Genomic DNA, 55,014 nt, shown 5'->3' with positions numbered 1-55,014 from the left:
GCACCCGCCGTCCAGGGGCTTGCGCCGCGGGTGCGCACCACCAGGGTGGCCCCTGTGGCCTCCGCCACGGCCTCGATGGCCTCGGTGGAGGTCGGCACGACGATCACCGCATCACCCACGAGCCCGGCCGCCACGCCCGCCACGAGGGCGGCCAGCGAATCCGCGAGGCGATCGACGGCAAGCGCGTCACCGGGTCTGGCGACATGGATCAAGCCTGAAATCATGCGCGCCCATACCGCATTTTGGCGGGTCGCCAAGCGGTCGCTCCACACCAGGCACATCGGAATCGGGGTTGTCGGGACCATTCGCGGGAATTGCCCGAAATCCGTGCAGAATCGCCGATCTGACGTTCTTGCTATGTTCTCTGTGTCGGCCGATGCTCGATCACGGGACTGCGGAGGACGACCATGCGCGAGGACGGCAAGATCGATTATCTGGAACTGCCCGGCGGGACGCTCGGACCCGTGAAGGCGTTCTACGCGCAAGCGTTCGGGTGGACCTTCGTCGACTACGGACCCGCCTATTGCGCCTTTGACGAGGGGCTGGAGGGTGGCTTCGATGGCGATCCGCAGAAGGGGACCCGCGTGCCGCTCGCCGTCCTCTATGCGACGGATCTCGAAGCCATGCGGGTGCGGGTCGAGGCGGCCGGCGGCCTCATCGTGAGGCCGATCTTCGCCTTTCCGGGTGGGCGGCGGTTCCATTTCCGCGATCCGGCCGGAACCGAGCTCGCGGTCTGGTCGGAGCGATGACGGCGGCGGCGCGTACGTTCAAGGGGTGCGGCGCCACGGTCAATCCGGACGGACGCTACGAGGCGGCCCGGCACGAGGCCTTCGACGACGGCTGGGGTGGCGACGAGGCCCCGTCCGCCCCGCGCGCCGAAGTCCTGCGCGCCGAAGTCCTGCGTACCGAGGTCCTGCCGGAGGCCGCGCGCAGCATCATCACCCGCAACACCTCGCCCGACATCGCCTTCGACCGGTCGATCAACCCCTATCGTGGCTGCGAGCACGGTTGCGTCTACTGCTTCGCGCGGCCCAACCACGCCTACGTCGGCCTCTCGCCGGGGCTCGACTTCGAGACGCGGCTGTTCACCAAGCCGGATGCGGCCCGGCTGCTGGAGCGCGAGCTCGCGGCCCCCGGCTACCGCCCGGCCACCATCGCGCTGGGAACCGCCACCGACCCCTACCAGCCGATCGAACGGACGCACCGCCTGACCCGGCAGGTGCTGGAGGTGCTGGCGCGCGCCCGGCATCTTGTGGGTATCGTCACGAAATCGAATCTCGTCACCCGCGACATCGACATCCTGTCGGACATGGCCGCGATGGGCCTCGTGAAGGTGGCGATGTCGGTGACGACCCTCGATCCGGCCCTGGCCCGCCGGATGGAGCCGCGCGCACCGCATCCGGAACGGCGCCTCGACGCGATCCGGCAACTGACGGCGGCCGGCATTCCGGTTCTCGTCATGGTGGCGCCGATCATCCCCTCGCTCAACGACCACGACATCGAGGCGATCCTGGCGCGGGCGCGGGACTGCGGCGCGATGGAAGCCCGTCACGTCCTGCTGCGCCTGCCGCTCGAACTCGACGACCTCGTCGGCGACTGGTTGAGTGCGCATTACCCCGGCAAGAAGCGGCACGTGATGTCCCAGGTCCGCCAGGCGCGCGGCGGCAAGGCCTACGACGCCGCCTTCGGCCGGCGCATGACCGGTGCCGGTCCCTATGCCGAGCTGATCGCGGAGCGGATGCGGCTCGCGCGAAAACGCTTGGGCTACCGCGAGACCCGCGTCCCGCTGCGGACCGACCTGTTCGTCAGACCCTCCCGCGACGGCGCCCAGCTCAGCCTGCTGTGACACCGGGGAGCTGAGCGTAGCGGCGGGTGAAACTGATGCGGTGGTGTGGGGTGCGCCCGAGGCTGGCGAGGCCCGCCAGATGGGTGCGGGTGCCGTAGCCGACGTTGCTGTCCCAGCCATAGGACGGGTAGCGGACGGCCAGGGCCCGCATCAGGGCGTCGCGCACCGTCTTGGCCAGGATGGAGGCGGCGGCGATCTGGGGCACCAGCCGGTCGCCTCCGACGATCGCCGTGCAGGGCCGGTCGAGCCCCGGGATGGGATCGCGGCCGTCCACCATCACGGGGCCGTCGAGGCCGAGACCGACGACGGCGCGGCGCATGGCGTCGAGCGTGGCGGCGCGCACGTTGATCCGGTCGACGAGGGCGCGGGAGCCGGCGGCCAGCGCGATACGCGCGCAGGCCCGGATCTCCGGCGCCAGCGCCTCGCGGGTCGCGCGGTCGAGGCGCTTGCTGTCGTCCAGGCGTCCCAGCACCGACGGCGGGATCGCGGCGGGATCGAACCAGACCGCCGCCACCACCACTGGCCCGCACAGGGCCCCGCGCCCGACCTCGTCGCAGCCGACGACGGCGGGATAGCGGCCGGGCGACGCGGGATCGAAGGGAGGCATGAGAACCGTCGCGCGAAGAACGAGCCCCGGGGCCGAACCGCTCGTCCGGCAGGGACAGGGATCGTCTAACGGGGCTCGACCGAACCGACAACGGCGGGCGCGACGCGCTCGCGCCGTCGCGCGGGCAGCCCGTGGGCGCGCTCGATGTTGCCGAAGAACTGCCGCGCGCTCTCGGTCCAGGTGTAGCGCAAGGCCTCCGTCCGGCAGGTCTTGCGCGGGATGTCGAGGGCCGCCAGGGCCGCCTTGCGCAGATCCGCGTCGAGCACGCCGGCGTCGGTGCCGCCGATCACGTCGAGGGGGCCGGTGACCGGGTAGGCGGCCACGGGCACGCCGGAGGCCAGAGCCTCCAGGAGCACGATGCCGAAGGTGTCGGTGAGGCTCGGGAACACGAAGACATCGGCGGCGGCGTAGACCGCGGCGAGGCCGGCGCCGGTCCGCATCCCAAGGAAGCGGGCGGCCGGGTAGAGCGAGGCCAGCCTGGCGCGGTCTGGACCGTCGCCGACCACGACCTTGCTGCCAGGCAGATCGAGGTCGAGGAAGGCCGCGATGTTCTTCTCGACGGCGACACGGCCCACGAAGAGGAAGACGGGGCGCGGCAGGCCGGCCAGCGCGTCGCTCTCCTGAGGCCGGAACAGGTCAGTGTCGACACCGCGCGTCCAGCGCATCAGGCGCGTGAAGCCCCGCGCGGAGAGATCCTGCTCCAGGGACGGCGTGCTGACCATGGTGCCATTGGCGGCATCGTGGAAACGTCGCAGCCAGGCATAGCTCCAGGCTTCCGGCACCGGCAGTCGGGCGGAGAGGTATTCGGGAAAGCGGGTGTGGTAGCTCGTCGTGAAGGGCCGCCCCTGCGCCAGGCAGAGGCGGCGCGTAGCGTAGCCCACCGTCCCCTCGGTGGCGATGTGGACATGGGTCGGCGCGAACTGCGACCACAGCCGGGCGACCTTCGTGCGGGTCGCATAGGCGAGCCTGATCTCGGGGTAGCCGGGCAGCGGCAGGGACGCGAAGTTCTCGTGGGTGAGGAAGATCGTCTCGAAGCCGAAGGCGTGTCCCGCCGCGGCCATGTGCTCGAGGGAGCGCACGACGCCGTTGACCTGGGGGTGCCAGGCATCGGTGGCGATGAGCAGCCTCACGCGACGGCCCGCGCCCCGCCCCTGTCGACCGCGATGGTCACCGCGGAGGCGGCCTCGCGGGCGCGCAGGACACTGGGATAATGCAGCACCTCCATCGTGCCGTCGTAATGCTCGACGATGGCCGTGCAGGATTCCACCCAGTCGCCGGTGTTGAGGTAGGTCAGCCCGTCGATCTGCCGGTTGGCGGCGTGGTGGATATGGCCGCAGATGACCCCGTCCGCCCCGACGCGCTTGGCTTCCGCCGCGAGCAGCTCCTCGAACTTGCCGATGAAGTTGACGGCGTTCTTCACCCTCAGCTTGGCCCAGGCCGAGAGCGACCAATAGGCCAGACCGAGGCGGCGGCGCACGGTGTTGAGGTGCGTGTTGATGAAGAGCGCCGCCGTGTAGGCGCCATCGCCGAGGTAGGCGAGCCACTTGGCGTGGCGCACCACCATGTCGAACTGGTCGCCGTGGATGACGAGGTAGCGTTTGCCGTCGGCGGCCACATGCACGCGCTGGTCGGCGACCTCGATGCCGCCGAAGTGCGCGCCGAGGTAGTCGCGCAGGAACTCGTCGTGGTTGCCGGGCACGTAGATCAGGCTCGTGCCCTTGCGGACCTTGCGCAGCAGCTTCTGCACCACGTCGTTGTGGCTCTGGGGCCAGTACCAGCCCGACTTCAGTTGCCATCCGTCGACGATGTCGCCGACGAGGTAGATCTCGTCGGCATCGTAGTCGCGCAGGAAGTCGAGCAGCAGGGCGGCCTGGCAGCCCTTGGTGCCCAGGTGCATGTCGGACAGGAAGAGCGTCCGGACACGGATCGCCTTCTCGTTGTCTTCGCTCACGGGGATCTCCGGGCAGACGCGTCGTGCCGGAGCCAAACCGGATTCCCGTATCAGTTTGATGACGCGGCCCCACGCGGCAGCCCGAGCGCGCCCCGGGAAACCGGTCGTCGGCGGCCACGGGCGGGCCCTCTGTTGCAGCGCAATTTTTTGAGTCGCGTGGACAAGTTTTTTCAGTTTTCCTTCACAGCGGAAGCTCGCCATATTGCCGGCGCGACAGGGGCGGCGCGAGCCGTCCCTTGCGCGCGGCCATCTCACGCCGGGTCGGCGTTTCGGGACGGAGCGGACGGAACCGGTGGACGGCGTTCTACGAACGCGACACCCGTACGACGCTCTGGACTACAGGGATGGGCGCGCCGGGTCGTCACGACCCGTCGGCAGACAATCATCGTTCGAGGCGCCGCCACATCGCGGTCGCGAGACGCACTGGGAACCGGAGACAATCATCATGGCGCCAACGAAACGGCCTGGTCGCAACCACCTCTTCGTGCCGGGCCCGACCAACATCCCCGACCGCGTGATGCGGGCGATGATCGTCCCCTCCGAGGATCACCGCTCGGTGGATTTCCCGGCGCTGACCAAGCCCCTGTTCGAGGACACCAAGATGGTGTTCGGTTCGACCGACGGCACCATCTTCCTGTTCCCGGCCTCCGGCACGGGCATCTGGGAATCCGCGCTCACCAACACCCTGTCGCGCGGCGACAAGGTGCTGACCTCGCGCTTCGGCCAGTTCAGCCATCTCTGGGTCGACATGGCCGAGCGCCTCGGCCTCGAGGTCATCGTCCAGGACGAGGAGTGGGGCACCGGCGCCGATCCTCAGCGGATCGAGGAGGCCCTGCGGGCCGACAAGAACCACGAGATCAAGGCCGTCATGACGGTCCACAACGAGACCGCCACCGGCGTCACCAGCGACATCGGTGCGGTGCGCAAGGCCATCGACGCGGCCGGCCACCCGGCGCTGCTGTTCGTGGACGGCGTGTCCTCGATCGGCTCGCTGCCGTTCTACGCCGACCAGTGGAAGGTCGATTGCGCCATCGCCGGCTCCCAGAAGGGCCTGATGCTGCCGGCCGGCCTCGGCGTGATCTGCGTCAGCCAGAAGGCGCTCAAGGCCGCCGAGACCTCCTCGGGCAAGAACGACCGTCTCGCGGCCGTCTACTTCGCCTGGTCCGACCACCAGAAGCAGAACCCGGGCGGCTACTTCCCCTACACCCCGTCGCTGCCGCTGCTCTACGGCCTGCGCGAGGCGCTGGCCTGCATCAAAGAGGAAGGCCTCGAGAACGTCTATCACCGCCATCACGTGCTCGGCGAGGCGACCCGCCAGGCCGTGGCGGCCTGGGGCCTCAAGACCTGCGCCAAGGAGCCCAAGTGGAACTCCGACACGGTGACGGCGATCCTCGCTCCCGAGGGTGTCGACGCCGCCGCGATCATCAAGCACGCCTACGTGCGCTACAACCTGGCGCTCGGCGCGGGCTTGAGCAAAGTGGCCGGCAAGGTGTTCCGCATCGGCCACGTCGGTGACCTGAACGAGCTCTCGTTGCTCGGCGCCATCGCCGGTGCCGAGATGTCGATGCTGGACAACGGCGTGAAGGTGCAGCCGGGCTCCGGCGTCGCCGCCGCCTCGAGCTACCTGCGCGAGAACCCGCTGTTCAAGGCCTGATCCGACCCCTCCCGGGGCCGGTCTCCACGACCGGCCCCGGACTTTCGACAGACCACGCGTTCGCGTTCGGCCGTGCCTCGCGCGGGGACGTCACCGAGAGTTTCCATGACGCACAAAATCGTCTTCCTCGACCGTGAGTCCCTCGACGCCACCGTGCGCGAATTCAATTTCCCGCACGCGTACAAGGAATACGAGTCGACCTGGACGCCCGACGAGATTGTCGAGCGGCTTCAGGGCGCGTCGATCGCGCTGATCAACAAGGTTCCGATGCGGGCCGACACCCTGGCGAGGCTGCCGGACCTCAAGCTGATCGCGGTGGCCGCCACCGGCACCGACGTCGTCGACAAGGCCGCCGCCAAGGAGCGCGGCATCACCGTCGTCAACATCCGCAACTACGCCTTCAACACCGTGCCCGAGCACGTGATCGGACTGATGTTCGCCCTGCGCCGGGCCATCGTGCCCTACGCGAACTCCGTGCGCCGGGGCGACTGGGCCAAGTCCACCCAGTTCTGCTACTTCGACTACCCGATCCACGACATCGCAGGCTCGACCCTGGGTATCGTCGGCTACGGGGCGCTCGGCAAGTCCATCGCCAAGCGCGCCGAAGCCCTCGGCATGAAGGTCATCGCCTACGACGTGTTCCCGCAGGAAGGCCTCGTCGACTTCGAGACGATCCTGACGGAATCGGACGTCATCACCTTGCACGCGCCGCTGACGCCCGAGACCCGCAACATGATCGGGCGCGAGCAGCTGGCGAAGATGAAGAAGAGCGCCATCCTCATCAACACCGCCCGCGGCGGCCTCGTGGACGAGGAGGCCCTGGCCGAGGCGCTCAAGGCCGGCACCATCGGCGGCGCCGGCTTCGACGTGGTGATGACCGAGCCCCCCAAGAACGGCAACATCCTGTGCGAGCTCGACCTGCCCAACCTCATCGTCACGCCGCACGTGGCCTGGGCGAGCAAGCAGGCCATGCAGATCCTGGCCGACCAGCTGGTGGACAACGTCGAGGCCTTCGTGGCGGGCAAGCCGCAGAACGTGGTCGAGTCTTGAAGGGAGACGGTACGATCGCGCCACCTGTCGGTCCTGGGCTGCGGCGCAGACCCCGGAATCCATAACCGTCGACGCGGCAGGATGGAGCACCCTCGGCGGCTTCGGAGTCCCGGTTCGCCCGTGCGGCGCCCCGGAACGACGACGCACCGACGCGCCCACGCCGACGTCCCGTAACGCCCAGTCGAAACGCCGACCGCTCAGCGATGCGGCCAGAGGAACCGAAGACATGACCAAGAAACTGCTGTTCCTGTTCGACACCGACGCGGTGCCCAGCGTGTTCGACACCGTTGTCGGCTACGACGGCGGCGCCGATCACATCACCGGCTACGGCAACGTCACGCCCGAGAACGTCGGCGCGCTGGTGGACGGCACGATCTACACCCGCGGCGGTTCCGAGAAGAAGTCCACCGCGATCTTCGTCGGCGGCGGCAACATGGCCGCCGGCGAGGCGGTGCTGAAGGCGGTCAAGAAGCGGTTCTTCGGGCCCTTCCGCATCTCGACGATGCTCGATTCCAACGGCTCCAACACCACGGCCGCCGCCGGCGTCGCACTGGTGCAGAAGGCCGCCGGTTCGCTCCAGGGCAAGAAGGCCGTGGTGCTGGCCGGGACAGGCCCCGTCGGCATGCGCTCGGCCGCGCTGCTCGCCCAGGAAGGCGCCAGCGTGGTCCTGTGCGGGCGCTCGCTCGACAAGGCCCAGGCCGCCGCCGACCAGATCAACCAGCGCTTCAAGGTCGCGATCTCGGCGGCCGCGACGCCCGACGCCGCCTCCCGCGCCGCCATCGTGAAGGGCCAGAACCTGGTGTTCTCCGCCGGCGCCATCGGCATCGAGCTCCTCTCGGAAGCCGATTGGAAGGACGAGGCCAGCATCGAGTTCATCGCCGACTACAACGCCCAGCCCCCGCTCGGCTTCGGCGGGATCGACGCGATGGACAAGGCCAGGGAGCGCCACGGCAAGATCGTGTTCGGCGCGCTCGGCATCGGAGGCCTGAAGCTCAAGCTCCACCGCGCCTGCGTCGGCAAGCTCTTCGAGAACACCGAGACGGTGTTCGACGCCGAGGAGATCTACGCCCTCGCCAAGTCGATGGCCTGAACCATGGCCGCCACCGAAACCATCCAGAACTTCCTCGACGGTCTGGCGAGTTCGGCCCCGACCCCCGGTGGGGGTGGCGCCGCCGCCATCTCCGGCGCCATGGGCGCCGCACTCCTCAGCATGGTCTGCAACCTGACCATCGGGAAGAAGAAGTACGTGGAGGTCGAGGAGGAGCTGAAGGGCATCCTCGTCCAGTCCGAAGCGTTGCGGGCCAAGCTCACGGGCATGATCGCCGACGACGTCGAGGCGTTCGACGCGGTGATGGCGGCCTACGGGCTGCCCAAGGGCACCGACGAGGAGAAGGCCGCGCGCGCGGCCAAGATCCAGGAGGTGCTGAAGGTGGCCACCGACGTGCCGCTCGCCTGTTGCAAGGCCTGCCGCGAGGTCGTCGACCTCGCCCAGGCCGTGGCCGACAAGGGCAACCTCAACGTCATCTCGGATGCCGGGGTCGCCGTCCTCTCGGCCTACGCCGGCCTGCGCAGCGCCGCGCTCAACGTCTACGTCAACGCCAAGGGCCTGGACGATCGCGGCTTCGCCGAACAGCGCCTGGCCGAACTCGAAGGTCTGCTCGGCGATGCGGGCGCGAAGAACGAAGCCATCTACGAGGTCGTGAAGACCAAGGTGAACTGAGCCGGTTCACTGTCCAAACTCAAGCATTCCGGCTGCTCTCAAGGCAGACTGAAAGAGAATGTAAAAAAATAAAAATGGCAAAGGCCTTTTCGTGAAGTCAAATTTACGAGAAGGTCCGCGCCAAGGGAAGCGTCGAGGAGCGAGCAGATGGATGTCCACGAATACCAGGCCAAGGAGCTTCTAGCCGGCTTCGGAGTCGCGGTTCCCAAGGGCGCCGTGGCGTTCAGCCCCGATCAGGCGGTCTATGCCGCTACCGAACTCGGCGGCTCGTTCTGGGCGGTGAAGGCCCAGATCCACGCCGGCGCCCGCGGCAAGGCCGGCGGGATCAAGCTGTGCCGGACCTACAACGAGGTCCGCGACGCCGCCAAGGATCTGCTCGGCAAGCGCCTGGTGACGCTGCAGACGGGGCCCGAGGGCAAGCCGGTCCAGCGCGTCTACATCGAGACCGCCGACCCGTTCGAGCGCGAACTCTACCTCGGCTACGTCCTCGACCGGAAGACCGAGCGGGTGCGCGTCATCGCCTCGCAGCGCGGCGGCATGGACATCGAGGAGATCGCGGCCAACGAGCCCGAGGCCCTGATCCAGGTGGTCGTCGAGCCGGCGGTGGGACTGCAGCAGTTCCAGGCCCGCGAGATCGCGTTCCAGCTCGGCCTGAACATCAAGCAGGTCTCGGCCGCCGTGAAGACGATCATGAACGCCTATCGGGCGTTCCGCGATTGCGACGGCACCATGCTCGAGATCAACCCCCTCGTCGTCACCAAGGACGACCGGGTGCTGGCCCTCGATGCCAAGATGTCGTTCGACGACAACGCCATGTTCCGCCGCAGCAACATCGCCGACATGCACGATCCCTCGCAGGGCGATCCGCGCGAGGCCCAGGCCGCCGAGCACAACCTCAGCTACATCGGCCTCGAGGGCGAGATCGGCTGCATCGTCAACGGTGCGGGCCTGGCCATGGCCACCATGGACATGATCAAGCACGCCGGCGGCGAGCCGGCCAACTTCCTCGACGTCGGCGGCGGTGCCTCGCCGGACCGGGTCGCGACGGCCTTCCGGCTCGTCCTGTCCGATCGCAACGTCAAGGCGATCCTCGTCAACATCTTCGCCGGCATCAACCGCTGCGACTGGGTCGCCCAGGGCGTGATCCAGGCGGCCAAGGAAGTGAAGATCGACGTTCCGCTGATCGTCCGGCTCGCCGGCACCAATGTCGAGGAGGGCCAGAAGATCCTGGCCGAGAGCGGTCTCGACCTCATCACCGCCGACAGCCTGTCGGATGCCGCCGCCAAGGCCGTCGCGGCCTGCGACGCCGCCAAGCGCAAGCATTAAGGTCGGGGAGAGAAGACCATGAGCATTCTGATCGACGAGAAGACCCCGATCATCGTCCAGGGCATCACCGGTGACAAGGGAACGTTCCACGCCCGCGAGATGGTGGAATACGGCTCCAACGTCGTCGGCGGCGTGACGCCGGGCAAGGGCGGAAAGACCCACCTCGGCCTGCCGGTGTTCAACACCGTCAAGGAGGCCGTGGCGGCCACCGGTGCCACCACCTCCATCACCTTCGTGGCCCCGCCCTTCGCGGCGGACGCGATCATGGAGGCGGCGGACGCCGGCCTGAAGCTGATCTGCTCGATCACCGACGGCATCCCGGCCCAGGACATGATGCGGGTGAAGCGCTACCTCATGCGCTATCCCAAGGACCGCCGCTCGATGGTGGTGGGCCCGAACTGCGCCGGCATCATCTCGCCCGGCAAGTCGATGCTCGGGATCATGCCCGGCCACATCTACCTGAAGGGCAACGTCGGCGTGATCTCGCGCTCGGGTACGCTGGGCTACGAGGCCGCGGCTCAAATGAAGGCGGTGGGCATCGGCATCACCACCTCGGTGGGCATCGGCGGAGACCCGATCAACGGCTCGTCGTTCCTCGACCACCTCGCCCTGTTCGAGCAGGACCCCGACACCAAGGCGGTGCTGATGATCGGCGAGATCGGCGGCCCGCAGGAGGCCGAGGCCTCGGCGTGGATCAAGGAGAACATGACGAAGCCCGTCATCGGCTTCGTCGCCGGACTCACCGCCCCGAAGGGCCGCCGCATGGGCCACGCCGGCGCCATCATCTCGGCGACCGGCGACTCGGCCGCGGAGAAGGCCGAGATCATGCGCTCCTACGGCCTCACCGTCGCGCCGAGCCCCGGCGAATTCGGTTCGACCGTGGCGGACGTGATGAGAAAGCTCGCGGCCTGAGCCGAACCGTAGAACCCTTCCCCCTCGGCGGGGGAGGGTGCCTCGCGGATGCGAGGCGGGAGAGGGGCAGAACGACCTCTCCGAACAGGGCGGCGCTCCCCTCTCCCGCCCGACTTCGTGGGCCGCCCGACCCCGCGGAGGGGGAGGGATGACGCCCGCGCCTGACGCGGGCACCATTCGTGCGCCCAAGACCGAGGTGGCCACCCGATGACCGACACCCTTCACGCCCCCCTCGGCGCCGTCGACCAGGCCTTCGCGCCGCCGGTGATCACGGGCACGTCCTCCAAGGACGCCCTCGACATCCTGTTTCACGCCCTGCTCGACGTCGCCCGCCGCCACGAGCCGGAGCTCGAGGACGTGCTGCACGGTCGCGCCGATATCTCGACCTTCACGCCCGAGATGCTGGCCCGCGCGCTCCAGGTGCAGGGCATCTGGTTCCAGCTGCTTTCCATCGCCGAGCAGAACGCCGCCATGCGTCGCCGCCGCCAGGTGGAGCGGACCAAGGGCCGGGCCGAACTGTCGGGCAGCTTCAGCGCCGTGCTCGCCGATGCGGTGAAGGATGGGGTCGCGGCACCCGAGATCCATGCGCTTCTCAAGGACCTGCGCATCCGCCCGACGATCACCGCCCACCCCACCGAGGGCAAGCGCGTCACGGTGCTGGAGAAGTTCCGGCGCATCTATCTCGTCCTGCGCGAGCTCGAATTGCCGCGCTGGACCGAGCGCGAGCGCAACGGCTTGATGAGCGAACTGCGCGACCAGATCGAACTCGTCTGGATGACCGGCGAGTTGCACCTGGAGAAGGCCACCGTCGAGCGGGAGGTCGCCTGGGGGCTGCACTTCTTCGACGAGACCTTGTTCGAGATGCTGCCGGAGGTGTTGTACTCCCTCGAGGAGTCGCTGGCCGAGTATTATCCGGACGAGAAGTTCGAGGTGCCGGCCTTCTTCCAGTTCGGCTCCTGGATCGGCGGCGACCGCGACGGCAACCCCTACGTCACGGCGTCGGTCACCCGCACCACCCTGCAGCGCAACGCCCTCGCCTCGCTACGGCGCTACCGCGATGGCGTGACGGCGCTGGGCCGTACCCTCTCGCTCACGGAACGCTCGCTGCCGGTGCCGAAGTCGTTCAAGCAAGAGCTGGCCCAGAAGCTCACCGAGAGCGGCGACGGCCGGGCGATCGCCAGCCGCAACCCGGGAGAGGCCTACCGCCAGTACCTCACCTGCATCCTGCGCAAGATCGAGGCGACCATCGCCCGCAACAAGGGGCTGCGTTCGACGGGACCCGACTATCCGAGCGCGGACGGGCTCATCAACGACTTGCGCATGCTGGAGAAGGGGTTGGCGGACGCGCGATGCCCGTCGCTCGCCAGCGACCTCGTGCGGCCGGTACGCCGGATGGTGGAGATCTTCCGGTTCTCCACGGTGCGGCTCGACCTTCGCGAGAACACCACCCGCACCACCAAGACTCTGCACGCGCTCTGGCAGCAGGCCAACGGCCAGACCAAGACGCCGCCCGAACTCGACTCGCCCGAATGGAAGAAGTGGCTGCTTTCCGAACTCGCCAAGCCGCGTTCGGGCGACCGCTCGTTCGAGGGGCTGCCCGACGATGCCCGCGAGACGCTGGAGACCTTCGCGCTGGTGGGCGAGATGCGCGAGCAGCTCGACCGCGAGGCCTTCGGCGCCTTCGTCCTGTCGATGACCCGTTCGGTACCCGACATCCTGGGAGCCTACCTGCTCGCCAAGGAGGCTGGAAACTTCCTCGACGGCGCCGGCACCGAGATCTGCTGCCTGCCGATCGTGCCGCTGTTCGAGACCATCGACGACCTGCGGGCGGCGCCGGCGATCATGAAGGAGCTGTTCTCGATTCCGGTGGTGCGCCGCTCCACCCGCTGGCAGGGCGGCGTGCAGGAGGTGATGATCGGCTACTCGGATTCGAACAAGGACGGCGGCTTCGTCGCCTCTAACTGGGAGCTGTACAAGGCGCAGGACAAGCTGACCCAGCTCGGCAAGGCCTCGGGCGTGCCGATCGCGTTCTTCCACGGCCGCGGCGGCTCCGTGAGCCGGGGCGGGGCGCCGACGGCGCGCGCCATCGCGGCGCAGCCGCCCGGCTCGATCAACGGGCGCTTCCGCACCACCGAGCAGGGCGAGGTCGTCTCGTTCAAATACGCCAACCGCGGCACGGCGGCCTACCAGATGGAGCTCTTGGCCTCGTCGGTGTTCGCGCACGCGCTCAAATCCGAGCGCGAGGCCGCCAAGCTCCCGCGCAACGAGTTCGACGACGCGCTGGAGGCCCTCTCGGGAGCTTCGCGGGCGGCCTACGTCAACCTGATCCAGCACCCCGACCTCGTCACCTATTTCCAGGCGGCGAGCCCGCTCGACGAGATCGCGCTCCTCAACATCGGCTCGCGTCCGGCGCGCCGCTTTGGAGCCCGGTCTCTATCGGACCTGCGTGCGATCCCGTGGGTGTTCGCCTGGTCGCAGAATCGGCACGTGATCACCGGCTGGTACGGCGTCGGCTCGGGCCTCAAGAGCTTCCTCGACGTCCGCGGCGCGCAGGGCGAGGCCTTGCTCAAACGTTTGTTCGCGGAATCACGCCTGTTCCGCCTCATCCTCGACGAGGTCGAGAAGACATTGCTGATGGTCGATCTCGACATCGCCCGCGATTATGCCGGCCTCGTGGCCGACGTGGGCGCGCGCGAGGCGATCTTCCCGCTGATCGAGGCCGAATACGCGCTGACCCGCGAGATGGCCCTGCGGGTGAGCGGGGGCACCGAACTCGCCGAGCGTTTTCCCCTGTTCCGCGACCGCCTCAACGGCCGGCTGCCGACCATCAACCAGGTCAGCCGCGAACAGGTCGAGCTCCTCCGGCGTTTCAGGGCCGAGGAGGACGAGGACAAGCGCGAAGCGGTCAAATCCGCTCTCCTGCTCTCCATCAACTGCATCGCCGTCGGCTTCGGCGCGACGGGCTGATACCGCAATTCCGGGTGCCGGAACGGCACCCGGCCGAGGGCGGGGTTTCTTGCGCGGCTCCGGTCGCGAAGGGGCCTCGCACGCCAGACGATCGAATACGGTCGACATTTTAGGAAGGAAACATCGATGAGCTTCACCCTGATCCAGCAGGCCACCCCGCGCCTGCACCGCTCGGAACTCGCCGTCCCCGGCTCCAACCCGACCTTCATGGAAAAGTCGGCGACCTCGAAGGCCGACGTGATCTTCCTCGACCTCGAGGACGCGGTCGCGCCGGACGACAAGGAGCAGGCGCGCAAGAACATCATCCAGGCGCTCAATGAGATCGACTGGGGCAACAAGACCATGATGATCCGCATCAACGGTCTCGACACCCACTACATGTACCGCGACGTCGTCGACATCGTGGAGGCCTGCCCGCGCCTCGACATGATCCTGATCCCCAAGGTCGGCGTGCCGGCCGACGTCTATGCCATCGACGTGATGGTCACCCAGATCGAGCAGGCCAAGAAGCGCGAGAAGAAGATCGGCTTCGAGGTGCTGATCGAGACCGCGCTCGGCATGGCCAACGTGGAGGCCATCGCCACCTCGTCGAAGCGCCTGGAGGCCATGTCCTTCGGCGTCGCCGATTACGCCGCCTCCACCCGCGCCCGCTCCCAGGTGATCGGCGGAGTCAACGCCGACTATAGCGTGCTGACCGACAAGGACGAAGCCGGCAACCGCCAGACCCATTGGCAGGACCCGTGGCTGTTCGCCCAGGCCCGCATGATGGTGGCCTGCCGCGCCTACGGCCTGCGCCCGATCGACGGTCCGTTCGGCGACTTCTCCGATCCGGACGGCTACACCTCCGCCGCCCGCCGCTGCGCCGCGCTCGGCTTCGAGGGCAAGTGGGCGATCCACCCCTCGCAGATCGACCTCGCCAACGACGTGTTCACCCCGTCGGAAGCCGAAGTCGGCAAGGCCCGCCGTATCCTGGCGGCGATGGAAGAGGCCGCCAAGGCCGGCAAGGGCGCCGTCTCGCTGGACGGGCGCCTCATCGACATCGCCTCGATCCGCATGGCCGAGGCGCTGATCGAGAAGGCCAACGCGATGGCCAAGGGCTGAACGTCGGACGCTCGGACGGCCTGAGAACCTCAAGCCGCGACGGCCGCTCCCCACCGGGGGGCGGCCGTCGTCATATCGGCACCGAATGCCGCAGCCGTTCGTTATCTGCATGCCGATGCAACTGGCATCACGCCACAAACGACACCCTACCGACGACCTCGCGACTCCCAGGGAGACAACCCCCATGCACGTCACCATCGAAGACGCTCACAAGGCCATCGAGGCCGCCCGCGCCAAGGCGGTGGAGCTCAACACTCAGATGTGTATCGCGGTCGTCGATTCCGGCGGAAACCTGAAGGCCTTCTACCGGATGGACGGCGCCTGGGTCGGGTCCATCGACATCGCCCAGAAGAAGGCCAAGACCTCGGTGTTCTTCGGCATGATGACCGGCCAGATCGGCCAGCTGTCCCAGCCCGGAGGCCCGCTGTTCGGCATCGAGCATTCCAACGACGGGCTCGTCACCTTCCCAGGCGGCATCCCGATCGTGGACAAGGACGGCGAGATGTCCGGTGCCATCGGCGTCAGCGGTTCGACCGTCGAGAACGACCATGCGGTCGCCCTGGCCGGCGCCAGTGTCATCGGCGCGACGGAACTGCCGGCCCACCCCTGGCGGACCTGAGGGCGATGGCCGGTTCGCCGAAAGGCCGACGAACCAGCCTAGGTGGCACCCTTGGAGACGAACGAAAGAAGGGGCGCTCCGACGAGGAGCGCCCCTTCTTTTGGAGACGGCCAGCCCTTGGGGGGCTTGGCCGCGCTTACAGCCGAAAAGCTAGAAGCCTCCGAACTTGTAGTTGAATCCTGCCCGAACGATGCTGCCTTCGGTCGTGAAGCGCGAGGTGTAGGAGCCCGTGGCCGGCGTCAGGCCGGTGGCGGCCACCGTCACGTTGCGGCTGCCGAGGTCGTAGCGCAGGTACTCGGCCTTGAGCGTGATCGCACTGGCACCGAGGAGATTGCCGATGATGCTGTAGCGGCTGAGGAAGCTGTCGGCGGGGATCGCGTACTCGATGCCGCCGCCGTAGACGTAGCCGGTCTCGATACCGTCGTTACGACCGAGATAGGCCAGGGCCAGGGCGCCGTTGTAGAACTTGGCGTTGTAGTTCACGTCGCCGTAGGCGAAGCCACCGGTGCCGTAGACCAGGACGCGGTCGAAGGCATAGCCGACACGTCCTTGCGCCGTACCGAGCCAGTTGAGGCCCTGCCGGAACGAGCTCGGATCGGGGACGCCGCCGTTGGCGGCCAGCGCCGGGCCGAGGTAGAGATAGTTCTTGCGCAGGTCGGTCCAGGTCCAGTCGGCCTCCACGCCCACGACGAAGCCGGAGCCCGGCGTGAACTGGTGATTGTAGCCGACGCCGGCGCCGAAGTTGCCCCGGCCGTCCTGCTCCGAGCGCAGGCTCGGCGGGCGACGCAGGGTCTGCACGTTGCCGATGGTGTTGGTGGTGGTGCTGCCGTCGTTGTTGCCGACGGTGCGGATCTGCTGGCTGTCGCTGAAGCTGTAGGAGCTGTGCGTCCCGGCATAGAAGCCGGTCCAGGTGAAGACTGGAACCGGCACGAAGGCCGGTGCGGACTCGACGCGCCGCGGCAGGTCGGCGGCGGAGGCGGAGCCGACGGCCAGGAGCGCCGCCGTACCGGCCAGAAGCAGCTTCATCATTATGCAGGTGTCTCTCAAAAAATGCCCATCTCGGATGCAACGTACCCTTGTCGCTGCCCAGTCCCTATGCCTGGAGAGCCACACCGAGCCTCGGATGCGAGAGGAGCCATCGGTCCCGTCCGCACCGTGGCGAGCGAGCCGACAACACCCGGTTAAGGCTGTTGCCTTAATCAGGGCCGAACCGATCTTCAGTCCCGACAGGAGCGCCGATGACCCGTGATCAACTCGCCGCCGAACTGAAGCGCATGGCGAGCGTCCACGTCAGCGACATCGAGCGTGCGGTGAAGGACGGCCACAAGACCATCGCCCTCAACGAACTGGCGGACCTCAACCGCCAGCTCAAGGCACTGTCGGCGGCGGTGAAGGCCAAGCCCGTAGTGCGGGCCTGAATGTCGGTCCCGAAACGCGTGTTCCGGTGCCGCGCGCAGGAGAAGAACGCCCGGTGATCAGGCGTTCCGTGGGGTGCACTAACCCGCTCGGCCGCCTGCTTTTTCCTCCTCCACCTGCGGCGCGACCTGCCCGTAGTTGAGGACCGCGACCAGGGCGGTGCCGCCGAAGACGTTGCCGATGAGCGTCGGCACGAAGAAATGCCACAGGTAGTCGGACATGGAGGCCTCGCCGGTGAAGACGAGGTAGAACGTATCCACCGAGCCGGCCACGATGTGGGCGAGGCCGCAGACCGCCACGAGCCCCGTCATCAGCACCACGATAAAGGGCGCGGCCGACCCGGTGGCGGGCAGCATCCACACCATCAGCGCGATGAGCCAGCCGGCGAACACCGCCTTGATGGTGGTGGTCCAGAACGGGGCCGCGCTGGCGTGGTGGCTGATCTCGGCGAAGGCCTTGCGGACCTCCGGCTCGAAGGCGTCGGAATGGGCGAGGACGGCGGCGACGAGGGCGGTGGCGATGATGTTGCCGACGAGCACGATCCCCCACAGCCGCGCGACCCGCCACAGGGTCGCCACGGTGCGGTCGTGCAGCAGCGGCAGGATCGGCGTCAGGGTGTTCTCGGTGAAGAGCTGCTGGCGTCCGAGCACCACGATGAGGAAGCCGGTGGCGTAGCCCATGCCCGAGATGAGCTCGCTCCACGGCGCCTCCGGCAGGTGCGCCTTGAGGACGCCCGGCACGATCAGCGAGAACCCCATGGTGAGGCCTGCCGCCAGGGCGGAGAGGAAGAGCGCCCCGGCCTTGCGGCGCAGCTCCTCGTCACCCTCCTTGCGGATGACCTCGTGCAGCACGAAGGCGTCGGGGCGGATCACCTCCGCGACGCTCTCCTCGTGCTCCTTCTTTTTCTCGGCGGTGGTGTTGGCATCGTCCAGAGTCATCGGCGTTTCCTCAGCGCCGGTTTCCGGGCGCCGGCCCCCCTTCGCTGCGGCTTGATGCCGCTTGGGGAGGCAAAGCCGCAATCAGGCGCCGGTTCCCCCGCGCAGGCGTTCAACCAGGGCGATGACCGCGTCCCGCGCCCGCGCGACGGACACGGCGTCCCGGCCCCGCACCACGATGCGGTTGGCGAACCCCGTCGGCGTCATCGAGGGATACGATCCGATCGACACGGCCGTCTCCGCCTTGGCGATCGCGGCGAGATCGCCGGCGTAGGTGCCCTCGGGGAGGTTGCCGGCCTCGATGGTCTCGGAGATCACCTTGGCGCCCGTCTCGAGCGTCGGGCCGATCTGGTCGAGCATCGCCTGCATGATCGCCGGCACGCCGGCCATCACGAAGACGTTGCCGAGGCGAAACCCCGGTGCCTTCGAGATCGGGTTGGGCACGAGGTCGGCGCCATCGGGGATGCGGGCCATGCGCAGGCGGGCCTCGTTGAGATCCTCCGGCTTGTGCCGTTCCAGGAGCATCGCCTTGGCGCGGGGATCGACGTCGATGCCGACGCCGAAGGCGGCCGCGACGCAGTCGGCCGTGATGTCGTCGTGGGTCGGGCCGATGCCGCCGGTGGTGAAGAGGTAGGTGTTGCGGGCGCGCAGCGCGTTCACCGCCTCGACGATGGCGTCCGCCTCGTCGGGCACGACCCGGACCTCGCGCAGGTCGATGCCGATCGCCGTGAGGTAATCGGCGATGGTGCCGATGTTCTTGTCCTTGGTGCGCCCGGACAGGATCTCGTCGCCGATGACGAGGATGGCGGCGGTGACGGCGGGCGGTGGGGTCATCGGGGTCCGGGTGTCGGGAGAGGGGCCCCATCGCACCTAGCGCGGGGCACCGGCGCTGGCTATGGCCGTGCCTTTCCGCATCCAAGATCCGGCCCACATGCGCCTTCCCGCCCCCCTGATCGAAGGCCGCCTCGTGAGGCGCTACAAGCGCTTCCTGGCGGACGTCGAACTCGCCGACGGCACGGTGACGACGGCCCATTGCGCCAACCCCGGCGCGATGCTCGGCCTCCATACTCCGGGCAACCGGGTCCTGCTCTCGGCCTCCACCAATCCGGCGCGCAAACTCGGGTTCTCGTGGGAGCTGGTGGAGGCGGACCTGCCCGGCGGCCCGCAATGGGTCGGCATCAACACCATGCGCCCGAACGCCCTTGTGGCGGAGGCCTTCCGGGCCGGGCTGCTGGCGCCCCTCGCGGGCTACACCGGCCTCAAGCCGGAGGTGCGCTATGCCACGGCGAGCCGGGTCGATTTCCTGGCGACGGGGGAGGGCCTCGCCCCCTGTCACGTCGAGGTCAAGAACTGCCATCTCCTGCGCCGGCCCGGCCTCGCCGAATTCCCCGACTGCGTCGCCGCCCGCAGCGCCCGCCACATGCGGGACCTGGCGCAGGTGGTGCGGGACGGCGGCCGCGCGGTGGTGATCGTCGTGGTCCAGATGCAGGCGATCCGGTTCGACGTCGCCCGCGACCTCGATCCGGCCTTCGACCGGGCGTTCCAGGCCGCGCGGGAGGCCGGCGTCGCCGTCCACGCCTATCGCTGCCGGGTGACCCCGGAGGAGGTCGCCATCGCCGAGGAGATCCCGGTCGCCTGAAGCACGGCCACGCCGCGGGCGACTTGCGCCCCGGCCGGTTCGGACCGATCCTCGTCTCCGGCATCCGTCGAAGGGCCATCCGATGAGCGAGACACCGCCCACCTGCCGTCTCGTCAAGGCCGGAGCCGCCTTCACCGGCAGGCAGGGGCTCGACTACGCCGTGGCGATCTCGGCCGAGACGGTGGGGGCGAAATCGCTGCACATGCAGATCGTGACGTTGCCGCCCGGCGTGCGCGCCAAGGCGCACCGGCACGAGGCGCACGAGAGCGCCATCCATGTGCTGAGCGGCGAATCCGGTTGCTGGTACGGCGAGACGCTGGAGCACCACGCCGTGGTGAGGGCGGGGGATTTCTTCTACATCCCGGCCGGCGTGCCGCACCTGCCCTACAACCCGAGCGACAGCGTACCCTGCGTGGCGGTGATCGCCCGGACCGATCCCAACGAGCAGGAGAGCGTCGTGCTCATGCCGCAACTCGACGGACGGGTCTGAACCGCTCTCAGACCGTCCGCTCGAACACCAGGTTCAGCCGAGTCTCGGCGATGCGGCGGTAGCCGTGGCCCTCGAGCAGGCCCGCGAGGTCGATCTGCCACTGGTCGGTGCCGTTCTCGACGAGGAGCAGGGTCGGATGCAGGCTTTTGGGCGCCGCGCGCAGGAAAGGCTCCAGGATCAGGTCCTCGGCGCCCTCGACGTCGAGCTTCATCGCGTCGATGCGGGTGATGCCCTCGCTCTCGGCCAGGCCCAGCAACGTCACGGCGGGCACGCGGATCTGGGCGCTCTCGTTGGTGCCGACGATCTTGAGACTCGATTCGCCGCGGTTGCGCGGATCGACGAACAGCGTGAGTTCGCCGGCCTTGTCGGCCACCGCGCAGGCCACCGCCTTGACGGTGCCGAAGGGGTTCTGCGCGATGTTGTAGGTGAGCCGGTCGAACACGTCGGGCTGAGGCTCCACCGCGAGGATGCGGGCGCGCGGCCCGGCGAAGGCCGCCACGGCCAAGGCGTAGGCGCCGATGTTCGATCCAATGTCGAGGAAGGTGCAGCCCTGCGGCAGGCGGGCCTTCAGCAGCGCACGCTCCTCGGGATCGAAAAACTGCGGCGTGAACAGCACCTTCTTCTCGCAATTGTTATTGTAGGGGTAGAGCCGCATCCGGGCGCCGTAGCGCTCGACGTCGAGGGGGCGCCCGCGCAGCAGGGTGATGCCGATCCGGCGCAGGAACAGGGCGAGGCGCCGGCCGCTCCAGCGCGCATCCGAGATCCGGCCGGTGCGCGCCAGCAAGCGCGCCACGAGGCCCGCGGGCGCGTAGGTTCCGAAAGGGGGGCTGTTCTTCATGGCAGGCCGGGTGATGCCAGCAGCCGTCGCCGGGGGCAAGCAGGTCGCCCCTCGGCCACCGGCATGATAGGCATCCCCGTCATGCGAACCAGCCACGGGGATGGGCGGACGTGCCGGAGCCGATGCAGCGATTTCATTCCGATGGCGTCGCCATCGCCTATATCGACGTGCCGCCGGCAAGCGGCGGCGGCGACGCGATCCTGCTGATCCACGGCTTCGCCTCGAACCACGCGGTCAACTGGGTCAACACGCTGTGGGTGCGCACGCTGACCCAGGCCGGCTACCGGGTGGTGGCCCTGGACAACCGCGGCCACGGCGAGAGCCAGAAGCTCTACGACCCGGACGCCTACGGCTCGGACATCATGGCCGCCGACGCGCGGCGCCTGCTCGACCACCTCGACATCGCCCGCGCCGACGTGATGGGCTACTCGATGGGCGCGCGCATCGGTGCCTTCCTCGCCCTCGACGAGCCAGCCCGCGTGCGCTCCCTGCTGCTGGGCGGCCTCGGGCTGCACCTCGTCGAGGGCAAGGGGTTGCCGAGCGGGATCTCCGAGGCGTTGGAGGCGCCCCCCGGCACCCCGGCTCCGAACCCGACGGCCGCCGCCTTCCGCACCTTCGCCGAACAGACCCGTAGCGACCTTCGGGCACTGGCCGCCTGCATGCGCGGCTCGCGCCAGACCCTGTCACGCGAAGAGGTCTCGCAGATCGAGGCGCCGAGCCTGGTCACAGTGGGCAGCCTCGACACGGTGGCCGGCTCCGGCCCGGCCCTGGCGGCATTGATGCAAGACGCCAAAGCCCTCGACCTGCCGGGGCGCGACCACTCGACGGCGGTGGGCGACAAGGGGCATCGCACCGGCGTTCTGGAGTTCCTGGCTGCGCGGCCTTGAGCGGCGCGGTTTCGGGCAACCCGTAGCAGGGCGCCGACCGGTCCCTCGCCGGGAAGGGGGTTCAGCTCTTCAGCCGATACCCCGTCCGAAAGATCCACGTCACGGCAGCCAGGCACGCGCTCAGGAACAGCAGCGTCATCCCGAGGCTGATCTCGACCGCCACGTCGCCCTTGCCGAAGAAGCTCCAGCGGAAACCGCTGATCAGGTAGACGACCGGGTTGAACAGGCTCACCGCGCGCCAGAACGGCGGCAGCATGTCGATGGCGTAGAAGCTGCCGCCGAGGAAGGTCAGCGGCGTCACCACCAGCAGCGGGACCAGCTGCAGCTTCTCGAACCCGTCCGCCCACAGGCCGATGAGGAAGCCGAACAGGCTGAAAGTGACGGCGGTGAGCAGCAGGAAGACCACCATCATCGCCGGATGTTCGATGTGGATCGGCACGAACAGGGTCGCGGTGGCCAGGATGATCAGCCCGATCAGGATCGACTTGGAGGCCGCGGCACCGACGTAGCCGAGGACGATCTCGAAGGGCGAGACGGGGGCCGACAGGATCTCGTAGATCGTGCCGGCGAACCGCGGGAAGTAGATGCCGAAGGAGGCGTTGGCGATGCTCTGCGTGAGCAGCGACAGCATGATCAGGCCCGGCACGATGAAGGCGCCGTAGGCGATCCCGTCCACGGCGGTCACCCGCGAACCGATGGCCGCCCCGAACACCACGAAATACAGCGAGGTCGCGATGACCGGCGCGACGATGCTCTGCAGGGCGGTGCGCCAGAAACGGGCCATCTCGAAGCGGTAGATGGCGGTGACCGCCGGCCAGTTCATGGTCATGCGTCGATCCCTGCGTCGATCCCTGCGCTGGTCCTCGCACCGGTCCTGACGAGGTCCACGAAGATGTCCTCGAGCGAGCTCTGCCGGGTGGAGAGGTCGCTCACCGAGAGGCCGGCGGCGGCGAGATCGGACAGAAGCGTCGCGATCCCGGTCTCGGCGGCCTGCGTGTCGTAGGTGTAGGTGAGTTCGGCGCCGTCCGCCCCGAGGGCGAGGCCGGGATGGGCGGCGAGCGAGGCGGGCAGGGCCGTCAGCGGGCCCTGGAGCTGGAGGATGAGCTGCTTCTTGCCGAGCTTGCGCATCAACTCGGCCTTCTCCTCGACCAGGATGATCTCGCCCTTGGCGATGACGCCGACCCGGTCGGCCATCTCCTCGGCCTCCTCGATGTAGTGCGTGGTCAGGATGATGGTGACGCCCTGGTCGCGTAAGGAGCGTACCAGGCGCCACATGTCCTGGCGCAGTTCCACGTCGACGCCGGCGGTGGGCTCGTCGAGGAACAGGATGCGCGGCTGGTGGCTCAGCGCCTTGGCGATCAGCACCCGTCGCTTCATGCCGCCCGAGAGGGTCATGATCCGGCTGTCGCGCTTGTCCCACAAGGAGAGGTCGCGCAGCACCCGCTCGATATGGGCCGGGTCGGGCTTCAGGCCGAAGAGACCGCGGGTGAAGCTGGTGGTGGCCCACACCGTCTCGAAGGCGTCGGTGGTGAGTTCCTGCGGCACCAGGCCGATCGCCGTGCGTGCGGCCCGGTAGTCCTTGGCGGCGTCGTGACCGTCGATCCGGATGGTGCCGGCACTCGGCGTCACGATCCCGCAGACGATGTTGATCAGCGTGCTCTTGCCCGCCCCGTTGGGGCCGAGCAGCGCGAAGATCTCGCCCTTGGCGATCTCCAGGTTGACGTCGCGCAGGGCCTGGTGGCCGGAGGCATAGACCTTGGACAGGTTCGCGATCGCGATGATCGGCGGCATCGGGTCTCCGTGGGTCGGGAGCGGGCGCCGCCTATACCACGCCGAGGCCGTTCGCGAGGGGCAATCGGCCGGCCGCCGCGTCGCGGCTCCTGTCGGCCTCGGGGACGAACCGGCCCCCCGACGGGTGGCCGGTTCGAGCCGAGCCCTAGCCGGCGAGCCGCTGGCCCTGCCGCTTGGCTTGCTCGAAGGCCTGGAGGTCGAGGGCGAGGGCGACGACCTGTGCGCTCTTGAGGCGCGACGGGTCCATCGCGCTGCCGATCCCGTGCTCCAGGTAGATCTCTTCCATCTCGGGCGTGCGCATGGCCCCACCCATGGTCCAGTTCGGAAAGAGGCGTGCCTCGATATCGCGCACGTTCAGGATGGTCGCCGTGGAATGGCGGGTGTCGCGGGCGATGCGGTTGTAGGTTTCGACCACCTGCGCCTTGTCACCTTCGAGGATCTGTACGAACCACGTCTTGTCGAAGATCAGGAACCCCGTGACCCCGTCGCGGCTGTTGTTGCGCTGGGAGGCGGAGACGATCTCGCGCAGGTTGGTCAACATGGCGCGGTCGCCACCCTGCACCGTGTTGCGGCTGTAGTAGACGAGTTGGTGGATCATGAATGTTCCGCCCCGGGACAGGTTGTTATGGCGTTCTGCGACGCTTGCCCGGACATCGATGGTCGAACGGGCCGTCGTGTCCCAGGGGTGTCACCGACGCACTAAGGATTTCTGAATCGTCTTCCGAATACATGTGTCGAACGAAAATCGATTGCGTTCGGTAGAAACTCGTCGACCTACAACTCGAAATGATTCGGATTGGACATAACGCATGTTAAGGCTACCGCATCTGCCAACGACCCCACGGGGGCGATGGGGACGCTGCGATGCCGGCGTACCCGACGCCCATCCACCCGGTAGGGGATCGACGAGCGATCATGATTTCACGATGCGGTCGAGGCGGGCGTTCACGAAGAAATACAGCTCCTTTGCACCGGGCTCGGCATAGAGCACCTGAACTTCGCGGCCGGCGCGGCCGGCACCCACGAGAACATCGGTGGGCGGCCGGCCCTTGAGACGCACGAGGTCGCATTCGCCGATCCCCGGCTCGATCGCCGTGGCGACGACCGGGCCGGCCTCGGAACAACTGCCGTCCGGGCGCAGCACGGGGCCCGGGGACACCGCTGCTGCGGGGGGCGGCGCCGGAGGGGCTGCGGCCTCGACGGCTTCGGCGGGTCGCCTGTCGGACGCGACGCAGCCCGTCACGGCCACGGCGAGCAACACGGTCAGCACGGAACGAACCGGTTTCATCGGCCTGCCTCACCCTCGCCGGTCCCGGATCGGGCACGGATGGCGGCGGCATAGAGATCGGCGGCATCGCGATGGAACGCGGCGCGGGAATCGGGGCGCGAATAGAACATGTGGCCGCCGGGATAGACCGAGAGGCCGAGGCGGCCGCCGCCGAGCGGCGGCATCTGGTCGATCAGGAGCTTCGAGGTGAAATACGGCGTCACGAGATCCGTGAAGCCGTGGACGACGAGGACGCGCAGACGTCCGTCGAGCGCCATCACGCCGCGCAGGGTGCTCAGGGATTCGGGCGCACTGCGGCCCGATCCCCAGGTCCAGCCGCGGTTGACCGCGTTGTTGAGGAGTTCATAGCGCAGGTCCGGCACCCGGTAGCCGAGGCGCGTCGCATAAAGGTCCAGCATCGCGGTGGTGAGGGGGGCCTGCATTCCGGTGAGCAGGGGGTCCTCGAAGCCGGAGACCGCGGCGGTCGGGTCGGGGTCCCAGCCGGTGACGCCGGTGTCGTAGGCGCTGGCGACCCGGCCTTCGTCGCGGCCGATCTCGCGCTGGACGCTCGCGCCGGACAACCGTCCCGCCTGGCGGCGCACGAACGCGGGATCGAGCCCCGTGAGGGCGCCGACCCTGTCGCCGAGACGGGCGACGGCTTGGCTGTCGCCCGGCCCCTTGAGGAGGTCGGCGATATAGGGGCCGGTGGCATAGGACTCGGCCTCGGCGAGGGCGGCCCGGCTCGGCGTCCGGCCCGCCCGTTCCATCGCGGCGGCGGCCAGCGAAGGCAGCTTGGTCACGTGGCCCCAGGGCGTGGTGCGCGGCGCCTGCAGCCAGGCGAAATCGAACACCGGCGACACGAGGACGAGGCCGGACAGGCCGATGCCGATCTCCTCCTGGAGCTTGGCGGCGATCAAGGGCCCGCGAAAGCCGCCGTAGCTCTCCCCGAGGAAGAACTTCGCGGAGGCGACACGGTCGTTGACCCGCAGGTAACGGGCGATGGCCGCGGCGAGCACCGAGGCGTCCGAATCCACGCTCCAGTAGCGCTTGGCGTCGCCGTCGGCGGCGCGGCTGTAGCCGGTCCCGACCGGGTCGATGAAGACGAGGTCGGTGAAGTCGAGCCAGGTGCCGTCGTTGGCCACGAGGTCCACCGGCATCGACGGGCTGATGCTGGCGCCCTCGAGCGGCAGCCGCCAGGGGCCGACCGCACCGATGTTGAGATAGGCGGAGGCAGCGCCGGGGCCGCCGTTGACCGCGAAGGTGATCGGACGGGCGGGCTCGCCTTCCCTCGGCGCCTGCACGTAGGCGATGAAGGCGATCTCCGCCTGGAGCTTGCCGGCCTCGTCCATCAGCGGCAGGCTGCCGGCGGTGGCCTTGAAGGCCAGCGAGCGCCCGTCCGGCAGGGTGACGGTGTGGTCGGTGGTCACGTTGGCCGGGAGCTTGCGACCCTCGACGGGCCTGGCCTCCGGGCCTTTCCGGGCCTCCTGGGCCGGGGAGCCGTGCGGATTGGCCTGCGCTAGCGCCAGGAGCGGAGCCGCGAGGAGGGCCATCAGGACGGGGATGATGCGGTGCATGCGGGTGTCCCGGCCGCCTCGGCGGCATCCATCGGTGAGGGGCGGTCGTGGGCCGATCACGCCTTCTTCTGCCAGCGGCCGTCGTCGTCCTGCTGCCAATAGGCGAGGACGTGGCCCGCCTCCTTGGCCTGCTTCCACTGCGCCCGGGCGAGCAGCAGCGACTCCTGGTCGGTGCCGTCGAACAGGATGCAGAGGCGCTCGTAGCCCTGCGCGTCGGCCGGGAGCGGCGATCCCTCCACGAGGAAGCGGATCGCGGCGGCGTTGGGGTTGGCCTCCGCCAGCGTCAGGACCACGGGCAGGCCGGCGGCATCCGGCTCGCGGTCGGTGCCGTGGGGGAGAAAGCTGTCGTCAGTGTAGGTCCAGAGCTGATCGTCGAGCGCCTGCAGGCGCTCTTCGGACGAGGCCTGGATCACCACTCGCCAGTCGCGCGCCAGGGAGCGCTCGACGAGGCTGGGCAGCACCTTCTCCAGGGGCTGGCGCTGCAGATGGTAGAACAGGATCTCGGTCACGCCCCGACATATAGGGCCGCCGATGCCTTTGACAGCGCGGCGGCGGATCGATCACGGCGCCTCGATGAGATGGGGCACGAACACGGCCGCGTCCGTGGTGACCGGGCCTTCGGCCTCGCGGATGCAGAGACCCGCGGCGGCATCCCCGACGATCCATGAGCCGACGAGGGGGTGCCGGCCGTCGAAGGCGGGCATCGGGGCCAGGGCTTGGCGGACGAACCCCTCCCGGTCGTAGGGACCGGGCAGGTCGGCGAGCACGCGTCCGTCCCGCACCATCCGCACGTTCGCGCCTTCGCGCGAGTGCAGCGGTTTCCTCACGTAGGCCCCGCCGAGACACGCCGCCTGCGGATCGTCCTCGAAATAGGCCGCCAGCAGGTTGGGATGACCGGGCTCCATCGCGTGGAGATGGACGAGGGCGCCCTTGTTCGAGAGGACCGCTTTCCAGGGCGGTTCGAGGAAACGGGTGGGCGTGTCGCGCAATGCGCCACCGAAGGCGTCGGCGAAGGCCCATTCCCACGGATAGAGCTTGAACAGCGTCGCGATCGGCGCATGTGCCGGATCGATGAAGCGGCCATCGCCGGACAGGCCGATCTCGGCGAGGTCGAGGAAGCGGGTGGCGAGCCCCGCCTGGCGGGCGCAATCCTCGAGGTAGGCGACGGTGCCGCGGTCCTCCGGCGCGTCGGCATAGGCGGTCAGGCACAGGGTGCCGTCGCCGGGCATGCGCCGGAAGCGATCGATCAGGTGTTCATGGACCGCGTTGAACTGGTCCGATCCCGGCGGCAGCCGCCCGGTGGCCAGCATCTCCTCAAGCCAGAGCCACTGGAACACGCCGGTCTCGTAGAGGGCGGTGGGCGTATCGGCGTTGTACTCCAGCAACTTGGCCGGTCCGGTCCCGGCGCCGCCATAGGCCAGGTCGAGGCGGCCGTAGAGGGAGGGGTCTCCCCGCCGCGAGCTGTCGCGGACCGCATCCCAGGCGTGTTCGGGAATCGCGAGGGAGGCGAGGATGCGCTCGTCCTCCACCGCCCTGGCGACGAAGGCGAGGCAGAGGGCGTGGAGTTCGGCACTGGGGCCTTCGATGTCGCGCTCGATCTCCGCCAGCGTGAAGGCATAGGCATGGCTCTCGTCCCAATAGGGCGCGCCGTCGATCGTGTGGAAGGTGAAGCCGTGGGCGCGGGCGGTCCCACGCCAGTCCGGCCGTTCGCCGATGGCGAGGCGGCGCATCAGCCGCCGCCGTGGCCGGACGAGCCGTGCGAGGAGAAGCCGCGCCCGGTCCGGCCGAACCCGCCGAACGAGGCCTGCCGCACCGCCGACGAGGCGACGCGGGCGCTCGACGACGTGCCGCCGCTGGCGGTGACGACCCGCCCGCCCCAGCTCGTGCAATAGCCGCCGTGCCCGGCATGGGCATGGGCATGGGCGGCCTGTTCCGGCCGGTGGTGGTAGATCGGCTGGGGGGTGAGGCCCTGATCGGGCCGACGCCCGAGCAGATAGCCGGCCAGCATCGGCACGAAACGTCCCGTGGCGCTGGCGGCCACGACGGCGCCTGCGAGGCAATGGGCCGGACCGTGATGGGCCTCGCAATCGGGCAGCGACCCGTAGCGCGGCGCCGCCTCCGGATAGGCCTGCCGCGCGATGGCGTAGTCGCGCCGGCAATCCGCCTCGGTACGGATGGCGGCCGACACGCAGGCGTCGGGGCCGGGATAGACGAGCACATCCTCCTCGCGCTGCGTCGGATCGACCTGACCGAGCACGAGGGCCGTGGTTCCCGCTCCGGCCACCAGGGCCAGGGAGACGGTCGCGGAGCGCTTCCGGTGCTTCGAGAACGGCGGTGTCATCGACGGTCGGACCTCGGCGGACGGGTCCGTCTCCCCCACGGCCGGATGCCGCATGGGAGAGGAGCATAGGCGGTTCCGGCCCGGTGAAAAGCCGGGTCTCCCACGTCAGTAGGTCATCGCGGCCGCATCGACGATTCCGCCGGCGACCGAGGCCGACGCCAGGAACGTGGCGGCGGCGACCTCACCGGCCTCGATCCGCCGCGACAGGTCGGGCAGCACCAGGCGCACCAGACCGTAGACCGAGAGCTGGACCACCAGGGCGACGAGGCCCCAGATCACGCAGTCGAGGATGGATTGCGCGTTGAAGATCGAGACCGAGAGCGGAACGGTGTAGCCGACCAGGCTACCGCCCAGGGCGACGGCGGCGGCGAGGTTGTTCTCGCGGATCAGCGCGATCTCGCGGTGGGCCGTGGCGGTGAGATAGACGCCGAGGTAGAGCGCCACGAGGCCGAGCGCGGTGGCGGCGTAGGCGCAAAAGGCCGGCAGGCCGGAAATCGAGACCATCACGGGCTCCTCGTCCGCAGGGTCGACGGCGGATGCTCGGTGGGAGCGATCAGAGCGCCCGCATCACACGAGCCGGCTCTGCTCCATCGCCGCGCCGATGAAGCTGCGGAACAGCGGATGCGGCTCGAACGGGCGCGACTTCAGTTCCGGATGGAACTGCACGCCGATGAACCACGGATGGCCGACGTGCTCCACCGTCTCCGGCAGCAGGCCGTCCGGCGACAGGCCGGAAAAGCGCAGGCCCCTGGCCTCCAGGCACTCGCGATAGGCCATGTTGACCTCGTAGCGATGGCGGTGGCGCTCGGAGATCTCGGTGGTGCCGTAGATCTCGGCGATCTTCGTGTCGGCGTGGAGCGTCGCCTTGTAGGCACCGAGCCGCATGGTGCCGCCGAGGTCGCCCTCCGCCGCGCGCCGCTCCAGCTCGGTCCCGCGCAGCCACTCGGTGAGGAGGCCGACCACCGGCTCGGCGGTCTCGCCGAACTCGCTGGAATTGGCGTCCGGCACCCCGGCCAGCGAGCGGGCCGCCTCGATCACGGCCATCTGCATGCCGAAGCAGATGCCGAAATACGGGATCTTGCGCTCGCGGGCGAAGCGGGCCGCGCGGATCTTGCCCTCGGCACCGCGCTGGCCGAAGCCGCCGGGCACGAGGATGCCGTTGATGCCCTCGAGGAACGGGGCCGGGTCCTCGCGCTCGAACACCTCGGACTCGATCCATTCGAGGTTGACCTTCACCCGGTTGGCGATGCCGCCGTGGGTGAGTGCCTCGGTCAGCGACTTGTAGGCGTCCTTGAGGCCCGTGTACTTGCCGACGATGGCGATGTTCACCTCACCCTCGGGGTTGCGCACCCGCTCCGAGATCGTCGTCCAGCGCGTCAGGTCCGGCTCGACCTCCGGCGCGATGTCGAAATGCGCCAGCACCTCGCGGTCGAGGCCGGCCTCGCGGTAGGACAGCGGCACGTCGTAGATCGAGGCCACGTCCCGGGCCTCGATGACGGCGGTCTCGCGGACGTTGCAGAACAGCCCGAGCTTGCGCCGTTCCTCCACGGGAATCGGACGGTCGCAGCGGCAGAGCAGGATGTCGGGCTGGATGCCGATGGAGCGCAGCTCCTTGACCGAATGCTGCGTCGGCTTGGTCTTCAGCTCGCCGGCGGATGGGATGTAGGGCAGGAGCGTCAGGTGCACGAAGGCGGTGGTGCCGCGCGGCAGCTCCTGGCCGAGCTGACGGATCGCCTCGAAGAACGGCAGGCCCTCGATGTCGCCCACCGTGCCGCCGATCTCGACGAGCACGAAGTCGAAGGCGTCGTTGCCGTCGAGCACGAACGCCTTGATGGCATTGGTGACGTGCGGGATCACCTGGATGGTGGCGCCGAGGTAGTCGCCGCGCCGCTCCTTGGTGATGATGTCGAGGTAGATCCGGCCGGTGGTGATGTTGTCGGCCTTGGTGGCCGGCAGACCGGTGAAGCGCTCGTAATGGCCGAGGTCGAGATCGGTCTCGGCGCCGTCGTCGGTCACGAAGACCTCGCCGTGCTGGGTCGGGCTCATCGTGCCCGGATCGACGTTCAGATAGGGGTCGAGCTTGCGCAGGCGGACCTTGTAGCCGCGCGCCTGGAGCAGGGCCGCGAGGGCGGCCGAACCGAGACCCTTGCCGAGCGAGGAGACCACGCCGCCGGTGATGAAAACGTACCGCGTCATGGGCTTTGGTCCATAAACAAGGGAGGTCGATTCGCCAAACGGCAACGCGACAAAGCCGTGGACGGTCCTTGGCAGAACCGTCCCACGGGTCCGGGCCGCATTGATCGCCGGCTCAGGGCGGGTCTGGAGGGACCCGTCGCAAACGCGACGACCCGATCATCGCTGACCGGGCCGTCGATGGCAGGCGGCAGGCGAACGATCGTCCGCCGCGAGGTCCGTCGTCGCGGCCTAAGCAGGGGCACGTCGGCGAACCGACGCTTCACCCTGCTCGGGTCTTTGGCGTGTCGGCGTGTCGTGACGCCAAACCGGTGACCGCTCTTGCGAACCGTGCTCAGCGCGACTGGGGTGCGTCCGGGGTCGAGGGCTGTGCCGGAACCGGAACGGGCGCGGCGGGCTGGCCCGGCGTCGCGGGGGCGGCGGGCACGCCCTGACCCTGGCGCAGGGTGTCGAGCAGATTGTCGGCGTTGGGCTGGGCGGGCTGCGTGGCGGAGCCGGCACCCTCGATGATCGAACGGGGCGCGGCGGCACGATGCGACATCACCGCCAGGGTCATGCTGGTGGTGAAGAACAGGGCCGCCAGGATCGCCGTGGCGCGGGTCAGCGCATTGGCCTGGCCGCGGCCGGTCATGAAGCCGGAGACGCCGCCGCCACCGCTGCCGCCACCGCCGAGCCCGAGCCCGCCTTCGGACCGCTGCAGCAGCACCACGACGATCAGGCCGAGGACGACGATGAGGTGGATCGAGATCAGGACGGTCTGCATGTCGCTTTACGAAGGTCCGAGGCTCCGCCCGGCGGGGCGACCCAATGGTCGCCGCATCGATGCGGTGCGTCTACGAAAGAAAGCGCTCGTACACGAGATCGGGATGGGCGCCAAATCCCGCAAGGGAGACGGGTCCGGCCAGGTCAGGCGCAGGCCGAGACGATCCCCAGGAAGTCCTCGGCCACCAGGCTGGCGCCGCCGACCAGTGCCCCGTCGACGTTGTCGACCGCCATCAGCTCGCGGGCGTTGCCCGGCTTGACCGAGCCGCCGTAGAGAATGCGGACGTTCTGGGCCTCGACGCCGATGAGCTGGCCGAGCATCTCGCGCAAGGATGCATGCACCTCGGCGATGTCGCGCGGCGTCGGGGTGAGGCCGGTGCCGATCGCCCAGACCGGCTCGTAGGCGATCACGGTGTCGCGGCCGGTGGCACCCTTGGGCACGCCGATGGCGAGCTGGGCCCGCACGATGTCGAGCGCCCGGCCCTCCTCGCGCTCCTCTTGCGTCTCGCCGACGCAGATGATGCCGCACAGGCCCGCACGGCGGGCGCCCAGCGCCTTGGCGTGGACGCCGTCGTCGGTCTCGTGGTGGTAGGCCCGGCGTTCGGAGTGGCCGACGATGACGTAGCGGGCGCCGAGGTCGGCCAGCATCTCCGCCGAGATCGAGCCCGTGAAGGCGCCGCTGGCCTTGGCGTGAAGGTTCTGTCCGCCGATGGCGACGGGCGAATCGTAGGTCGCCGCGACGCAGGAGGCGATCAGGGTGGAGGGCGGGCAGATCAGCACGTCGACACGCTCGCGCATCTGCGGAGTCAGACCGTCACGCACCGCCTCGACGATGGCGACCGACTTGCGCAGGCCGTTCATCTTCCAATTGCCGGCAACCAGCGGACGCCGCACCCGACCCGTCATTCTGTCCCTCATGCCTCGATCTGCCGTCGTATCGGGCGGTCGCCCGCCGCGGCGCGGGCCTAACAGAGCCCTATCGGTGGCGCAAACCGCGCGGCTCCCCGGATTCCGCTTCGCCTTTGCGGATGGCGACCGGATCGGCTATCGGCAGACGCTCCACGATGCCTCCCGCGCGCCGGAGACGGATCACCCGCGATCCGGTCGGTCGCGCGGGGAGGGCGCAAGAGCACCTTTGGTCACGAGCCGCCGAGCGTTCGATGCTTCAGTCCATCCGTACCGCCAGCCGCCATTGGCTCGGCAAGATCGTCCTCGGCGTGATCTTCACCTTCCTGATCGCCGGTATCGCGGTGTTCGGCGTGGAGGAGTTCTTCCGCGGGGGATCGACGAGCAGCGTCGCGACGGTGGGCAAGACGCCGATCACGGCGGAGGCGGTGCGCAGCGCCTACCAGAACCAGCTCCAGCGGTACCAGAGCCAGATGCAGCGCAGCTTCACGCCGGACCAGGCGCGGGCGCTGGGCATCGACCGGCAGGTGCTGGCCCAGCTGATCAGCGAAGCCTCCCTCGACCAGCAGACCCAGCAGCTCGGCCTCGTGGTGCCGGACGCGGCCGTCCTGCGGGCGATCCGCGAGGAGGCCGCGTTCAAGGGCGCCAACGGCAGCTTCGATTCGAGCCTGTTCTTCCAGACCCTGCAGCGCGCCGGCATCACTGAGACGGCCTTCGTGCGCGAGCAGCGCGCCGTCATCGCGCGGCTCCAGCTCGCCGAGGCGGTGGCCGCCGACCTGCACGTACCCGTGGCGATGCGCGAGGCGGTCCACCGCTATTCCAGCGAGCGGCGCTCGGCCGCCTTCATGACGCTGCCGCCCTCCGTGGCCGGCGACGTCCCGGCGGCGAACGAGGACGAGCTCAAGGCCTACTACGAGGAGAACAAGTCCTCGTACCGTGCGCCCGAGACCCGCGCCGTGACGATGCTGATCCTCGATCCGCAGACGATGGCCAAGCCCGACGCCGTGAGCGCCGACGAAGTCGCCAAGCGCTACGAGGCCAACAGAAGCAGCTTCGGCTCGCCCGAGAAGCGCACGATCCAGCAGATCGTCTTCCCCGATGCCGCCGCCGCGGAAGCGGCCCGCAAGCAGATCGAGGCGGGCGAGAAGCCGTTCGAGGCAGTAGCGGCCGAGCGCGGGCTCGACGCCAAGAACCTGTCGCTCGGCACGCTGACGAAGGCGGAGGTCTTCGACAAGGCGGTGGCCGACGCGGCCTTCGCGCTGTCCCTCAACACGGTCAGCGCCCCGGTGCAGGGCCGCTTCGGCAGCGTCCTGCTGCGGGTGAGCGCCATCGTCCCCGAAGACGTGAAGCCGCTGGCCGCGGTCGAGGCCGAGATCCGCAAGGCGATCGCCACCGAGCGCGCGACCCGGGACATCGACGCCGCGCACGACGCCATCGAGGACCAGCGCGCCAACACCAAGCCGCTGGCCGACATCGCCAAGGACCGCGACATGGCGCTCCTCACCGTCCCGTCGGTGGACGCGCGCGGCGCCGACCCCACGGGCAAGACCGTCGAGGGCATCCCGGACCGCGACACGGTGCTGGCGGCGGTGTTCCGCAGTGACGTCGGCGGCGACACCGAGGCGTTGCGCACCAAGTCCGGCGGCTACGTCTGGTTCGACGTGACCCAGGTCGATCAGGCCCGCGACAAGCCCCTGGCCGACGTCCGCGACGCGGTGGCCGCCGGCTGGCGCAGCGCCGAGGTCGCCAAGCGCCTGGCCGCCAAGGCCAAGGATCTCGTCGCCCGCCTCGACAAGGGCGAGGCCCTGGAGACGCTGGCCGCCGAGACCGGCGTGCAGGCCGAGACGGAAACCGACCTCGTGCGCGGGCAGCCCAAGGGCCAGCTCACCGCCGCCAGCGTCGAGCGCGTCTTCGCGACGCTCCTCGACAAGGCGAGCTCGGCGGAATCGGGCGAGTCGCGCGTGGTGTTCAAGGTCACCGGTGCGACCATGCCGGGCCTGGCGCTGGGTAGCCCCACCGACACCGCCATCGAGAGCCGGTTCCGCACCGTGGTCGCCGACGACGTGCTGAGCCAGTACATCGGCGAGGTCCAGAAGGACGCCGGGGTCACGGTCAACCAGGCCGCCTTCCGGCGCGCCATCGGCGGCGAATACTGAAACCTCAGGACCGATGCCGATGTCCGATCCCTCCGCCGAATCGCAGGTGATGGAGGCCTACGGGGCGGGGCGGGCGAGCCTCGTCAGCCTGACGCTGGTGGCCGACCTCGAAACCCCCGTGGCGGCCTACCTGAAACTCAGGGCCGGCCACGCCGGGCCGGCCTTCCTGCTCGAATCGGTGGAAGGCGGCGCCGTGCGCGGCCGCTATTCGATGATCGGCCTCGATCCCGATCTCGCCTGGCGCTGCCGCGACGGCCGGGCCGAGATCGCGCAAGGGAGCGACCTGACCGCCTTCACGCCCGAGCCCGATCATCCGTTGCAGAGCCTGCGCAGCCTCATCGCCGCCAGTGCCATCGGCGACGAGGCCCGCGACGAAGCGCTTCCGCCCATGGCGGCGGGCCTGTTCGGCTACCTCGGCTACGACATGGTCCGGTCGATGGAGGCGCTCGGCGTGCCCAACCCCGACCCCCTCGGCGTGCCGGACGCGATCCTGATCCGGCCGCGCGTGATGGTGGTGTTCGACGCCGTGCGCGACCTCATCACCGTGGTCGCCCCGGTGCGGCCGCGCGAGGGCATCGGCGCCAGGGCCGCCTACGAGACGGCGCTCTCCACCCTCGAGCGCGTGGCGGAGACCCTGGAAGGGCCGCTGCCGGTGGAGGCGCGGATCGATCCTCGCGGAATGGCGGCGCCCGATCCCGTCTCCAACACCACGCCGGACCAGTTCTACGCGATGGTGGCCCGTGCCAAGGAGTACATCGTCGCCGGCGACGTGTTCCAGGTGGTGCTGTCGCAAAGGTTCGAGGCGCCCTTCACCCTGCCGGCCTTCGCGCTCTACCGCTCGCTGCGGCGGACGAACCCGGCCCCGTTCCTGTGCTACCTCGACTTCGAGGCGTTCCAGGTGGTGTGTTCGTCGCCCGAGATCCTGGTGCGGGTGCGCGAGGGCGTCGTCACCATCCGGCCCATCGCCGGGACCCGGCCCCGCGGCGCCACCCCGGCCGAGGACAGGGCGCTGGCCGAGGAACTGCTGGCCGACCCCAAGGAGCGCTCGGAGCACCTGATGCTGCTCGACCTCGGCCGCAACGACGTCGGCCGCGTCTCGACCATCGGCTCTGTGACGGTGACGGATTCGTTCTTCCTCGAATACTACAGCCAGGTCATGCACATCGTCTCGAACGTCGAGGGCAGGTTGGACCCCGCCCACGACCCCTTGAGCGCCCTGGCCGCCGGCTTTCCCGCCGGCACCGTCTCCGGGGCGCCGAAGGTCCGTGCGATGCAAATCATCGACGAGCTGGAAAGCCAGAAGCGCGGGCCCTACGGCGGTTGCATCGGCTACTTCGGCGCGCGCGGCGAGATGGACACTTGCATCGTCCTGCGCACCGCCATCGTGAAGGAAGGCCGCATGCACGTTCAGGCCGGGGCGGGCATCGTCTACGATTCCGACGCCGCGTCCGAGCAGCAGGAATGCGTCAACAAGGCCCGGGCCCTGTTTCGCGCCGCAGAGGACGCGGTGAGGTTCGCGAGCCGGGCGCGCAGGGGGCAGTAGAACCGTCCCCCGCGCCGTCGCCGGCCGTCAGAGGCCCACCACCCGGCGCAATGGCGGCGCGACCGGGGACGCGAGCCGCGCGCCTGCCGCGCGGGCCTGGTTGTAGAGGCCGCGGTGCGTCGGACTCGGCACGAGCCGGTCGGTGAGGCCGATCACGGTCTCGGCGGCGCCGAGCAGCAGGGCCCCGTCAGGCGACAGGCTGGCGCTGAGCCGCCCGAGGACGTCGCCCTTGGTCGGCGCATCGAAGTAGATCAGCACGTTGCGGCAGTAGATGATGTCGAAGGTGCCCAGCGCGTCGAAGGGGTGCAGCAGGTTGAGGGGACGGTAGTCCACCATCTGGCGCAGGCCCTGCGAGATCCGCCACTGCTCGCCGATCTGCTCGAAGTGCTTGAGCAGGAGCTGCACCGGCAGGCCGCGCTGCACCTCGAAGTGGCTGTAGAGCCCGGCCCTGGCCTTCTCCAGCACCTCGGTGGAGATGTCGGTGGCGACGATCTCGACGGTCCAGCCGGCCAGCCGCGGGGCGGCGTCCTGCAGCATCATGGCGATGGAGTACGGCTCCTGGCCGGTGGAGGCCGCCGCGCACCAGATCCGCAGCTTGCGCTGGGCCGCCCGGCGCACGATCGCCTCGGGCAGGAGCACGTCCTTGAACAGGTCGAACGGCGTGCGGTCGCGGAAGAAGAACGTCTCGTTGGTGGTCATCGCCTCGACCACCGCCTTCTCCACGGCCGGGTCGCGGGGCGTCTTCAGCGCGCCGACGAGGTCGTGCAGGGTGGCGAGGTTGAACCGGCGGCAGACCGGGCCCAGGCGGCTCTCGACGAGGTAGCGCTTCTCGGCCGTGAGGGCGAGGCCGGAGCGCGTCTTGAGATAGGCGCGCAGGAAATCGAACTCGACGTCGGTCATGCGCCATGTCCCGTCAGAAGGTTGCGCAGGGCGGCGCCGATGTCGCCCAGAGGCAGGATCGCCTGGGCGAGGCCGGCCTTGGCGATGCTGCCGGGCATGCCCCAGACCGTGCTGGTGGCCTCGTCCTGGGCCAGCACCGCGCCGCCGGCCTCCGTGAGCGCCCTGGCGCCCCCGGTGCCGTCCGAGCCCATGCCCGTGAGCACCACCGACAGGGTGGCGGCGCCGTAGATGGCGGCGGCATCCCTGAACAGCACGTCGACCGCGGGCCGGCAGAAGTTCACCACCGGCCCGTCGTCGAGGCGGATCGTGACCTCGCCGCGGTTTCCGGCGAGCCCCATGTGGCGCCCGCCGGGCGCAACGTAGATCCGGCCCGGCATCAGGCGTTCGTCGGCCTTGCCCTCCGCCGCCGGAAGGCAGGTGCGGGCGCCGAGGTGCTCGGCGAAGACCGCCGTGAACACCGGCGGCATGTGCTGGACAATGAGGACGGGGAACTGGCGCAGGGTCGCCGCCCCGATCTTCTCCAGCACCTCGCCGACGGCGCGCGGCCCGCCGGTGGAGGCCCCGATGAGCAGGACCTTGGGGGGCACGACCGACCGGGCCTTGGGCCGCAGCAGGACGGGGGCGGCGGGGCGTGCGGACGGGAGCGGCACCCCGGCCTGGCCGGCAGTCGCGGCCGACGAGGAATGGGACGGACGGCGCCTGGCCCTGGCGGACCCGAACACCCGGACCCGTTCGATCAGGTCGGTGCGGAACACGTCGGAGGTTGTGACGCCGCGGTTGCTCTCGGGCTTGGCCAGATAATCGACTGCGCCGAGCGCCAGGCAACGCAGGGAGATGTCGGCATTGCGCGTCGTGAGGGTCGACATCATCACGACCTGGAGGCCGGGGCTCTTGGCCAGCAGCAGCGGCAGCGCCTGGGTGCCGTCGAGCTCGGGCATGTCGATGTCGAGGAGGACCACGTCCGGGTCGTGGCGGGACATCGCCTCGACGGCGATCCGACCGTTGGCGGCGGTGGCGACGACGTCGTAGCCGGCCTCGCCGAGCCAGCGGGCGACGAGGCCGCGCACCACGGCGGAATCGTCGGCGATCATCACCCGGATGCGGTGTCCCGCTCCTGCCGCGGTTCCTCCCGGAGTCGGAGCGTGCGACGGGGCGATGGCTGCCAACATGGGATGATACGCTTCACTGACGCGAACACGGAGGGAGGCCGTCGAGCCCCGAGGGACGTGGCTCAGGCGGCGTTGGCCTGGACCGGGAAGCCGACCTGCTCGAGCTTGGCCGAGACGATGTCGCGGTCGAAAGGCTTCATGATGTATTCGTCGGCGCCGGCGTGCAGGGCCCGGGCGATCGCGCCGACGTCGTTCTCGGTGGTGCAGAACAGCACCTTGGGGGATCCGCCCGTGGGACTCTGGCGCAGGGCCCGCAGGAAGTCGTAGCCGTCCATCTCGGGCATGTTCCAATCGAGCAGGATCACGTCCGGCATCGCATCCGAGCATTGGACGAGGGCCTTGGCACCGTCCTCGGCCTCGGCGACCTTGAAGTTCATGCCCTCGAGGATCCGGCGGGCCACCTTCCGGATAACGGCGGAATCGTCGACGATGAGACAGGTTTTCATCGGTTGCGTCCTCGGTTGACCGGTCAGGCGGCGCCGGCGGCGTGACGGGGGGCGCCGAACGCCAGCAGCGCATCGACGTCGAGGATCACGAGAAGGCGTCCGTCGAGGCGGTGGACGCCGAGGGTCAGGTCGCGCCAGCGCGCGTCGAGGTTGATGGGGACCGGCTCGTGTGTGCTCGACCCGAGCTTGAGCACCTCGCCGACCCCGTCGACGACGAGGGCGAAGGTCTCGCCGCCCTGTTCGAGGCCGATGGCCATCTGCTTGGCGTCGCCGACCCGTGCCGGAAGTCCGAGGCGGCGGCGCAGGCACAGGGCCGTGACGACGCGGCCGCGCAGGTTGAGGAGGCCGACGATTTCCGGCGGAGACAGCGGTACGGGGGTCACCCCGGCCGGGATGAACACGTCGTGGACCCGGTCGATCGCCAGGCCGAACATGGTCTCGCCGACGAAGACCGTGACGAAGTCGTTGGTCGCCCCGGCCTCGGCCTGGGTCGTGTTGGTGTTGGCGGCCTGCATCATGGAACTCACTCCGAACTCGGGATGTCGGCCTCAGGCGGCGTTGGCGAGGGGGACGACCTGGATCTCGGACAGTGCCGAGATCAGGCCGCTCCGGTCGAACTTCGCCACGAGGTCGAGGATGGCGAGGCCCCGCGCCCGCTCGATCGCCTCCGGGCCGATCGAGCCGGTCAGGCCGATCACCGGCAGGGCCGCGACCCGTCCCTCCGCCTTGCGCATGGCCGCGACGAGGTCGAAGCCGTTGCGGCCCGGCATGTCGAGGTCGCAGACCACCACGTCGATCCGGCCGTTGGTGATCATCGTGGACAGCCCCTCTTCGGCGCTGCCGGCGGTGATGACGTGGTAGCCGGCCGCCTTGAGCACCGGGCTCAGCATGTCGCGGAAGAAGGCGGAATCGTCCACGAGGAGCAGCGTCGAGGTGCGGGTCTCGGTCTTGCGGGTCCCGCGGGCCCAGTCGTCGTAGGCCAGCGGCAGGAAGTGGGCGATGTTGATGATCTCGGTGGCGCGACCGCGCAGGACCGCCGAGCCGATGAGGTCGGAGCGGTCCGCCGAGATCTCGACGTCGAGGCGCTCCTCGACGATGTCGACGATCTCGTCGACCACGAGGCCCATGGCGCGCTCGCCGTCCGAGAACACCACCAGGGCCTGAGTGCCCTCGGACCGGATCTCGATGGAGGAATCGGCCGGGACCAGGGGCATCAGGCGGCCGCGGTACTGCACCAGGGGCCGGCCGCCGACCCACTCGATCTTCGAGGCCTCGATCTCCTCGAGGCGGGTGACGAGGGAGAGCGGCACCGCCTTGAAGCTGCCGGCACCGCCGCGGAACACCAGGAGCGTCGCCTTGGAGTCGGTATCGGCGACCTCCTCCACCTCGGCCTCGATCGGCATGCCGCCGGCCTGCGAGCCCTGGCTGACCTGCTGGGCGATGCCGTTGGGATCGACGATCAGCACCACCGCGCCGTCGCCGAGGATGGTGTTGCCAGCAAACAGCGACAGGTGGCGCAGCTTCGAGGACATCGGCTTCACGACGATCTCCTCCGTGTGGAAGACCTCGTCGACGAGGATGCCGAAGCGCTGGCGGCCGACCTGAGCCACCACCACGAAGCCGGAATCGATGGTCTCGGCGTTCTGCTCCTGGCCGAGCACGCCGGTGAGCGTGACGATCGGCAGGAGGCGCTCGCGCAGGCGCAGCACCGGCGAGCCGTTGATGCGCTCCACGGTCTGGGCGGTGGTGCTGTCGACCCGCACCAGTTCGAGGACGGCCACCTGGGGCACCGCGTAGCGCAGGTCGCCGGCCTTGACGATGAGGGCGGCGATGATGGCGAGGGTGAGCGGGATCTTGATCGTGAAGGTGGTACCGCGCCCGAGCTGGGTGTTGATGTCGATCACGCCGCCGATGACGTCGATGTTGGTCTTGACGACGTCCATGCCGACGCCGCGCCCGGAGACCGAGGTCACGGCCTTGGCGGTGGAGAAGCCGGGGTGGAAGATGAACTTCGCCACCTGGGCGTCGGTCATCCGGTCGATCTCGGCCTGGCTGGCGACGCTGCGCTCCACCGCCTTGCGGCGGATCGCGGACAGGTCGAGGCCCTTGCCGTCGTCGGAGATCTCGATCGTGATCGTCCCGCCCTCGTGGTAGGCCGACAGGCGGATCGTGCCCTTGACGGGCTTGCCGGCGGCCTTGCGCTCGGCCGCCGACTCGATGCCGTGGTCGGCCGAGTTGCGGACCATGTGGGTGAGCGGGTCCTTGATGACCTCCAGGACCTGGCGGTCGAGCTCGGTCTCGGCGCCGTTCATCACGAGCTCGATCGACTTGCCGAGTTCGGAGGACAGGTCGCGCACCACCCGCGGCAGCTTCTGCCAGGCATTGCCGATCGGCTGCATGCGCGTCTTCATGACGCCTTCCTGCAGCTCGGCGGTGACGTGGCTGAGCCGCTGCAGCGGGACCTTGTAGGTCGAATCGTCGTGCTGGCGGGCGATCTCGAGGAGCTGGTTGCGGGTCAGCACCAGCTCGGACACCATCGTCATGAGGTGTTCGAGGGTGTCGACGTTCACGCGGATGGTCTGGACCTTGGCGACGCCGCCTTCGCTTTCGCCGCCGGACGCTGCCGGCGCCTCGGCCTTTGCCACGGGGGCGGGGACCGGGGGTGCGACCAGCTCGGGCTCGGGAAGCGGAGCCGGTGCCATCGCCATGGCCAAGTCGTCGGGGCCTTCCGCTTCCATGAAGGCGCGTTCGAGGTCCTCGAGGGTGACCTCGCCGGGCTTCAGCTCGCGCTGGACGGGCGGCGGCAGCACGATGTCGGCGCGCGGCTGCGTGGCTGCGGGGACAGCAGCTTGGCCGACCGGCCCGGAGGCCATGTGCTCGAGGGCGCCGATCAGGTCCTCGTCGTAGCCGACGGGCTCGGTCCCGGTCTTCTCGAGGTCGCCGAGGATCGACTTCAGACGGTCGAGGGTCACCAGGATCAGGCTGACGGCGGCGCCGGTCACCGGCATGCCGTCGCGGAACTGGCCCATCAGCGTTTCGGCCGCATGCGCCAGCGCTTCGAGGCGGGGCAGGCCGAGGAAGCCGCAGGTGCCCTTGATGGTGTGGACGAGCCGGAAGATGTTGCTCAGGATCGTCTTGTTGTTCGGATCCTGCTCGAAACGGACGAGTTCGGTGTCGACCGTGTCGAGGTGCTCGGCACTCTCAGTGAGAAACTCACGCAGCAAGTCGTCCATGAGAGGTACTCAGTCCAAACGCGCACTACCGTCCGTGCAGACGAGACCTTGAGCCATAATCAGTTAGTGAAGCGTTTCCGGCGATCACCAAAGCGTGACTCTCATCGGTAAATCGGGATGCCGCCGTGAGCACCCGGTGCCTCCATCGCGCCCGGCCGAGCGTCGTGTGTCGCCCTGTCCGGCGGTGGCTTTCATGGTATCGCATGGCGGGGCGCGGACCGGTTCGCGCTTCTCAAGGCGGCGGCACGGGGCGTCGAGGCGACGCCGCGAAGGAGGACGACCTTTTGCGACCCTGGCGCGACCAACCGGGCGACCGGCGCAGCTACCACCACGGCAATCTCAAGGAAGCGTTGATCGAGGCGGCCCGCCGCTTCATCGCCGAGCGGGGCGTTGGCGGTTTCACGCTGGTCGATGCCGCCCGCCTCGTCGGCGTCACCCCGGCCGCGCTGTATCGGCATTTTCGCGGGCGCGAGGCGCTCCTGGAGGAGGTGGCGGGCCGCGGCTTCACCGATCTCGCGGCACGCCTCGCCAAGGCGGTGGGCGGGAAAGGCACGCCCCTCGAACGCTTCACCCGAATGGGCGAGGCCTACCTCGCCTTCGCCGAAGAGGAACCGGGCTACTACGCCGCCATCTTCGAGAGCCGCAGCGCCGGCCTCGGGGCCGCCACCACCGCGGAGCCCGCGGCGGCGCGGCCGAGCCCGTTCGATCTCCTGGTCGAATCGCTGCGCTCGACGTTCCCCGACGGTTTCGGGGCCATCGATCCGCGCTTCATCGCGATGGAGGTGTGGGCGCTCGCCCACGGCCTCGCCACCCTCTCCGCCGCCGGTCAACTGCCGCGGGGGCCCGGCGTGCCGGACAAGTACGAGCTTCTGCGCGCCGGAGTCCTCGCCCTGGTCCACGGTGCGGGCGCCCCCGTGGCCGCCAACCCCGAAGGCACGCGCCGCGGGACTTGAAATACCGGGGGGGCACCCGCAAGTTAACGAGGTTCACATTGACATCGGAGCATGCACCGTGAGCTTTTCCTCGACCTCCCCCTGGGCCAGCGGCAAGTCTTTCAGCGGCAAGTCCTTCACAGGCAAGTCCTACCGCAACGGTCCGTTTCCGCGCCGGTCCTTCGAGATCGGCGCCATCGTCGTCGCCTTCATCTACTGGTGGCCGCTGGCGCTGGGTTACGTCGTCTGGAAGCTCTCGGGCTATCCGGCCTTTTCCGAACTGCGTGATCTCGTCGGCCGCACCACGGCGGCCGGAGCGAGCGGCCGGTCGCGATTCGCGGCGGCCTTCGAGGCCACCAATGTCGGCGGCACCGGCAACCTGGCCTTCGACGCCTATCGCAAGGCCGAGATCGAGCGCCTCGTCGCCCAGCGTCGCGCGCTCGACGAGGAGGGCCGCGCCTTCGCCGCCTTCGTCGAGGAGCTGAAGCGCGCCAAGGACCGCGAGCAGTTCGATGCTTTCATGGCCCAGCGTCGCGCCGCCGCCGGCTCGAAGGGGACTCCTGACGCCTGATCCGGCCCGTCGATCCGATCCGTCGAGAAGGGCTCCCCGCCGAACGGCGGGGAGCCCTTTTTCGTGGGTGCCCGCCGGGGATCGCGTCGTCGCCGCGCTTTCGCTGGTGTAGGACAGCGGCAGCAGCCTGACGGCGATGGCGAGCGGAGGAGCGGACGATGCGGGCTGAGGGCGAGACGGCATCGGTGAGGGTGGTCGACCATCCCCTGGTCCAGCACAAGCTGACGCTGCTGCGCGAGCGCGAGCGCTCGACCAAGGGATTCCGCCAGATCCTCAACGAGATCGGCATGCTGCTCGCCTACGAGGTCACCCGCGACCTCCCGCTCGAACCGGTGACCATCGAGACGCCGATCCAGACGATGGAAGGCCGCCAGATCGCCGGCAAGAAACTGGTGTTCGCCCCGATCCTGCGCGCCGGCGTCGGCTTCCTCGACGGGATGTTGTCGCTGGTGCCTTCGGCGCGCGTCGCGCACGTCGGCCTCTACCGCGACCCCGAGACGCTGCAGGCGGTGGAATACTACTTCAAGGCGCCCTCGGACCTCGTCGACCGCACCGTCCTGGTCCTCGACCCGATGCTGGCCACGGCCAATTCGGCGGTGGCGGCGATCGATCTGCTCAAGGCGCGCGGCGCCCAGGACCTGCGTTTCGTCTGCCTGCTCGCCGCCCCCGAGGGCATCGCCCGGCTCCAAGCCGCCCATCCGGACGTCCCCGTGTGGACTGCGGCTATCGACAGCCACCTCAACGACCACGGCTACATCGTGCCGGGACTGGGGGATGCGGGCGACCGGATGTACGGGACGCGGTGAACCGACTTCGGCGTCCTGCCCTTGCCTTCGGAGTGTACGACGGCGATGACGGCGGCTCGACGCCAGGAGACACGCCATGTCGACACCGCTCCCCGAGACCATGCGCCAGATCCGTTACACCGAGGCCGGCGGGCCGGAAGTGATCGCGGTCGAGACCGTGCCGGTGCCCAAACCCGGCCCGGGCCAGGTGCTGATCGAGGTGGTGGCGGCGGGCGTGAACCGGCCCGACATCATGCAGCGCGAAGGCAAGTATCCGCCGCCCAAGGGTGCCACCGAGGTGCCGGGGCTGGAAGTGTCCGGCCGGATCGTGGCGCTGGGGGAGGGCGCCGGCACCTTTTCCATCGGCGACGAGGTCTGTGCGCTGGTCATCAGCGGCGGCTATGCCGAGTTCGCCGTGGCGCAGGCCGGGCAGTGCCTGCCCAGGCCCAAGCCCCTGTCCCTCGTGGAGGCGGCCGGCCTGCCCGAGACCTATTTCACGGTGTTCAGCAACGTCATCGAGCGCGGGCGGCTCAAGGCCGGCGAGACCTTCCTCGTCCATGGCGGCTCGAGCGGCATCGGCTCCACCGCGATCCAGATCGCCAAGCACCACGGCGCCACCGTCTTCGCCACGGCGGGGTCGGACGAGAAATGTGCCTTCTGCCGAGACCTCGGGGCGGATGCCGCCATCAACTACCGCACAGCCGATTTCGCCGACGAGGTGAAGACGCTCACGGGCGGCAAGGGCGTCGACGTCATCCTCGACATGGTCGGCGCCCCCTATCTGGCCCGCAACCTGTCGGCCCTGGCCGTCGAGGGACGCCTCGTCCAGATCGCCTTCATGCAGGGCTACAAGGCTGAGAGCTTCAGCATGACGCCGATCATGATGAAGCGGCTCACCTTCACGGGCTCGACCTTGCGTGCCCGGCCCGATGCCGACAAGGCGCAGATCGCGCGCGGCTTGGCCAGCCAGGTCTGGCCGCTCCTGGAGGACGGACGTATCCGGCCGATCATCCACGCGACCTTCCCGTTCGACCAGGCGCGGCAGGCGCACGAACTGATGGAATCGAGCGCGCACCTCGGCAAGATCCTGCTGCTCACCGGTCGCTGACACGGGTGCATCGGGCCTCGACCAGGAACTCTCGTCGCGAGCGCCGCGTTTGACGACCAACACGATGCATCCGCGTCGGTCGTAAAACGAGAGGCCGGTCGCGGCCTCGCAGACGAGGTCCTTCATGCAAGAGAACAGGCAACAGCAGCAGGAGCAGGTTCCGGTTCAGGACGCCCGCCAGGGCAAGCGCGGCAAACCCGTGCTCTACGTGCTGGGTGCGAGCCTTCTTCTTCTGGCGATTGCGATCACCGGGCTGATGACGTGGCAGGGCGCCAACTCGCCGCCCGACTACGCGTCGAAGAGCCAGGAAGCCTCCCGCGAGCAGGTGACCGGTTCGGTCACCGGCGGCACAGCGAAGGCACCGACCACGCAGCCCGCCAACCCGACGAGCGGCGCTCCGGCCCAGCCGTCCAGCGACGGCGCCCGCAAGCCGGAGTGATCGGCTTGGCTTCCATCGTCCGTCTCGATCCTCAACGGGTCGGGACGGGCACCTCTCCACGATAATCGTAGAATCCGCGCTTGGTCTTGCGACCGAGCCATCCCGCCTCGACGTATTTCACGAGAAGCGGACAGGGGCGATATTTCGAGTCCGCCAAGCCTTCGTAGAGAACCTGCATGACCGACAGGCAGGTATCGAGGCCGATGAAGTCGGCGAGCTGCAGGGGCCCCATCGGGTGGTTGGCCCCGAGTTTCATCGCCGTATCGATCGATTCCACCGAACCGACGCCCTCGTAGAGCGTATAGATCGCCTCGTTGATCATCGGCAGCAGGATGCGGTTGACGATGAACGCCGGAAAATCCTCCGACATGGTCGAAGTCTTGCCGAGCTTGCCGATGAAGGCCTTGGCCGATTCGTAGGTCGGGTCTTCCGTCGCGATGCCACGGATCAGCTCGACGAGCTGCATGATCGGCACCGGGTTCATGAAGTGGATGCCGATGAACCGCTCCGGCCGATCGGTGGAGGCGGCCAGTCGCGTGATCGAGATCGACGAGGTGTTGGTGGCGATGATCGCGTCGGGCTTGAGCGACCCGCACAGGGTGCTGAAGATCTTGCGCTTGGTCGCTTCGTCCTCGGTCGCCGCTTCGATCACCAGATCGCAGGGAGCGAGGTCGTCGTAGCTTCGCGCCTGGACGATGCGGCCGACCGCGCCGCGGCGCTGATCGTCGGTGATGGTACCCTTGGCCACCTGTCGGGCGAGATTTCCGTCGATGGTGGCGAGCCCGCTCTCGATCCGCGAGCCTTCACGGTCGTTGAGCCGCACGTCGAGCCCCGCCATCGCGCAGACATGGGCGATGCCACTTCCCATCTGTCCCGCACCGACGATCCCGACGGTCTTGATATCGATGCCCATCGCGTAACCCGCACCCCCGATGCGTCGTCGGCGGAGCCGGCGAACGCGTTGCATGCCAGGGCGTCGTGCCGACGCAGCGATCCCCCCGGATCAGTCGTTCCTTAGAACATTTTCACACGCAGGTGCAGTGCGGCGGCGAGCGTTTAATGCATGCCCGACCGCGCCGCGGCCGGGCATACGCAGTCGGCTTGCCTTCAGCCCTTGGCGCCGGCGATGGCGGCCTGCAGATCGGGCACCACCTGGAACAGGTCGCCCACGAGGCCGTAGTCCGCCACCTGGAAGATCGGCGCATCCTCGTCCTTGTTGATGGCGACGATGACCTTGGAGTCCTTCATGCCGGCCAGATGCTGGATCGCACCCGAAATTCCCACCGCCACGTAGAGGTCGGGCGCCACAACCTTGCCGGTCTGGCCGACCTGCCAATCGTTGGGCGCGTAGCCGGCATCCACCGCAGCGCGCGAGGCGCCCACCGCCGCGCCGAGGCTGTCGGCCAGGGGCTCGATGAGCTCCTTGAACTTTTCCGCCGAACCGAGCGAGCGGCCGCCCGAAACGATGATCTTGGCCGCCGCCAACTCCGGCCGGTCGGATACGGCGATCTCCTCGCCCTTGAAGGTCGAGCCCCCGGCGGCCGGGACGGCGGCCTCCAACGGCTGGACGGTGCCGGCGGAACCACCCTCCGCCGCCGCCTTGAAGGCGGCGGTCCGCACGGTGATCACCGCCTTGCCTGCCGGCGCCTGCACGGTCTGGATGGCGTTGCCGGCGTAGATCGGCCGCTCGAACGTATCGGGCGAGACGACCTTAATGATGTCCGAGATCTGGGCGACGTCGAGGAGGGCGGCCACCCGCGGCAGCACGTTCTTGCCCGTGGTCGATGCGGCGGCCAGGATGACGTCGTAGGGTCCGGCCATGGACGCGATGAGGGCGCCGGTGGGCTCGGCGAGGAGGTGGTCGTAGGCAGAATCCTCGGAGACGAGCACCGTCTCGACGCCGTCGAGCTTGGCCGCCGCCGCCGCCGCCGCCTGCGCGCCGCTGCCCAGCACCAGGGCGTGGATCGGGCCGCCGATGTCGCGCGCGGCCGTGACCGCCTTGAGGCTGCCGTCGCGAACCGCACCGTTTTCGTGCTCGATGAGAAGAAGGATGGTCATGGTCTGGAATAACCTCGGATCGGGTTGCCGCTGCGGGATGGACGACGCGTCGGGGAGGGGGCTCAGATCACCCCGGCTTCGCCTCGCAGCTTCTCCACCAGGGCGGCGGCGGATTCGACTTTCACGCCGGCCTTGCGCCCGGCCGGCTCCACCGTCTTGAGCACCTTGATCCGCGGTGTCACGTCGACGCCGAGGGCGTCGGGCGACAGCTCCTCCAGCGGCTTCTTCTTCGCCTTCATAATGTTGGGCAGGCTGGCATAGCGCGGCTCGTTGAGGCGCAGATCGGTGGTGACGATGGCCGGCAGGGCCAGGGTCACGGTCTGCAGGCCGCCGTCGACCTCGCGGGTGACGTCGATGCTTCCTTCGCCGAACGCGACCTTGAAGGCGAAGGTGCCCTGCGGCCAGCCGAGCAGGGCTGCCAGCATCTGGCCGGTCTGGTTGGAATCGTCGTCAATGGCCTGCTTGCCGAGGATGACGAGACCCGGGGATTCCTTCTCGACCACCGCCTTGAGGATCTTGGCAACGCCCAGCGGCTCGACGGTGACGTCGGTCTTGACCAGGATCGCGCGGTCGGCACCCATCGCGAGCGCCGTGCGCAGCGTCTCCTGGGCCTGCTGCGGCCCGATCGAGACGGCGACGATCTCCGTGACCTTGCCCTTCTCCTTCAGGCGGATCGCCTCCTCGACCGCGATCTCGTCGAAGGGATTCATCGACATCTTGACGTTGGCGAGTTCGACGCCCGACCCATCGGCCTTGACGCGGATCTTGACGTTGTAGTCGACGACCCGCTTGACGGGCACAAGAACCTTCATGGCGGTCACAATCCTCAGCGCAGACACATCGATGCAGCGGGGCGGTCGACGGCCCTTCGTCCGGGCTCCTGTCGATCGAGCCCCCACGACAAGGCGGCGGACCGTAGCGATGTGATTTCGCGGTTGTCAACGCGGGGCCCGGCACAGTCCGTGCGCGATCCCGGACACGAGGGCGTCGACGGGAACCTGGGCGCGGACGGGCGTTTCGGTTTCCCGCCTACCGGTTCTTGCCCGGAACCCACAACACGTCGTCCGCGCCGTTGGCGTTCGCCGTGCGGCTCGCCACGAACAGGAAGTCCGACAGGCGGTTGAGGTATTGCAGCGCCTCGGCCGAGACCTGCTCGCCCTCGACGGCGGCGAGCGCCACGGCGAGGCGCTCCGCCCGGCGGCAGACAGTGCGGGCCTGATGGAGAAACGCCGCTGCGGCCGATCCACCCGGCAGCACGAACGACTTCAGGGGCGCGATGTCGGCGTTCAGCGCGTCGATGTCGGCCTCGATGCGCTTGACCTGGGAAGCGACGATCCGCAGCGGCTCGTAGGCCGGCTTCTCCACGCCTTCGGGGGTCGCGAGGTCGGCACCGAGGTCGAACAGGTCGTTCTGGATGCGGCCGAGCATGGCATCGAGTTCGGGACCGGCATGCAGCCGCACGAGACCGATGCAGGCGTTGGTCTCGTCCACGGTGCCGTAGGTCTCGACCCTCAGGTCGGCCTTGGAGCGGCGCTCACCGTTGGCGAGGGCCGTCGAGCCCTTGTCACCGGTGCGGGTGTAGATGCGGTTGAGGGTGACCACGGTGTTCGATCCGGGGTGATGTCAGCGGATTGCCGTCAGAAGGTGTAGCCGATCCGGCCACCATAGTTGGTCAGGCCGCGATTGTTCGCACACAGGCCGGCGTTCGACATGTGCTCGATCGTCGCCATGATGCTCCAGCGCTCGGTGATGCGGAAGCCCAATGCGGCGGCCTCGCGGAACAGCGGGTTGCAGCCCAGCGTGTTGAACCCATAGGGCGTGTTCGCCTTAGGGCCGGTGTAACCGTTGTGGGCGGCGCCGCCGAAGAAGCCGTCGAGGAAGACGCGCCGGCCGAAGGTCTCGGGAAAGAGGTCCACCGACCAGGTGGCGCCGATGTAGGCGAAGCTCGTGCGGCCGCCGGTGTTGTAGCTGCCACCAACGGTCGGACGTGGGACGAAGGCCTGCCAGAACGGGTCCGCGCTGATGATCGGCTTGGCGAACAGGATCTCGCCGTTGACGTTGGCGGTGCTGAATCCCCGGGCCTTGCCTTCGGCGCTGCCGGGGTCCTGCACCGATCCGCCGATGCGGACCTCCGAAACGAAGCTCATCGGCTGGGCCGGAGCGACATAGACGGGCGGCGCGGGCCGCGCGCCACGCAGGTCCGCACCCTGCGCGCTCGGGATCGTCGCGACGGCGCCGATCGCCACGGCGAGGGCGCCCTTGAGAAGGCGCAAGTGTTGGAACGGCATCGCTTCGGTGTCCGGCATGGCTCTCGCGCGAGGCTAGCACGCATCCGGTCCGCCCGTTGAGGGGACCACGCCGCCAATCATCCGGGGAGCGCGCGATAGATCCCCGGTGAGCCCTCGCCGCCACACCTTGGACGCCGGGCCGACCTCAGGCGGAGCGCCACCACAGCACGCCCATGATCACGACGATCGCGGCGAACTGCAGGATCACGCGCAGCCGCATCAGCCTCTGAGAGACGTTGCTGCTGCCGCCCCGCATCATGTTGACGAGGCCGAGCAGCAGGACGACGGCCACGGCGATGCAGGCGAACAGGACGATGGTGTTGGAGGACATCGGACGGGCGTCTCGGCTCGAGGGCGGGTGGTCCGGTGCCTGACGGTCTCCGGTCTCCGGACCACAGACATAGGACCGGATCGGCGAATCGTCGCCGGGGCAGGAGGGCGCATCGCGACGGGGCGAGACCGCGTTTGGGCTCCGGTGAACCGGCTCCGCCGGCCGCCGCGATCAGTTCCGGCGCAGCAGGCGCTCGAAGTAGTCGAGCTCTTCGCGCGGCCGGCTCGGGTCGCCGAGCTTGCGCCGCAACTCCTCCATGATCCGACGGGTACGCTGAACCCCCGATTCGTCGGCGGTGGGAACCCGGACGTTGCCGCCGGAGGTGTCGCGTCCCTTGGTCGGGCGGCCGAGCGGATCGTCGTCGCGCGAGCCGGCCTGGCCCTGCTGGCTCGGGGACTTGCCGCCCTCCTGCTGGCCTTCGCCTTCGCCCTCGCCCTCGGCCATCTCCTGGCGCTGCTGCTGCATCCCCTCGGCACCGCGCTTGAGCCCGTCGAGCGCACGCCCCTGGGCATCGACGGCGTCGCCCTCCCGACCCTGGCCCAGGGCGTCCTCGGCCTCGCGCATGGCCTCCTCGGCATCGGACAGGCCTTCCTCGCCCTGCATGCCGAGTTCCTTCATGCGGCGTTGCAGGTCCTCCAGGCGCTCGCGCAGGGCCTGCTGGCGCTGGCCGGGGCCGCCTTGTCCCTGCCCTTGCCCCTGCTGGCCCTGGCCCTTTTCGCCCTTCTGTCCCTGACCCTGCTGGCCCTGGCCTTGTTGACCCTGGCCCTGTTGACCCTGCTGGCCCTGCCCTCCGGGCTGCTGCTGGCCCTGCTGGCCGTTGCGGGGGCGCGGCTGGCCGCGCTTGGCCTGTCCGTCCTTGAAGGTCTCGTCGCGCAGGCCCTGCTGCTCGCGCGCCATCTTGTCGAGATCCTCGGCCTGCTTGTCCATCTCGCGGGACCGGGGGTCGGACTTGCCGCCCTGCTCGGCGGTCTGGAGGTTCTCGAGGATGCCGCGCAGCTGCTCGAGCAGGCGCTGGGCCTCGGCGGTGTCGCCGCGCTTCATCGCCTCGGCCATGTCCTCGATCATCTTGTTGAGATCGTCGGGCGTGACGCTCTTGGCGTTCTGGTCCTTCTGGCCGCGCTCGTTGGGCTTTCGCGGCTCCTTGCCCTGGCGCTCGGCCATCTCCTTCATGAACTTGTCGAGGGCCTGCTTGAGGGCGTCGGTGAGCGCCTTGACCTCCTCGTCGGGGGCATTGCGGGCGATTGCCTCCTTGAGGCGGTCCTGGGCCGCCCGCAGCGACTTCTCGGCGTCCGACAGGTCACCGTCCTCGATCTTGAGGGCCATGTCCCACAGGAGGTCGGCGACCTCCGTCAGGGCCTCGTCGGTCCGGGCCGCCTTGAGGCGCCGCGAGGCGGTGCGCAGCCCGAGGAAGACGGCGGGCTCGGGCGTGAACCTGTCGGGCGCGATCATGAGGGCGTCCAGGGCGGTCTGGACCCGGGCGCGGCTCTCGTCGGGGGCCGTGACGAGGCGGCGACGCTCCTCGGCGAGCGCCCGCGCCAGCGGCTTCTGGAACGGCCGCGCCGGCAGGGTCATCTCGACGCCCTGGCTGCGTGCCTCCTGCTCGGCCTCGTCCTTCACCGTCAGGGTGAAGCGCACGCGAGCACCGGACCAGGGATTGTCGGTGAGGTCGACGAGCGTCTTGGTGTCGGTCTCGCCGCTGGCGTCTCCGGGCAGGGCCAGGGCGATGCGGGGCGGCGGGACCAGCGAGCGGCCGGGCTTGAGCGGCTCCACCACGCCTTCGGCCGAGACGATGCCGTAGTCGTCCCGGGCGCGGTAGCTCAGGTTGAAGGTGCCGCGGCCGTTCACCTCGGGCGTCCCCACGGCTTCGATGACGGGGGCGTCGTCCGGAATCGTCTCGATCACGAGGCGCTGCACCGGCGTGCCCGGCGTCTCGATCGTCAGATCGGCCGTTCCGCCGGTGAGCTTGAAGCGGTCCTCGCGCAGGTCGGGCCGCGGCTCCTTGCCCGGCAGGGATTGCAGGCCGGACCGGACGCCGAGCCTGGCCTCGCCCTGCCCGGCGATCCGCACGATCAGGGTGGAATTGATCGGCGCGCGCAGGCGCTGCTCGGCCTCGCCCAGGGCCACCACCAGGGGGGGCATGCGCGTGTAGAGCGGCGGGTCGATCCATCCGTCGACCCGGAAGCTCGGACCGGCCGAGACGGGCGCCCGCCAGTCGAAGGCCGCGCCGACACGCTGGCGCCACTCCGGCCCGGCGACGAACAGGCTCGCGGCGGCCGTGACCAGGACCGCCGCGCGCAGCGCGAAGGGATCGCGACGGGGCATCGCCGGCCGCGGCGGCGACACCGTCAGCGTCGCGATGGCGGCCACGGCGCGGCGGCGGTGGAGCGCCCAGAGCGCCTGCGTGGCCGGGTCACCGGTCCCGACGGCGAGGGTGTCCTCGATGGCGGAGGCGGGATTGTGGGCCAGGGCACCGCTGCCGGACGCGGCGTCGCGGTCGAGCCGCGCCAGCGCCTCGCGTCGGCTCGGGCGGGCGATCCGCGCCAGCGGCAGAAGCCCGGCGACGAGGGCGATGACGAAGAGGGCGAGCCCCACCATCCGGCCGAAGGGGGGGAGGTCGAGCCACAGCCCGAGCCAGGACGCGGCGAGGAAGGCCAGGACCACGGCGATCCCGCGCCACATGACCGGCCAGACCCGCTCCCAGACCGTGGCGGCGCCCGCACGGGCCACCAGGCGGTCGAGGCGGCTGCGCTCGGTTTCGGACGCGCTCATGGGCGCCGCTCCCTCGTCCGCCCTGCCGCTCTCTCGCGCCTCGCCCATGCTTCGACGGCTCCCCGGGCGGCTACCGACACCGGCGGCCACGCTGCGTGAGCCTAGCATGGTGGCCGGACCCGACCATCGGGTCAAATCCGCTCAGGGACTCCCGCGGGGGGCGCCCCGTTTACGCGCGGCGGCGTTTCACCGGGCCAGCCAGTCCGGCAGGCGGTCGAGGCCGATGAGTTCGTCGTAAGTCTGGCGCGGGCGCACGATCGCGGCGGCCTCGCCTCGCACCAGCACCTCCGGCACCAGCGGACGGGTGTTGTAGGTCCCGGCCTGGACCGCACCATAGGCGCCCGCGCTCATCACCGCGACGAGGTCGCCGGCCCTGAGTTCGGGCATCTCGCGGTCGAGGGCGATGTAGTCGCCGCTCTCGCAGACCGGCCCGACGAGGTCGACGACGACGCGGGGAGTCCCGGCCGTCGGCTCGACCACCGGCCTCACCCCGTGGAAGGCGTCGTAGAGGGTCGGCCTGATGAGGTCGTTCATGGCCGCGTCGACGATGACGAAGGTGCGGCCCTCGGTGCGCTTCACGTAGAGGACACGGCTGAGGAGGATGCCGGCGTTGCCGGCGATCATCCGGCCGATCTCGAACACCGGCCGCAGGCCGAGCGGCCGGAAATGCGGACGCAGCATCGCCGCGAAGGCCGCCGGGTCGGGCGGCGGCGCATCGTCGTCGCGGTAGGGAATGCCGAGGCCGCCGCCGAAGTCGATGTGATGGAGGCGATGCCCGTCGGCCAGGAGGTCGCGGGCGAGGCCGGAGAGCAGCCCGGCGGCCCGGTCGAACGGCGCCAGGTCGGTGATCTGGCTGCCGATGTGCATGTCGACGCCCGCCACCGCGAGGCCGGGCAGGGCGGCCGCCTTGGCGTAGACGGCGCGGGCGCGGCCGATAGGGATGCCGAACTTGTTCTCCGACTTGCCGGTGGAGATCTTGGCGTGCGTGCCGGCATCGACGTCGGGATTGACGCGGATCGAGACCGGCGCAGTGGCGCCGAGGCTCGCGGCCACCGTCGAGAGCGTCTCGAGTTCCGGCTCGCTCTCGACGTTGAAGCAGAGGATGCCGGCCTCGAGGGCGGCACGCATCTCCACCGGGGTCTTGCCCACACCCGAGAACACGATCTTGCGAGGATCGACCCCGGCCGCCAACGCCCGGCGCAATTCGCCCTCCGAGACGATGTCCATGCCGGCTCCGCTCCGGGCCAGGGTCGTCAGCACGGCCTGGTTGGAATTGGCCTTCATGGCATAGCAGACGAGGGCGTCGTCCCCGTCGAAGGCCTCGGCGAAGACCCGGTAGTGCCGCTCAAGGGTGGCGGTGGAATAGCAGTAGAACGGCGTGCCGACGGTCTCGGCCAGATCGCCGAGGTCGACGTCCTCCGCCTTCAGGCGACCGTCACGGTACTGGAAATGGTGCATCGGATACGCGGCGCTCGCCTCGTGAGAGCCCCGGCG

General features: G+C 69.3%; 54 protein-coding genes and 1 pseudogene (1 of these 55 only partly in view). 22 read left to right on the top strand and 33 right to left on the bottom strand.

Going from position 1 to position 55,014, the window contains the following annotated elements:
- Positions 1 to 224, bottom strand: the beginning of a protein-coding gene (locus tag ASG59_RS01420; protein ID WP_055884252.1) for a hypothetical protein. It extends 298 nt beyond the left edge of the window; 224 of the gene's 522 nt are visible here — the first part of the coding sequence; it begins with the start codon at positions 222 to 224; its stop codon lies beyond the left edge, outside the window.
- Positions 225 to 407: 183 nt separating this feature from the next.
- Between ASG59_RS01420 and ASG59_RS01415 the strand changes: the two genes are divergently transcribed.
- On the top strand, positions 408 to 749 hold the full coding sequence (locus tag ASG59_RS01415) for a VOC family protein (RefSeq protein WP_056406544.1): 342 nt from the start codon (positions 408 to 410) through the stop codon (positions 747 to 749).
- Complete coding sequence (locus ASG59_RS01410; protein WP_056406542.1) at positions 746 to 1,846, top strand: PA0069 family radical SAM protein; 1,101 nt, start codon at positions 746 to 748, stop codon at positions 1,844 to 1,846. The genes ASG59_RS01415 and ASG59_RS01410 overlap by 4 nt, the downstream gene beginning before the upstream one ends.
- On the opposite strand, the gene ASG59_RS01405 is transcribed toward ASG59_RS01410, so the two are convergent.
- The 3 genes from ASG59_RS01405 to ASG59_RS01395 all read right to left on the bottom strand — a co-directional run bounded on the left by ASG59_RS01405 (position 1,833) and on the right by ASG59_RS01395 (position 4,404).
- A complete protein-coding gene (locus tag ASG59_RS01405) occupies positions 1,833 to 2,453 on the bottom strand; it encodes a ribonuclease HII (protein WP_055884247.1) in 621 nt (206 codons plus the stop codon). The two genes, ASG59_RS01410 and ASG59_RS01405, sit on opposite strands and share 14 nt — an antisense overlap.
- A 65-nt stretch (positions 2,454 to 2,518) precedes the next feature.
- Positions 2,519 to 3,583, bottom strand: a complete 1,065-nt coding sequence (locus tag ASG59_RS01400; RefSeq protein ID WP_056284705.1) for a glycosyltransferase family 1 protein — start codon at positions 3,581 to 3,583, stop codon at positions 2,519 to 2,521.
- On the bottom strand, positions 3,580 to 4,404 hold the full coding sequence (locus ASG59_RS01395) for a UDP-2,3-diacylglucosamine diphosphatase (RefSeq protein ID WP_055884241.1): 825 nt from the start codon (positions 4,402 to 4,404) through the stop codon (positions 3,580 to 3,582). Before ASG59_RS01395 ends, ASG59_RS01400 begins: the two co-directional genes overlap by 4 nt.
- Positions 4,405 to 4,849: 445 nt before the next feature.
- On the opposite strand from ASG59_RS01395, the gene ASG59_RS01390 reads away from it, so the two are divergent.
- The 9 genes and pseudogenes from ASG59_RS01390 (at position 4,850) to ASG59_RS01350 (ending at position 15,753) form a co-directional block, all read left to right on the top strand.
- Positions 4,850 to 6,058, top strand: coding sequence for an aminotransferase class V-fold PLP-dependent enzyme (locus tag ASG59_RS01390; RefSeq protein WP_055884238.1), 1,209 nt, complete (start codon positions 4,850 to 4,852; stop codon positions 6,056 to 6,058).
- A 105-nt stretch (positions 6,059 to 6,163) separates the two neighbouring features.
- Positions 6,164 to 7,108 (top strand): D-2-hydroxyacid dehydrogenase, encoded by a 945-nt coding sequence (locus ASG59_RS01385; protein WP_056406541.1) that lies wholly within the window; start codon positions 6,164 to 6,166, stop codon positions 7,106 to 7,108.
- 226 nt (positions 7,109 to 7,334) lie between these two features.
- The gene (locus tag ASG59_RS01380) at positions 7,335 to 8,198 is read left to right on the top strand and encodes an NADP-dependent methylenetetrahydromethanopterin/methylenetetrahydrofolate dehydrogenase (RefSeq protein ID WP_056406539.1); all 864 of its coding nucleotides are present in this window, start codon (positions 7,335 to 7,337) and stop codon (positions 8,196 to 8,198) included.
- Positions 8,199 to 8,201: 3 nt separating this feature from the next.
- Complete coding sequence (gene fchA / locus ASG59_RS01375; RefSeq protein ID WP_055884231.1) at positions 8,202 to 8,828, top strand: methenyltetrahydrofolate cyclohydrolase; 627 nt, start codon at positions 8,202 to 8,204, stop codon at positions 8,826 to 8,828.
- A 144-nt stretch (positions 8,829 to 8,972) separates the two neighbouring features.
- Positions 8,973 to 10,154, top strand: a pseudogene (locus tag ASG59_RS01370) (malate--CoA ligase subunit beta); the annotation flags it as partial.
- Positions 10,155 to 10,172: 18 nt separating this feature from the next.
- Positions 10,173 to 11,066, top strand: a complete 894-nt coding sequence (gene sucD / locus ASG59_RS01365; RefSeq protein WP_055884226.1) for a succinate--CoA ligase subunit alpha — start codon at positions 10,173 to 10,175, stop codon at positions 11,064 to 11,066.
- Between the two features lie 207 nt (positions 11,067 to 11,273).
- Complete coding sequence (locus ASG59_RS01360) at positions 11,274 to 14,033, top strand: phosphoenolpyruvate carboxylase (RefSeq protein ID WP_056406537.1); 2,760 nt, start codon at positions 11,274 to 11,276, stop codon at positions 14,031 to 14,033.
- Positions 14,034 to 14,159: 126 nt separating this feature from the next.
- Positions 14,160 to 15,134, top strand: coding sequence for a CoA ester lyase (locus ASG59_RS01355; protein WP_056406535.1), 975 nt, complete (start codon positions 14,160 to 14,162; stop codon positions 15,132 to 15,134).
- Positions 15,135 to 15,318: 184 nt separating this feature from the next.
- Positions 15,319 to 15,753 carry a heme-binding protein gene (locus ASG59_RS01350; protein WP_055884217.1) on the top strand — a complete coding sequence of 145 codons (435 nt, stop codon included), beginning with the start codon at positions 15,319 to 15,321 and terminating at the stop codon, positions 15,751 to 15,753.
- 150 nt (positions 15,754 to 15,903) lie between these two features.
- Here the strand turns inward: ASG59_RS01350 and ASG59_RS01345 are convergent, their stop codons facing one another.
- On the bottom strand, positions 15,904 to 16,785 hold the full coding sequence (locus ASG59_RS01345; RefSeq protein WP_200945917.1) for a porin family protein: 882 nt from the start codon (positions 16,783 to 16,785) through the stop codon (positions 15,904 to 15,906).
- Between the two features lie 206 nt (positions 16,786 to 16,991).
- Here ASG59_RS01345 and ASG59_RS01340 point away from each other — a divergent pair, with 206 nt between their 5' ends.
- A complete protein-coding gene (locus ASG59_RS01340; protein ID WP_055884212.1) occupies positions 16,992 to 17,171 on the top strand; it encodes a hypothetical protein in 180 nt (59 codons plus the stop codon).
- Between the two features lie 78 nt (positions 17,172 to 17,249).
- Here ASG59_RS01340 and ASG59_RS01335 read toward each other — a convergent pair whose 3' ends face one another.
- Complete coding sequence (locus ASG59_RS01335; protein WP_056406531.1) at positions 17,250 to 18,107, bottom strand: formate/nitrite transporter family protein; 858 nt, start codon at positions 18,105 to 18,107, stop codon at positions 17,250 to 17,252.
- A gap of 81 nt (positions 18,108 to 18,188) precedes the next feature.
- The gene (locus ASG59_RS01330; protein ID WP_055884202.1) at positions 18,189 to 18,938 is read right to left on the bottom strand and encodes a molybdopterin-binding protein; all 750 of its coding nucleotides are present in this window, start codon (positions 18,936 to 18,938) and stop codon (positions 18,189 to 18,191) included.
- A 97-nt stretch (positions 18,939 to 19,035) separates the two neighbouring features.
- On the opposite strand from ASG59_RS01330, the gene sfsA reads away from it, so the two are divergent.
- Positions 19,036 to 19,743 carry a DNA/RNA nuclease SfsA gene (gene sfsA / locus ASG59_RS01325; protein ID WP_056406705.1) on the top strand — a complete coding sequence of 236 codons (708 nt, stop codon included), beginning with the start codon at positions 19,036 to 19,038 and terminating at the stop codon, positions 19,741 to 19,743.
- A gap of 82 nt (positions 19,744 to 19,825) precedes the next feature.
- Positions 19,826 to 20,233: a cupin domain-containing protein gene (locus ASG59_RS01320; protein ID WP_055884196.1), complete on the top strand. Its 408-nt coding sequence runs from the start codon at positions 19,826 to 19,828 to the stop codon at positions 20,231 to 20,233.
- A 7-nt stretch (positions 20,234 to 20,240) separates the two neighbouring features.
- Here ASG59_RS01320 and ASG59_RS01315 read toward each other — a convergent pair whose 3' ends face one another.
- The gene (locus ASG59_RS01315) at positions 20,241 to 21,071 is read right to left on the bottom strand and encodes an FkbM family methyltransferase (RefSeq protein WP_055884192.1); all 831 of its coding nucleotides are present in this window, start codon (positions 21,069 to 21,071) and stop codon (positions 20,241 to 20,243) included.
- A gap of 122 nt (positions 21,072 to 21,193) precedes the next feature.
- Here ASG59_RS01315 and ASG59_RS01310 point away from each other — a divergent pair, with 122 nt between their 5' ends.
- Positions 21,194 to 21,958 (top strand): alpha/beta hydrolase, encoded by a 765-nt coding sequence (locus ASG59_RS01310; RefSeq protein ID WP_055884189.1) that lies wholly within the window; start codon positions 21,194 to 21,196, stop codon positions 21,956 to 21,958.
- Between the two features lie 61 nt (positions 21,959 to 22,019).
- Here the strand turns inward: ASG59_RS01310 and ASG59_RS01305 are convergent, their stop codons facing one another.
- The 12 genes from ASG59_RS01305 to tpiA all read right to left on the bottom strand — a co-directional run bounded on the left by ASG59_RS01305 (position 22,020) and on the right by tpiA (position 32,792).
- Positions 22,020 to 22,781 (bottom strand): ABC transporter permease, encoded by a 762-nt coding sequence (locus ASG59_RS01305; RefSeq protein ID WP_055884185.1) that lies wholly within the window; start codon positions 22,779 to 22,781, stop codon positions 22,020 to 22,022.
- Positions 22,782 to 22,783: 2 nt separating this feature from the next.
- Positions 22,784 to 23,749, bottom strand: coding sequence for an ABC transporter ATP-binding protein (locus ASG59_RS01300; RefSeq protein ID WP_055884182.1), 966 nt, complete (start codon positions 23,747 to 23,749; stop codon positions 22,784 to 22,786).
- Positions 23,750 to 23,894: 145 nt separating this feature from the next.
- Positions 23,895 to 24,347: a BLUF domain-containing protein gene (locus tag ASG59_RS01295; RefSeq protein WP_056284736.1), complete on the bottom strand. Its 453-nt coding sequence runs from the start codon at positions 24,345 to 24,347 to the stop codon at positions 23,895 to 23,897.
- Between the two features lie 315 nt (positions 24,348 to 24,662).
- A complete protein-coding gene (locus tag ASG59_RS01290; RefSeq protein ID WP_056406529.1) occupies positions 24,663 to 25,037 on the bottom strand; it encodes a hypothetical protein in 375 nt (124 codons plus the stop codon).
- Complete coding sequence (locus tag ASG59_RS01285) at positions 25,034 to 26,590, bottom strand: peptidase S10 (RefSeq protein WP_056406527.1); 1,557 nt, start codon at positions 26,588 to 26,590, stop codon at positions 25,034 to 25,036. Before ASG59_RS01285 ends, ASG59_RS01290 begins: the two co-directional genes overlap by 4 nt.
- A 56-nt stretch (positions 26,591 to 26,646) precedes the next feature.
- The gene (locus tag ASG59_RS01280; protein WP_056406524.1) at positions 26,647 to 27,099 is read right to left on the bottom strand and encodes a DNA polymerase III subunit chi; all 453 of its coding nucleotides are present in this window, start codon (positions 27,097 to 27,099) and stop codon (positions 26,647 to 26,649) included.
- Between the two features lie 51 nt (positions 27,100 to 27,150).
- The gene (locus ASG59_RS01275; protein ID WP_056406522.1) at positions 27,151 to 28,320 is read right to left on the bottom strand and encodes a glutathionylspermidine synthase family protein; all 1,170 of its coding nucleotides are present in this window, start codon (positions 28,318 to 28,320) and stop codon (positions 27,151 to 27,153) included.
- On the bottom strand, positions 28,320 to 28,931 hold the full coding sequence (locus ASG59_RS01270) for a DUF1190 domain-containing protein (RefSeq protein ID WP_056406703.1): 612 nt from the start codon (positions 28,929 to 28,931) through the stop codon (positions 28,320 to 28,322). The genes ASG59_RS01275 and ASG59_RS01270 overlap by 1 nt, the downstream gene beginning before the upstream one ends.
- Positions 28,932 to 29,036: 105 nt before the next feature.
- The gene (locus ASG59_RS01265) at positions 29,037 to 29,435 is read right to left on the bottom strand and encodes a DUF350 domain-containing protein (protein WP_056284769.1); all 399 of its coding nucleotides are present in this window, start codon (positions 29,433 to 29,435) and stop codon (positions 29,037 to 29,039) included.
- A 63-nt stretch (positions 29,436 to 29,498) separates the two neighbouring features.
- The gene (locus tag ASG59_RS01260) at positions 29,499 to 31,127 is read right to left on the bottom strand and encodes a CTP synthase (protein WP_056406520.1); all 1,629 of its coding nucleotides are present in this window, start codon (positions 31,125 to 31,127) and stop codon (positions 29,499 to 29,501) included.
- Positions 31,128 to 31,458: 331 nt separating this feature from the next.
- Positions 31,459 to 31,887: a preprotein translocase subunit SecG gene (gene secG / locus ASG59_RS01255; RefSeq protein WP_055884156.1), complete on the bottom strand. Its 429-nt coding sequence runs from the start codon at positions 31,885 to 31,887 to the stop codon at positions 31,459 to 31,461.
- Positions 31,888 to 32,030: 143 nt separating this feature from the next.
- Positions 32,031 to 32,792 carry a triose-phosphate isomerase gene (tpiA, locus tag ASG59_RS01250; protein WP_056406518.1) on the bottom strand — a complete coding sequence of 254 codons (762 nt, stop codon included), beginning with the start codon at positions 32,790 to 32,792 and terminating at the stop codon, positions 32,031 to 32,033.
- Between the two features lie 254 nt (positions 32,793 to 33,046).
- Here tpiA and ASG59_RS01245 point away from each other — a divergent pair, with 254 nt between their 5' ends.
- The gene (locus tag ASG59_RS01245) at positions 33,047 to 34,948 is read left to right on the top strand and encodes a peptidylprolyl isomerase (protein WP_056406516.1); all 1,902 of its coding nucleotides are present in this window, start codon (positions 33,047 to 33,049) and stop codon (positions 34,946 to 34,948) included.
- A 19-nt stretch (positions 34,949 to 34,967) separates the two neighbouring features.
- Complete coding sequence (trpE, locus tag ASG59_RS01240) at positions 34,968 to 36,491, top strand: anthranilate synthase component I (protein ID WP_056406509.1); 1,524 nt, start codon at positions 34,968 to 34,970, stop codon at positions 36,489 to 36,491.
- 27 nt (positions 36,492 to 36,518) lie between these two features.
- Here the strand turns inward: trpE and ASG59_RS01235 are convergent, their stop codons facing one another.
- From ASG59_RS01235 to ASG59_RS01215, 5 genes are all read right to left on the bottom strand, one after another.
- Positions 36,519 to 37,391 carry a protein-glutamate O-methyltransferase CheR gene (locus ASG59_RS01235; RefSeq protein WP_056284776.1) on the bottom strand — a complete coding sequence of 291 codons (873 nt, stop codon included), beginning with the start codon at positions 37,389 to 37,391 and terminating at the stop codon, positions 36,519 to 36,521.
- Complete coding sequence (locus ASG59_RS01230) at positions 37,388 to 38,560, bottom strand: chemotaxis response regulator protein-glutamate methylesterase (RefSeq protein WP_056406507.1); 1,173 nt, start codon at positions 38,558 to 38,560, stop codon at positions 37,388 to 37,390. The genes ASG59_RS01235 and ASG59_RS01230 overlap by 4 nt, the downstream gene beginning before the upstream one ends.
- Before the next feature lie 62 nt (positions 38,561 to 38,622).
- Complete coding sequence (locus ASG59_RS01225) at positions 38,623 to 39,006, bottom strand: response regulator (RefSeq protein ID WP_056406505.1); 384 nt, start codon at positions 39,004 to 39,006, stop codon at positions 38,623 to 38,625.
- A gap of 23 nt (positions 39,007 to 39,029) precedes the next feature.
- Positions 39,030 to 39,521, bottom strand: coding sequence for a chemotaxis protein CheW (locus ASG59_RS01220; protein ID WP_055884719.1), 492 nt, complete (start codon positions 39,519 to 39,521; stop codon positions 39,030 to 39,032).
- 33 nt (positions 39,522 to 39,554) lie between these two features.
- On the bottom strand, positions 39,555 to 42,239 hold the full coding sequence (locus ASG59_RS01215) for a hybrid sensor histidine kinase/response regulator (protein ID WP_056406503.1): 2,685 nt from the start codon (positions 42,237 to 42,239) through the stop codon (positions 39,555 to 39,557).
- A gap of 284 nt (positions 42,240 to 42,523) precedes the next feature.
- Here ASG59_RS01215 and ASG59_RS01210 point away from each other — a divergent pair, with 284 nt between their 5' ends.
- From ASG59_RS01210 to ASG59_RS01190, 5 genes are all read left to right on the top strand, one after another.
- A complete protein-coding gene (locus ASG59_RS01210; RefSeq protein ID WP_056284784.1) occupies positions 42,524 to 43,192 on the top strand; it encodes a TetR/AcrR family transcriptional regulator in 669 nt (222 codons plus the stop codon).
- Positions 43,193 to 43,250: 58 nt separating this feature from the next.
- Positions 43,251 to 43,742 carry a DUF2852 domain-containing protein gene (locus ASG59_RS01205; RefSeq protein WP_056406502.1) on the top strand — a complete coding sequence of 164 codons (492 nt, stop codon included), beginning with the start codon at positions 43,251 to 43,253 and terminating at the stop codon, positions 43,740 to 43,742.
- Between the two features lie 158 nt (positions 43,743 to 43,900).
- Positions 43,901 to 44,548, top strand: a complete 648-nt coding sequence (gene upp, locus ASG59_RS01200; RefSeq protein WP_055884123.1) for a uracil phosphoribosyltransferase — start codon at positions 43,901 to 43,903, stop codon at positions 44,546 to 44,548.
- A gap of 76 nt (positions 44,549 to 44,624) precedes the next feature.
- Positions 44,625 to 45,635 carry an NAD(P)H-quinone oxidoreductase gene (locus tag ASG59_RS01195; protein WP_056406500.1) on the top strand — a complete coding sequence of 337 codons (1,011 nt, stop codon included), beginning with the start codon at positions 44,625 to 44,627 and terminating at the stop codon, positions 45,633 to 45,635.
- 124 nt (positions 45,636 to 45,759) lie between these two features.
- Positions 45,760 to 46,074 (top strand): hypothetical protein, encoded by a 315-nt coding sequence (locus tag ASG59_RS01190; RefSeq protein WP_056406497.1) that lies wholly within the window; start codon positions 45,760 to 45,762, stop codon positions 46,072 to 46,074.
- A gap of 31 nt (positions 46,075 to 46,105) precedes the next feature.
- Here the strand turns inward: ASG59_RS01190 and ASG59_RS01185 are convergent, their stop codons facing one another.
- From ASG59_RS01185 to lysA, 8 genes are all read right to left on the bottom strand, one after another.
- The gene (locus ASG59_RS01185) at positions 46,106 to 46,987 is read right to left on the bottom strand and encodes a 3-hydroxybutyryl-CoA dehydrogenase (protein ID WP_055884114.1); all 882 of its coding nucleotides are present in this window, start codon (positions 46,985 to 46,987) and stop codon (positions 46,106 to 46,108) included.
- A 194-nt stretch (positions 46,988 to 47,181) separates the two neighbouring features.
- Positions 47,182 to 48,132, bottom strand: a complete 951-nt coding sequence (locus tag ASG59_RS01180) for an electron transfer flavoprotein subunit alpha/FixB family protein (RefSeq protein ID WP_056406495.1) — start codon at positions 48,130 to 48,132, stop codon at positions 47,182 to 47,184.
- Between the two features lie 62 nt (positions 48,133 to 48,194).
- Positions 48,195 to 48,944, bottom strand: a complete 750-nt coding sequence (locus tag ASG59_RS01175) for an electron transfer flavoprotein subunit beta/FixA family protein (RefSeq protein ID WP_055884106.1) — start codon at positions 48,942 to 48,944, stop codon at positions 48,195 to 48,197.
- A 217-nt stretch (positions 48,945 to 49,161) separates the two neighbouring features.
- Positions 49,162 to 49,734: a cob(I)yrinic acid a,c-diamide adenosyltransferase gene (locus ASG59_RS01170; RefSeq protein ID WP_055884103.1), complete on the bottom strand. Its 573-nt coding sequence runs from the start codon at positions 49,732 to 49,734 to the stop codon at positions 49,162 to 49,164.
- 35 nt (positions 49,735 to 49,769) lie between these two features.
- Positions 49,770 to 50,420 (bottom strand): acyloxyacyl hydrolase, encoded by a 651-nt coding sequence (locus ASG59_RS01165; RefSeq protein WP_056285160.1) that lies wholly within the window; start codon positions 50,418 to 50,420, stop codon positions 49,770 to 49,772.
- Between the two features lie 145 nt (positions 50,421 to 50,565).
- Positions 50,566 to 50,751 carry a twin transmembrane helix small protein gene (locus ASG59_RS01160; RefSeq protein ID WP_055884096.1) on the bottom strand — a complete coding sequence of 62 codons (186 nt, stop codon included), beginning with the start codon at positions 50,749 to 50,751 and terminating at the stop codon, positions 50,566 to 50,568.
- Positions 50,752 to 50,922: 171 nt separating this feature from the next.
- Positions 50,923 to 53,520, bottom strand: a complete 2,598-nt coding sequence (locus ASG59_RS01155) for a TIGR02302 family protein (protein ID WP_156399065.1) — start codon at positions 53,518 to 53,520, stop codon at positions 50,923 to 50,925.
- Between the two features lie 186 nt (positions 53,521 to 53,706).
- Positions 53,707 to 54,978, bottom strand: a complete 1,272-nt coding sequence (gene lysA / locus ASG59_RS01150) for a diaminopimelate decarboxylase (protein ID WP_056406491.1) — start codon at positions 54,976 to 54,978, stop codon at positions 53,707 to 53,709.
- Positions 54,979 to 55,014 lie beyond the last annotated feature (36 nt).

It is taken from the genome of Methylobacterium sp. Leaf466 (genome assembly GCF_001425565.1).
GTDB lineage: Bacteria > Pseudomonadota > Alphaproteobacteria > Rhizobiales > Beijerinckiaceae > Methylobacterium.
Note: the sequence above shows the minus strand (reverse complement) of the source record. Positions and strands in the feature narration are given on the sequence as shown.

Excerpts from the sequence above, each read along its gene's own strand:
- ASG59_RS01415 (WP_056406544.1), top strand. The coding sequence starts at position 408 with ATGCGCGAGGACGGCAAGATCGATTATCTGGAACTGCCCGGCGGGACG.
- ASG59_RS01410 (WP_056406542.1), top strand. The coding sequence starts at position 746 with ATGACGGCGGCGGCGCGTACGTTCAAGGGGTGCGGCGCCACGGTCAAT.
- ASG59_RS01405 (WP_055884247.1), bottom strand. The coding sequence starts at position 2,453 with ATGCCTCCCTTCGATCCCGCGTCGCCCGGCCGCTATCCCGCCGTCGTC.
- ASG59_RS01390 (WP_055884238.1), top strand. The coding sequence starts at position 4,850 with ATGGCGCCAACGAAACGGCCTGGTCGCAACCACCTCTTCGTGCCGGGC.
- ASG59_RS01385 (WP_056406541.1), top strand. The coding sequence starts at position 6,164 with ATGACGCACAAAATCGTCTTCCTCGACCGTGAGTCCCTCGACGCCACC.
- ASG59_RS01380 (WP_056406539.1), top strand. The coding sequence starts at position 7,335 with ATGACCAAGAAACTGCTGTTCCTGTTCGACACCGACGCGGTGCCCAGC.
- fchA (WP_055884231.1), top strand. The coding sequence starts at position 8,202 with ATGGCCGCCACCGAAACCATCCAGAACTTCCTCGACGGTCTGGCGAGT.
- sucD (WP_055884226.1), top strand. The coding sequence starts at position 10,173 with ATGAGCATTCTGATCGACGAGAAGACCCCGATCATCGTCCAGGGCATC.
- ASG59_RS01360 (WP_056406537.1), top strand. The coding sequence starts at position 11,274 with ATGACCGACACCCTTCACGCCCCCCTCGGCGCCGTCGACCAGGCCTTC.
- ASG59_RS01355 (WP_056406535.1), top strand. The coding sequence starts at position 14,160 with ATGAGCTTCACCCTGATCCAGCAGGCCACCCCGCGCCTGCACCGCTCG.
- ASG59_RS01350 (WP_055884217.1), top strand. The coding sequence starts at position 15,319 with ATGCACGTCACCATCGAAGACGCTCACAAGGCCATCGAGGCCGCCCGC.
- ASG59_RS01340 (WP_055884212.1), top strand. The coding sequence starts at position 16,992 with ATGACCCGTGATCAACTCGCCGCCGAACTGAAGCGCATGGCGAGCGTC.
- ASG59_RS01335 (WP_056406531.1), bottom strand. The coding sequence starts at position 18,107 with ATGACTCTGGACGATGCCAACACCACCGCCGAGAAAAAGAAGGAGCAC.
- ASG59_RS01330 (WP_055884202.1), bottom strand. The coding sequence starts at position 18,938 with ATGACCCCACCGCCCGCCGTCACCGCCGCCATCCTCGTCATCGGCGAC.
- sfsA (WP_056406705.1), top strand. The coding sequence starts at position 19,036 with ATGCGCCTTCCCGCCCCCCTGATCGAAGGCCGCCTCGTGAGGCGCTAC.
- ASG59_RS01320 (WP_055884196.1), top strand. The coding sequence starts at position 19,826 with ATGAGCGAGACACCGCCCACCTGCCGTCTCGTCAAGGCCGGAGCCGCC.
- ASG59_RS01315 (WP_055884192.1), bottom strand. The coding sequence starts at position 21,071 with ATGAAGAACAGCCCCCCTTTCGGAACCTACGCGCCCGCGGGCCTCGTG.
- ASG59_RS01310 (WP_055884189.1), top strand. The coding sequence starts at position 21,194 with ATGCAGCGATTTCATTCCGATGGCGTCGCCATCGCCTATATCGACGTG.
- ASG59_RS01305 (WP_055884185.1), bottom strand. The coding sequence starts at position 22,781 with ATGAACTGGCCGGCGGTCACCGCCATCTACCGCTTCGAGATGGCCCGT.
- ASG59_RS01300 (WP_055884182.1), bottom strand. The coding sequence starts at position 23,749 with ATGCCGCCGATCATCGCGATCGCGAACCTGTCCAAGGTCTATGCCTCC.
- ASG59_RS01295 (WP_056284736.1), bottom strand. The coding sequence starts at position 24,347 with ATGATCCACCAACTCGTCTACTACAGCCGCAACACGGTGCAGGGTGGC.
- ASG59_RS01290 (WP_056406529.1), bottom strand. The coding sequence starts at position 25,037 with ATGAAACCGGTTCGTTCCGTGCTGACCGTGTTGCTCGCCGTGGCCGTG.
- ASG59_RS01285 (WP_056406527.1), bottom strand. The coding sequence starts at position 26,590 with ATGCACCGCATCATCCCCGTCCTGATGGCCCTCCTCGCGGCTCCGCTC.
- ASG59_RS01275 (WP_056406522.1), bottom strand. The coding sequence starts at position 28,320 with ATGCGCCGCCTCGCCATCGGCGAACGGCCGGACTGGCGTGGGACCGCC.
- ASG59_RS01270 (WP_056406703.1), bottom strand. The coding sequence starts at position 28,931 with ATGACACCGCCGTTCTCGAAGCACCGGAAGCGCTCCGCGACCGTCTCC.
- ASG59_RS01265 (WP_056284769.1), bottom strand. The coding sequence starts at position 29,435 with ATGGTCTCGATTTCCGGCCTGCCGGCCTTTTGCGCCTACGCCGCCACC.
- ASG59_RS01260 (WP_056406520.1), bottom strand. The coding sequence starts at position 31,127 with ATGACGCGGTACGTTTTCATCACCGGCGGCGTGGTCTCCTCGCTCGGC.
- secG (WP_055884156.1), bottom strand. The coding sequence starts at position 31,887 with ATGCAGACCGTCCTGATCTCGATCCACCTCATCGTCGTCCTCGGCCTG.
- tpiA (WP_056406518.1), bottom strand. The coding sequence starts at position 32,792 with ATGACGGGTCGGGTGCGGCGTCCGCTGGTTGCCGGCAATTGGAAGATG.
- ASG59_RS01245 (WP_056406516.1), top strand. The coding sequence starts at position 33,047 with ATGCTTCAGTCCATCCGTACCGCCAGCCGCCATTGGCTCGGCAAGATC.
- trpE (WP_056406509.1), top strand. The coding sequence starts at position 34,968 with ATGTCCGATCCCTCCGCCGAATCGCAGGTGATGGAGGCCTACGGGGCG.
- ASG59_RS01235 (WP_056284776.1), bottom strand. The coding sequence starts at position 37,391 with ATGACCGACGTCGAGTTCGATTTCCTGCGCGCCTATCTCAAGACGCGC.
- ASG59_RS01230 (WP_056406507.1), bottom strand. The coding sequence starts at position 38,560 with ATGTTGGCAGCCATCGCCCCGTCGCACGCTCCGACTCCGGGAGGAACC.
- ASG59_RS01225 (WP_056406505.1), bottom strand. The coding sequence starts at position 39,006 with ATGAAAACCTGTCTCATCGTCGACGATTCCGCCGTTATCCGGAAGGTG.
- ASG59_RS01220 (WP_055884719.1), bottom strand. The coding sequence starts at position 39,521 with ATGCAGGCCGCCAACACCAACACGACCCAGGCCGAGGCCGGGGCGACC.
- ASG59_RS01215 (WP_056406503.1), bottom strand. The coding sequence starts at position 42,239 with ATGGACGACTTGCTGCGTGAGTTTCTCACTGAGAGTGCCGAGCACCTC.
- upp (WP_055884123.1), top strand. The coding sequence starts at position 43,901 with ATGCGGGCTGAGGGCGAGACGGCATCGGTGAGGGTGGTCGACCATCCC.
- ASG59_RS01195 (WP_056406500.1), top strand. The coding sequence starts at position 44,625 with ATGTCGACACCGCTCCCCGAGACCATGCGCCAGATCCGTTACACCGAG.
- ASG59_RS01190 (WP_056406497.1), top strand. The coding sequence starts at position 45,760 with ATGCAAGAGAACAGGCAACAGCAGCAGGAGCAGGTTCCGGTTCAGGAC.
- ASG59_RS01185 (WP_055884114.1), bottom strand. The coding sequence starts at position 46,987 with ATGGGCATCGATATCAAGACCGTCGGGATCGTCGGTGCGGGACAGATG.
- ASG59_RS01180 (WP_056406495.1), bottom strand. The coding sequence starts at position 48,132 with ATGACCATCCTTCTTCTCATCGAGCACGAAAACGGTGCGGTTCGCGAC.
- ASG59_RS01175 (WP_055884106.1), bottom strand. The coding sequence starts at position 48,944 with ATGAAGGTTCTTGTGCCCGTCAAGCGGGTCGTCGACTACAACGTCAAG.
- ASG59_RS01165 (WP_056285160.1), bottom strand. The coding sequence starts at position 50,420 with ATGCCGTTCCAACACTTGCGCCTTCTCAAGGGCGCCCTCGCCGTGGCG.
- ASG59_RS01160 (WP_055884096.1), bottom strand. The coding sequence starts at position 50,751 with ATGTCCTCCAACACCATCGTCCTGTTCGCCTGCATCGCCGTGGCCGTC.
- ASG59_RS01155 (WP_156399065.1), bottom strand. The coding sequence starts at position 53,520 with ATGAGCGCGTCCGAAACCGAGCGCAGCCGCCTCGACCGCCTGGTGGCC.
- lysA (WP_056406491.1), bottom strand. The coding sequence starts at position 54,978 with ATGCACCATTTCCAGTACCGTGACGGTCGCCTGAAGGCGGAGGACGTC.